Origin of the sequence: Streptococcus suis (assembly GCF_002960425.1) — a bacterium.
GTDB lineage: Bacteria > Bacillota > Bacilli > Lactobacillales > Streptococcaceae > Streptococcus > Streptococcus suis_S.
This window is the reverse complement of the sequence record NZ_POIZ01000012.1, coordinates 1-54,762: the sequence shown is the minus strand read 5'-3', so window position 1 is coordinate 54,762 and position 54,762 is coordinate 1. Positions and strand designations below refer to the sequence as shown.

At 43.2% G+C, this 54,762-nt stretch carries 55 protein-coding genes and 3 pseudogenes; 51 read left to right on the top strand and 7 right to left on the bottom strand.

Features of this window, described 5'->3' with window-relative positions; translation table 11 throughout:
- Positions 1–5: 5 nt before the first annotated feature.
- Positions 6–113, top strand: a pseudogene (locus C1G57_RS11625) (rRNA adenine methyltransferase); the annotation flags it as partial.
- Between the two features lie 54 nt (positions 114–167).
- Here C1G57_RS11625 and gatD read toward each other — a convergent pair.
- Positions 168–953 (bottom strand): lipid II isoglutaminyl synthase subunit GatD, encoded by a 786-nt coding sequence (gatD, locus tag C1G57_RS00900; RefSeq protein WP_105113350.1) that lies wholly within the window; start codon positions 951–953, stop codon positions 168–170.
- A complete protein-coding gene (gene murT / locus C1G57_RS00895; RefSeq protein ID WP_105113349.1) occupies positions 953–2,296 on the bottom strand; it encodes a lipid II isoglutaminyl synthase subunit MurT in 1,344 nt (447 codons plus the stop codon). Before murT ends, gatD begins: the two co-directional genes overlap by 1 nt.
- A 182-nt stretch (positions 2,297–2,478) precedes the next feature.
- Here murT and cdaA point away from each other — a divergent pair, with 182 nt between their 5' ends.
- The 31 genes from cdaA (at position 2,479) to C1G57_RS00730 (ending at position 27,882) form a co-directional block, all read left to right on the top strand.
- Complete coding sequence (gene cdaA / locus C1G57_RS00890; RefSeq protein WP_105113348.1) at positions 2,479–3,339, top strand: diadenylate cyclase CdaA; 861 nt, start codon at positions 2,479–2,481, stop codon at positions 3,337–3,339.
- Complete coding sequence (locus tag C1G57_RS00885; RefSeq protein WP_105113347.1) at positions 3,323–4,027, top strand: YbbR-like domain-containing protein; 705 nt, start codon at positions 3,323–3,325, stop codon at positions 4,025–4,027. Before cdaA ends, C1G57_RS00885 begins: the two co-directional genes overlap by 17 nt.
- A gap of 15 nt (positions 4,028–4,042) precedes the next feature.
- On the top strand, positions 4,043–5,395 hold the full coding sequence (gene glmM / locus C1G57_RS00880) for a phosphoglucosamine mutase (RefSeq protein ID WP_105113346.1): 1,353 nt from the start codon (positions 4,043–4,045) through the stop codon (positions 5,393–5,395).
- A gap of 53 nt (positions 5,396–5,448) precedes the next feature.
- The gene (locus C1G57_RS00875) at positions 5,449–6,993 is read left to right on the top strand and encodes an ABC-F family ATP-binding cassette domain-containing protein (protein WP_105113345.1); all 1,545 of its coding nucleotides are present in this window, start codon (positions 5,449–5,451) and stop codon (positions 6,991–6,993) included.
- 160 nt (positions 6,994–7,153) lie between these two features.
- Complete coding sequence (locus C1G57_RS00870) at positions 7,154–7,582, top strand: cupin domain-containing protein (RefSeq protein WP_105113344.1); 429 nt, start codon at positions 7,154–7,156, stop codon at positions 7,580–7,582.
- Between the two features lies 1 nt (position 7,583).
- A complete protein-coding gene (locus C1G57_RS00865) occupies positions 7,584–8,222 on the top strand; it encodes an ABC transporter ATP-binding protein (RefSeq protein WP_105113343.1) in 639 nt (212 codons plus the stop codon).
- A complete protein-coding gene (locus C1G57_RS00860) occupies positions 8,219–8,980 on the top strand; it encodes an ABC transporter permease (RefSeq protein ID WP_105113342.1) in 762 nt (253 codons plus the stop codon). The genes C1G57_RS00865 and C1G57_RS00860 overlap by 4 nt, the downstream gene beginning before the upstream one ends.
- 427 nt (positions 8,981–9,407) lie before the next feature.
- Complete coding sequence (gene pepV / locus C1G57_RS00850) at positions 9,408–10,808, top strand: dipeptidase PepV (protein WP_105113340.1); 1,401 nt, start codon at positions 9,408–9,410, stop codon at positions 10,806–10,808.
- Positions 10,809–10,848: 40 nt separating this feature from the next.
- Positions 10,849–11,307: a GNAT family N-acetyltransferase gene (locus C1G57_RS00845; RefSeq protein WP_105113339.1), complete on the top strand. Its 459-nt coding sequence runs from the start codon at positions 10,849–10,851 to the stop codon at positions 11,305–11,307.
- Entirely contained in the window at positions 11,294–11,896 is a 603-nt protein-coding gene (locus C1G57_RS00840; RefSeq protein WP_105113338.1) for a uracil-DNA glycosylase family protein, read from the top strand. The genes C1G57_RS00845 and C1G57_RS00840 overlap by 14 nt, the downstream gene beginning before the upstream one ends.
- A gap of 34 nt (positions 11,897–11,930) precedes the next feature.
- The gene (locus C1G57_RS00835; RefSeq protein WP_105113337.1) at positions 11,931–12,713 is read left to right on the top strand and encodes a TPM domain-containing protein; all 783 of its coding nucleotides are present in this window, start codon (positions 11,931–11,933) and stop codon (positions 12,711–12,713) included.
- A 15-nt stretch (positions 12,714–12,728) separates the two neighbouring features.
- Positions 12,729–13,310 (top strand): LemA family protein, encoded by a 582-nt coding sequence (locus C1G57_RS00830; RefSeq protein WP_105113336.1) that lies wholly within the window; start codon positions 12,729–12,731, stop codon positions 13,308–13,310.
- Between the two features lie 72 nt (positions 13,311–13,382).
- The gene (gene pepF, locus C1G57_RS00825; RefSeq protein WP_105113335.1) at positions 13,383–15,185 is read left to right on the top strand and encodes an oligoendopeptidase F; all 1,803 of its coding nucleotides are present in this window, start codon (positions 13,383–13,385) and stop codon (positions 15,183–15,185) included.
- Positions 15,182–15,916: a hypothetical protein gene (locus C1G57_RS00820; RefSeq protein ID WP_105113334.1), complete on the top strand. Its 735-nt coding sequence runs from the start codon at positions 15,182–15,184 to the stop codon at positions 15,914–15,916. Before pepF ends, C1G57_RS00820 begins: the two co-directional genes overlap by 4 nt.
- 41 nt (positions 15,917–15,957) lie before the next feature.
- Positions 15,958–16,401, top strand: a complete 444-nt coding sequence (locus C1G57_RS00815; protein WP_105113333.1) for a hypothetical protein — start codon at positions 15,958–15,960, stop codon at positions 16,399–16,401.
- A gap of 25 nt (positions 16,402–16,426) precedes the next feature.
- The gene (locus C1G57_RS00810; protein WP_105113332.1) at positions 16,427–16,975 is read left to right on the top strand and encodes a DUF6630 family protein; all 549 of its coding nucleotides are present in this window, start codon (positions 16,427–16,429) and stop codon (positions 16,973–16,975) included.
- A 397-nt stretch (positions 16,976–17,372) separates the two neighbouring features.
- Positions 17,373–18,092 (top strand): O-methyltransferase, encoded by a 720-nt coding sequence (locus C1G57_RS00800; RefSeq protein ID WP_105113331.1) that lies wholly within the window; start codon positions 17,373–17,375, stop codon positions 18,090–18,092.
- A 62-nt stretch (positions 18,093–18,154) separates the two neighbouring features.
- Complete coding sequence (gene prsA, locus C1G57_RS00795; RefSeq protein WP_105113330.1) at positions 18,155–19,147, top strand: peptidylprolyl isomerase PrsA; 993 nt, start codon at positions 18,155–18,157, stop codon at positions 19,145–19,147.
- 137 nt (positions 19,148–19,284) lie between these two features.
- A complete protein-coding gene (locus C1G57_RS00790) occupies positions 19,285–19,833 on the top strand; it encodes an LURP-one-related family protein (protein WP_105113329.1) in 549 nt (182 codons plus the stop codon).
- A 393-nt stretch (positions 19,834–20,226) separates the two neighbouring features.
- On the top strand, positions 20,227–22,845 hold the full coding sequence (gene alaS, locus C1G57_RS00785) for an alanine--tRNA ligase (RefSeq protein ID WP_105113328.1): 2,619 nt from the start codon (positions 20,227–20,229) through the stop codon (positions 22,843–22,845).
- Positions 22,846–23,057: 212 nt separating this feature from the next.
- Entirely contained in the window at positions 23,058–23,261 is a 204-nt protein-coding gene (locus tag C1G57_RS00780) for a hypothetical protein (protein ID WP_105113327.1), read from the top strand.
- Between the two features lie 29 nt (positions 23,262–23,290).
- Positions 23,291–23,515, top strand: coding sequence for a hypothetical protein (locus C1G57_RS00775; protein WP_105107547.1), 225 nt, complete (start codon positions 23,291–23,293; stop codon positions 23,513–23,515).
- Complete coding sequence (locus C1G57_RS00770) at positions 23,499–23,690, top strand: hypothetical protein (RefSeq protein ID WP_105113326.1); 192 nt, start codon at positions 23,499–23,501, stop codon at positions 23,688–23,690. The genes C1G57_RS00775 and C1G57_RS00770 overlap by 17 nt, the downstream gene beginning before the upstream one ends.
- 165 nt (positions 23,691–23,855) lie before the next feature.
- Positions 23,856–24,422 carry a DUF3267 domain-containing protein gene (locus C1G57_RS00765; RefSeq protein ID WP_105113325.1) on the top strand — a complete coding sequence of 189 codons (567 nt, stop codon included), beginning with the start codon at positions 23,856–23,858 and terminating at the stop codon, positions 24,420–24,422.
- Between the two features lie 12 nt (positions 24,423–24,434).
- Positions 24,435–24,650 carry a helix-turn-helix transcriptional regulator gene (locus C1G57_RS00760; protein ID WP_004299042.1) on the top strand — a complete coding sequence of 72 codons (216 nt, stop codon included), beginning with the start codon at positions 24,435–24,437 and terminating at the stop codon, positions 24,648–24,650.
- The gene (locus tag C1G57_RS00755; protein ID WP_105113324.1) at positions 24,647–25,405 is read left to right on the top strand and encodes a DUF3169 family protein; all 759 of its coding nucleotides are present in this window, start codon (positions 24,647–24,649) and stop codon (positions 25,403–25,405) included. Before C1G57_RS00760 ends, C1G57_RS00755 begins: the two co-directional genes overlap by 4 nt.
- A gap of 30 nt (positions 25,406–25,435) precedes the next feature.
- Positions 25,436–25,945, top strand: a complete 510-nt coding sequence (locus C1G57_RS00750; protein WP_105113323.1) for a DUF3278 domain-containing protein — start codon at positions 25,436–25,438, stop codon at positions 25,943–25,945.
- Positions 25,946–25,965: 20 nt separating this feature from the next.
- Positions 25,966–26,148, top strand: a complete 183-nt coding sequence (locus C1G57_RS00745) for a hypothetical protein (RefSeq protein ID WP_105113322.1) — start codon at positions 25,966–25,968, stop codon at positions 26,146–26,148.
- Between the two features lie 24 nt (positions 26,149–26,172).
- Positions 26,173–26,862, top strand: a complete 690-nt coding sequence (locus tag C1G57_RS00740) for a CPBP family intramembrane glutamic endopeptidase (RefSeq protein ID WP_105113321.1) — start codon at positions 26,173–26,175, stop codon at positions 26,860–26,862.
- A 134-nt stretch (positions 26,863–26,996) separates the two neighbouring features.
- Positions 26,997–27,194: an aspartyl-tRNA synthetase gene (locus C1G57_RS11305; RefSeq protein WP_238595310.1), complete on the top strand. Its 198-nt coding sequence runs from the start codon at positions 26,997–26,999 to the stop codon at positions 27,192–27,194.
- 13 nt (positions 27,195–27,207) lie between these two features.
- Positions 27,208–27,882 (top strand): CPBP family intramembrane glutamic endopeptidase, encoded by a 675-nt coding sequence (locus tag C1G57_RS00730; RefSeq protein WP_105113320.1) that lies wholly within the window; start codon positions 27,208–27,210, stop codon positions 27,880–27,882.
- Positions 27,883–27,916: 34 nt separating this feature from the next.
- Here C1G57_RS00730 and nrdF read toward each other — a convergent pair whose 3' ends face one another.
- From nrdF to nrdH, 3 genes are all read right to left on the bottom strand, one after another.
- Complete coding sequence (nrdF, locus tag C1G57_RS00725; RefSeq protein ID WP_004299066.1) at positions 27,917–28,876, bottom strand: class 1b ribonucleoside-diphosphate reductase subunit beta; 960 nt, start codon at positions 28,874–28,876, stop codon at positions 27,917–27,919.
- Positions 28,877–29,553: 677 nt separating this feature from the next.
- Positions 29,554–31,713, bottom strand: a complete 2,160-nt coding sequence (gene nrdE, locus C1G57_RS00720; protein WP_105113319.1) for a class 1b ribonucleoside-diphosphate reductase subunit alpha — start codon at positions 31,711–31,713, stop codon at positions 29,554–29,556.
- A 41-nt stretch (positions 31,714–31,754) separates the two neighbouring features.
- Positions 31,755–31,973: a glutaredoxin-like protein NrdH gene (gene nrdH / locus C1G57_RS00715; RefSeq protein WP_105113318.1), complete on the bottom strand. Its 219-nt coding sequence runs from the start codon at positions 31,971–31,973 to the stop codon at positions 31,755–31,757.
- A 319-nt stretch (positions 31,974–32,292) separates the two neighbouring features.
- Here nrdH and C1G57_RS00710 point away from each other — a divergent pair, with 319 nt between their 5' ends.
- Positions 32,293–32,556: a phosphocarrier protein HPr gene (locus C1G57_RS00710; protein WP_002936050.1), complete on the top strand. Its 264-nt coding sequence runs from the start codon at positions 32,293–32,295 to the stop codon at positions 32,554–32,556.
- Between the two features lie 4 nt (positions 32,557–32,560).
- A complete protein-coding gene (gene ptsP / locus C1G57_RS00705; protein ID WP_105113317.1) occupies positions 32,561–34,294 on the top strand; it encodes a phosphoenolpyruvate--protein phosphotransferase in 1,734 nt (577 codons plus the stop codon).
- Between the two features lie 86 nt (positions 34,295–34,380).
- On the opposite strand, the gene C1G57_RS00700 is transcribed toward ptsP, so the two are convergent.
- Entirely contained in the window at positions 34,381–35,868 is a 1,488-nt protein-coding gene (locus tag C1G57_RS00700) for a DUF1846 domain-containing protein (protein WP_105113316.1), read from the bottom strand.
- Positions 35,869–36,139: 271 nt separating this feature from the next.
- Between C1G57_RS00700 and C1G57_RS00695 the strand changes: the two genes are divergently transcribed.
- Both C1G57_RS00695 and C1G57_RS00690 read left to right on the top strand, forming a co-directional pair.
- On the top strand, positions 36,140–37,408 hold the full coding sequence (locus tag C1G57_RS00695; RefSeq protein WP_105113315.1) for an MFS transporter: 1,269 nt from the start codon (positions 36,140–36,142) through the stop codon (positions 37,406–37,408).
- An 11-nt stretch (positions 37,409–37,419) separates the two neighbouring features.
- Positions 37,420–38,460, top strand: a complete 1,041-nt coding sequence (locus tag C1G57_RS00690) for an ArsR/SmtB family transcription factor (protein ID WP_105113314.1) — start codon at positions 37,420–37,422, stop codon at positions 38,458–38,460.
- Positions 38,461–38,482: 22 nt separating this feature from the next.
- Here C1G57_RS00690 and C1G57_RS00685 read toward each other — a convergent pair whose 3' ends face one another.
- Positions 38,483–39,481: an acyltransferase family protein gene (locus C1G57_RS00685; protein ID WP_105113313.1), complete on the bottom strand. Its 999-nt coding sequence runs from the start codon at positions 39,479–39,481 to the stop codon at positions 38,483–38,485.
- Between the two features lie 195 nt (positions 39,482–39,676).
- Between C1G57_RS00685 and rnc the strand changes: the two genes are divergently transcribed.
- The 15 genes and pseudogenes from rnc to C1G57_RS00605 all read left to right on the top strand — a co-directional run.
- A complete protein-coding gene (gene rnc / locus C1G57_RS00680) occupies positions 39,677–40,363 on the top strand; it encodes a ribonuclease III (protein WP_105113312.1) in 687 nt (228 codons plus the stop codon).
- Positions 40,364–40,365: 2 nt separating this feature from the next.
- Positions 40,366–43,899, top strand: coding sequence for a chromosome segregation protein SMC (gene smc / locus C1G57_RS00675; RefSeq protein ID WP_105113311.1), 3,534 nt, complete (start codon positions 40,366–40,368; stop codon positions 43,897–43,899).
- A gap of 98 nt (positions 43,900–43,997) precedes the next feature.
- Complete coding sequence (gene rpiA, locus C1G57_RS00670) at positions 43,998–44,672, top strand: ribose-5-phosphate isomerase RpiA (RefSeq protein ID WP_105113310.1); 675 nt, start codon at positions 43,998–44,000, stop codon at positions 44,670–44,672.
- A 131-nt stretch (positions 44,673–44,803) separates the two neighbouring features.
- Positions 44,804–46,015: a phosphopentomutase gene (locus C1G57_RS00665; protein WP_105113309.1), complete on the top strand. Its 1,212-nt coding sequence runs from the start codon at positions 44,804–44,806 to the stop codon at positions 46,013–46,015.
- Complete coding sequence (locus tag C1G57_RS00660) at positions 46,015–46,371, top strand: arsenate reductase family protein (RefSeq protein WP_105113308.1); 357 nt, start codon at positions 46,015–46,017, stop codon at positions 46,369–46,371. The genes C1G57_RS00665 and C1G57_RS00660 overlap by 1 nt, the downstream gene beginning before the upstream one ends.
- Before the next feature lie 11 nt (positions 46,372–46,382).
- Positions 46,383–47,192, top strand: coding sequence for a purine-nucleoside phosphorylase (locus tag C1G57_RS00655; RefSeq protein ID WP_105113307.1), 810 nt, complete (start codon positions 46,383–46,385; stop codon positions 47,190–47,192).
- Positions 47,193–47,224: 32 nt separating this feature from the next.
- Positions 47,225–47,938, top strand: coding sequence for a purine-nucleoside phosphorylase (gene deoD / locus C1G57_RS00650; RefSeq protein ID WP_105113306.1), 714 nt, complete (start codon positions 47,225–47,227; stop codon positions 47,936–47,938).
- A gap of 37 nt (positions 47,939–47,975) precedes the next feature.
- A pseudogene (locus C1G57_RS11620) lies at positions 47,976–48,371 on the top strand (HIRAN domain-containing protein).
- 180 nt (positions 48,372–48,551) lie between these two features.
- Positions 48,552–50,819 (top strand): glycogen/starch/alpha-glucan phosphorylase, encoded by a 2,268-nt coding sequence (locus C1G57_RS00640; protein ID WP_105113305.1) that lies wholly within the window; start codon positions 48,552–48,554, stop codon positions 50,817–50,819.
- Positions 50,820–51,047: 228 nt separating this feature from the next.
- Positions 51,048–52,184, top strand: a complete 1,137-nt coding sequence (hemW, locus tag C1G57_RS00635; RefSeq protein WP_105113304.1) for a radical SAM family heme chaperone HemW — start codon at positions 51,048–51,050, stop codon at positions 52,182–52,184.
- A gap of 12 nt (positions 52,185–52,196) precedes the next feature.
- Positions 52,197–52,937, top strand: coding sequence for an acyl-ACP thioesterase domain-containing protein (locus C1G57_RS00630; protein ID WP_105113303.1), 741 nt, complete (start codon positions 52,197–52,199; stop codon positions 52,935–52,937).
- Positions 52,924–53,220: pseudogene (locus C1G57_RS00625) on the top strand (NUDIX hydrolase); the annotation flags it as partial. The gene C1G57_RS00630 and the pseudogene C1G57_RS00625, both read left to right, overlap by 14 nt.
- Positions 53,221–53,384: 164 nt before the next feature.
- Positions 53,385–53,558, top strand: a complete 174-nt coding sequence (locus C1G57_RS11225; protein WP_105113302.1) for a hypothetical protein — start codon at positions 53,385–53,387, stop codon at positions 53,556–53,558.
- Positions 53,555–54,373 (top strand): replication initiator protein A, encoded by an 819-nt coding sequence (locus C1G57_RS00615; protein ID WP_011922472.1) that lies wholly within the window; start codon positions 53,555–53,557, stop codon positions 54,371–54,373. The genes C1G57_RS11225 and C1G57_RS00615 overlap by 4 nt, the downstream gene beginning before the upstream one ends.
- A 148-nt stretch (positions 54,374–54,521) precedes the next feature.
- The coding region (locus tag C1G57_RS00605; protein ID WP_161941077.1) for a DNA cytosine methyltransferase at positions 54,522–54,762 on the top strand (241 nt) is incomplete at its 3' end.

The window sequence follows — 54,762 nt, the reverse complement described above, 5'->3', positions numbered from 1 at the left end:
TACTTATGAGCAAGTATTGTCTATTTTTAATAGTTATCTATTATTTAACGGGAGGAAATAATTCTATGAGTCGCTTTTTTAAATTTGGAAAGTTACACGTTACTAAAGGGAATATAAGTTAATAGAAAATAACAAAACCGCCTCTGAATATCAGAAGCGGTTTTGCTTTATTTATCAAATTCTGCCTTGCTTTTCACATCGCCGTATTCTTCAGCGACTTCTTTGCTGAGGATGTCAGCGTAGCTGGCAAGTTGGATGTCTTGTCCGTATTTTTTGCGGAGGGCAGTTGTGACCAGGCGGTAGGCCAGGTTGGCATTGCGGGACAGGATTGGTCCGTGGAAGTAGCTGCCGAAGGTGTTTTTATAGTGTAGGCCCTCGCCGCCGTCTTCCTTGTTATTGCCATTGCCATAGACAACCTTGCCCAGGGGTTTTTGGTTGTCAGCTAGGAAGGTGCGACCTTGGTGGTTTTCAAAACCGTAGTAGGTTTCGTTGAACTCCTCATTGTGAATTTTGATGTCACCGATGTAACGGTTGTTGGTCTGGTTGAGGGTGTAGTGGCCCATGATACCCAGTCCGTCAATCTTTCTACCGCCTGCTTCAATATAATATTGACCGAGCAACTGGAAGCCACCGCAGATAGCCAGCATGACACCGTCGTTTTCGATAAAGTCTGTTAGGCTGTCTTTTTTAGTTGGTAAATCCTTGGCTAAAATAGACTGCTCATAGTCTTGACCACCACCGAAAAAGGCGATGTCGTAGAAATCCTTGTCAAATTCATCTGTCAGGGAAACGATGTCCACCTGAACACGAGCCCCCAGCTTTTCAGCCACATACTTGAGCATGAGGATATTGCCATTGTCCCCGTAGGTGTTCATCAAATCACCGTAGAGGTGGGCGATGTGGAGATCATAAGTGTAGTCTTTTTCAGGACTTTTTAATGATGTATAGACCATTATTTCATCTCCTTTCCAACGGCTTGGCGTTGAGCCAGCAGGTCGCGGAATTCCAGCATAGCTGTATAGGTGGCGAGGATATAAGCATGTTGGCTACTCGATTGCTCAATCAAGGTCATGATGTCTTCCAGTTTAGGTGTTTCAGTAATCTGGTCTTCAGGATAGCCAGTCACACGGAGGCGACGGGCGATTTCAGACGAACGGACACCGCCTGCAAAGACTTGTGGAATGTCCATTTGAGTGATTTGTTCAAAGTCAGCGTCCCAAATCCAGCTGGTATCAATTCCGTCAGCGTAGTTGGCATTGAGAAGGACGGACAGGCTAAAATCGTATGGAGCCAGTTTCATCATTTCAATAGCCTGGGTTGCACCGACAGGGTTTTTAATCAAGACCAGTGTACAATCCTTATCACCGAGTTTAAAGGTTTCTTGGCGACCGAAGACTGCCTTGGACTTGTCAAAACCTGCCTTGATTTTCTCAGGTGCTACTCCGAAAAATGCGGCTACGCTGACAGCTGCTAGGGCATTGTAGATATTATAAAGCCCGCCGATGTTGATTTTGTAATCCTGACCGTCAATGGCAAAGGTAGAAGAGGTATTGGTGATTTCTTTTAGTTCGGTCAACTTGTAGTCCAGCTCAGGTCGGCTAAAACCACAGTTGCTACAGATGTAGCTGCCCAAGTTGGCGTAGGTATTGAGCTTGTACTGGATAATCTGGTGGCAATGAGGACAGAGAACACCCTCGGTATTGTAGTGGGCCAGACGTGGCTCATGCTCCTCTGTCGCAAAACCGTAGTATTTCACTGGATTGATAACGTTTGTCGAGTTGAAAAGCGGGCTGTCGCCGTTGGCTAAAATGGTTGCCTGTGGAGCCTTGGCAGCCCCGTCCAAAATCATCTGGTAGGTGGTATAAATCTCACCATAACGGTCCATTTGGTCACGGAAGATATTGGTAAAGACAATCAAGCTAGGCTTGATAAAGTCGGTCACACGGGCCAGGCTGGCTTCGTCTATTTCCAAGACGGCAATCTTCTTGCCCTTTTTGTTTTTCTTGGCAGATAAAAATGTTGCCGTAATCCCTGTAATCATATTGGCACCGCTGGTATTGGTCGTGATTTCGCCAAAGGCTTCTTGAAGAATTCCAACGGTCAAGGCAGTTGTTAAAGTCTTACCGTTGGTACCTGTCACAACAACGACTTCATAATCCTTAGCCAAACTATCTAAAATATGTTTATCGAATGTAAGGGCAATTTTACCAGGCAAGGTAGTTCCTCGGCCCAGTTTGTTGAGGACAAACTGGCTGGTCTTCCCTGCGGCAATCCCTAATAAAGTATTTATTTTCATGGGACTATTTTATCATAAAGGTCAGGGATTTTCTAGAACGGAGTATGTAGAAATACTGATACATTTCTGATGACTATTTGTAATAAATTTAATCCTATCTTCATCCTTTTCTAAAAAAAGAAAGAAAAAATGTGATATAATAGAAACGTTACCATGTACGAGTTAGGAAGTATGAGAAACCTATGTTAAACTTAAGCCAGTTACTGGATGCTGGGTATTGGTCAAGTCTGATTGCTAGTCCTTGGGTAGCTATCCTACACTTGATTGACATCAGCATCGTTGTTTATTTGATTTATAATTTTAGTAAGGCTATTGCTGGTACGAAGATTATGACCCTCATCCGTGGGGTATTTCTCTTTATCATTGCACAACTTCTTGCTAGTTTATTTGGTTTGCAGACCATTGCCTGGTTGATCAATCAGGTCATTACCTATGGAGTTATCGCAGCAGTTGTTATTTTTGCTCCAGAACTGCGAGCCATGCTTGAAAAGTTAGGACGGACGACCCATATTTTTTCAGCTAATACGCTCAGTAAGGAAGAAAAGCTCATTGATGCTCTTGTAAAATCCGCAGCCTATATGTCACCGCGTAAAATTGGAGCACTTGTGGCAGTGGAGCAGGCTCAAACCTTGCAAGAATATAGGGCAACGGGTATTTCGTTGAACGCAGATATTTCGCGTGAATTATTGATAAATATATTCATTCCTAATACCCCCTTGCATGATGGAGCAGTTATTATCAAGGATGATAAGGTTGCGGTTTCCTGTGCCTACCTTCCCCTGTCTGAAAGTGCAGGTATTTCAAAAGAATTTGGCACTAGGCACCGGGCTGCGATTGGTTTGTCAGAGGTTTCAGATGCCTTTGTTTTCATAGTTTCAGAGGAAACGGGTAGTATTTCCATTGCTCATAATGGTAATTTCAAGCATGATTTGAGTTTGGAGGAATTTGAGGCTGAACTATGGACTATTTTCGGTTCTGACAATCAGGAGAAAAACACATTTTTGAAGCGATTGAGAGGGGGCAAACATGCAAGAAAAATTTAAAGCTGTAGGTCACTTACTTCTCTCATTATTCTTAGCGCTTTTGCTTTTTTTCTATGCGACTACTACCAACTATAAAAATTCGGAAACAGCCGCTCAGAATACGGAGTCAGAAACCTATGTTCATACCTTAAATAATGTGCCGATAGATATTGAATACAATACCAGTGAGTACTTTATTTCAGGTTTCTCATCAACAGTGACTGTTGAGTTGAGAGGATCCAATCGAGTGCTTCTGCAACGGGAATCCGATGAATCTACGCGAACTTTTCAAGTTGTCGCAGATTTGAAAGAGATGAAGGCAGGCACCAATATTGTAAAACTCCAATTGGCCAACCTACCAGCAGGGGTAACAGCGACCCTAGCACCAGATGCTATTTCTGTAAAAATAGGTAAGCGTGTCAGTAAGGCTCTACCTGTTGAAGCTAAGGTTTATAGTAACCAGTTGGCAGAAGGTTATAGTCTTTCTAAGGTTTCCGTCAATGTCGATACTGTAAAAGTAACAACGGATGAAGAAACCATGGCTAAGATTGATCACATCGAGGCAATCGCAGTAGATGTCAGCAATTTATCCGCTAATTATAGTGGGACAGCGAAGTTGCAGGCAGTAGATGGTGATGGCAATGTCTTGCCAGTTGTTTTATCACAAACAGAAGCCAACCTACAAATCACCATAACAAAAACGAAATAAGAGGTAAATTTTAAAATGGGTAAATATTTTGGTACGGACGGTGTCCGCGGAGAAGCAAACGTAGAATTGACGCCAGAATTGGCCTTCAAACTGGGTCGTTTTGGTGGTTATGTGCTTAGTCAACATGAAACGGATGTACCTCGTGTCTTTGTGGCGCGTGATACACGTATTTCGGGACAAATGTTGGAAGCTGCCTTGGTTGCTGGACTTTTATCAGCTGGAATTCACGTCTATAAACTAGGTGTCCTTGCAACACCAGGTGTAGCTCACTTGGTGAAAACAGAAAAAGCTAGCGCTGGTGTTATGATTTCAGCCAGTCATAACCCTGCTCAAGATAACGGTATAAAGTTCTTTGCGGGCGACGGCTTTAAGTTGGACGATGCCTTGGAGGCAGAGATTGAAGCTCTCTTGGATGCTGAAGAAGATACGCTACCACGTCCATCTGCACAAGGTTTGGGGGATGTGGTCGATTATCCAGAAGGCTTGCGCAAGTACGAGTCCTTCCTAGTATCGACTGGTACTCAGTTGGAAGGCATGAAAGTGGCCTTGGATACTGCTAATGGTGCAGCCTCAACCTCTGCTCGTCAAATTTTTGCGGATTTGGGTGCTGATTTGACCGTTATGGCTGAAAATCCAGACGGTTTGAACATCAATGAGGGAGTTGGTTCAACCCATCCTGAGCAGTTGCAAGAATTAGTCAAGGAAACAGGAAGTCAAATCGGTCTTGCCTTTGACGGTGACAGTGACCGCTTGATTGCTGTCGATGAAAATGGTGACTTGGTCGATGGCGACCGTATCATGTATATCGTAGGTAAGTACTTGGCCGACAAGGGCTTGCTTGCTAAAAATACCATTGTGACAACTGTCATGTCTAACCTTGGTTTCCATAAGGCTTTGGACCGTGAGGGAATTGAAAAAGCTGTGACCGCAGTTGGTGACCGTTACGTGGTGGAGGAAATGCGCAAAGGTGGCTATAATGTCGGCGGTGAGCAGTCTGGACACGTCATTCTCATGGATTATAACACCACAGGTGATGGTCAGTTGACCGCTGTGCAATTGACCAAAATCATGAAAGAAACTGGTAAAACACTTTCTGAATTGGCAGCAGAAGTATCCATTTACCCACAAAAATTGGTCAATATCCGTGTGGAAAACAGCATGAAGGACAAGGCTATGGAAGTGCCTGCTATTGCAGCTATCATTGAAAAAATGGAAGCAGAAATGGCTGGCAATGGTCGTATCTTGGTCCGTCCAAGTGGTACCGAGCCACTCTTGCGTGTCATGGCAGAAGCTCCAACAGATGCTGAAGTCGATTACTATGTGGACACCATTGCTGATGTGGTCCGTGCAGAAATAGGTTTGGATTAAGGAAAATGTAAACAGAGACTGGAAGGATTTCCAGCCTCTTTTGTGAGGAAATTATGAGTATTTTAGAAGTAAAGAATTTGAGTCATGGGTTTGGTGACCGTGCAATTTTTGAGAATGTTTCCTTCCGTTTGTTGAAGGGGGAGCATATTGGTCTTGTTGGTGCCAATGGTGAGGGAAAATCAACCTTCATGTCCATCGTGACAGGTCAATTGCAGCCAGATGAAGGTAAGGTTGAATGGTCACGTTATGTAACGGCAGGTTATTTAGATCAGCATGCTAAACTAGAAAAGGGTCAATCAGTCCGTGATGTCTTGCGGACAGCATTCGATGAACTTTTCAAGACAGAAGCTCGTATCAATGACATTTACATGTCCATGGCAGAAGAGGGAGCCGATATGGATGCCCTCATGGAAGAGGTTGGTGAGCTGCAGGATCGTTTGGAAAGCCGTGATTTCTATACGCTGGATGCCAAGATTGACGAAGTGGCACGGGCTCTGGGCGTTATGGATTATGGTATGGACAAGGACGTGACGGAGTTATCAGGTGGCCAACGTACTAAGGTTCTTTTGGCAAAATTACTCTTGGAAAAACCTGATATCCTGCTTCTGGATGAGCCGACCAACTACTTGGATGCAGAGCATATTGACTGGCTCAAACGCTACTTGCAGAACTATGAAAATGCCTTTGTCTTGATTTCGCATGACATTCCTTTCTTGAATGATGTGATTAACATTGTCTACCATGTGGAAAATCAACTCTTGACCCGTTACACAGGCGACTATTACCAATTCCAAGAAGTACATGCTATGAAGCGGGCTCAGTTAGAGGCTGCCTACGAACGCCAGCAGAAAGAAATCGCGGACTTGCAGGACTTCGTTAACCGTAACAAGGCCCGTGTTGCAACTCGAAACATGGCTATGTCTCGTCAGAAGAAATTGGACAAGATGGAGATTATTGAGCTTCAAGCAGAGAAACCAAAGCCATCCTTTGATTTCAAAATGGCTCGAACGCCAAGTCGATTTATCTTCCAAACGACTGATTTGGAAATTGGTTATGACCGTGTATTGACACGTAAACCGCTCAATTTGACCTTTGAACGCAACCAGAAGATTGCCATTGTCGGTGCCAACGGTATCGGTAAATCTACTCTTCTTAAAAGTTTGCTGGGGATCATTCCACCGCTCGGAGGCTCTGTGGAGCGTGGGGAGTATTTGGAACTAGGCTATTTCGAGCAAGAAGTAGCTGGTGGCAATCGTCAGACTCCGCTTGAAGCCGTTTGGGATGCCTTTCCAGCCCTTAACCAGGCAGAAGTACGGGCAGCCTTGGCTCGTTGCGGTCTGACTTCCAAACATATCGAAAGCCAAATTCAAGTTCTTTCAGGTGGTGAGCAGGCCAAAGTTCGTTTCTGCTTGCTTATGAACCGTGAAAACAATGTCTTGGTTCTGGACGAGCCGACTAACCACTTGGATGTGGATGCCAAGGATGAACTCAAACGTGCCCTTCAGGCCTATAAGGGCTCTATCCTCATGGTCTGCCACGAGCCTGATTTCTATCAAGGCTGGGTAGATGATGTATGGGATTTTAATGAATTGACATAAGAAGCAAGCTGCCGAAAGGTGGCTTTTTCTTAGCTATTCGCTAAGTATATTCTGAAAATTATAATGTTTCTAAAAAAGCTTGACAAGTATTTTAAAAGGAGTATAATTAGAATTGTTCTAAAGAAAGTTTAGAATAATTATCATTTAGAGGTAAACAACTATGACAACTAAAGATTACGGAAAAGCACCATTTGTAACCAATATTGAAACAGCAACGCTTGAAAATACCAACTACCGCACAGCACTTTGGACCGGGGAACTCTTGCAAGTTACACTGATGTCCATCCCAGTTGGCGGGGACATCGGAGCGGAAGTACACAACGAAAACGACCAATTCCTCCGCATTGAACAAGGTCACGGTCGTGTTATTATGGGAGAGTCCGAAGACAAGATTACACTTGATACTGAAGTCGGACCAGAAGATGCAATCTTAATTCCAAACGGTGCATACCACAATGTCATCAACATTGGCCAAGAAGATCTTAAAATCTACTCTATTTATGGACCTGCCCATCACGCTCACGGGACAGTTCATGAAACACAAGCTATTGCCATTGCTGCAGAAGAAGCAGAAGAGCACGGACATTAAGATGCACCTTTTCCAACTTCAATCTGTCGGCTTATCTGATAGGGATAAGTCGATTTTAACTGATATTAGCTTCACTGTTTTAGAAGGAGAGCGGCTAACCTTGGTTGGACCTTCGGGCAGTGGAAAAAGCACCATCCTCAAGCTCTTGGCAGGTTTGACATCCACGACAAGTGGGACCATTTTCTTTCAGGGTCGGAACATAGCAGAGCTGGATATGCCGACTTACAGGAGAGAAGTTTCCTATTGTTTTCAACAGCCAGTTCTCTTTGGGCAGACCGTCCAAGACAATCTCCGCTTTCCTTATGAGCTCCGTCAGCTTGCATTTGACCAAAGCAAAGCCCTCAAGGCTTTAGAAAGGGTCAATCTAGCGCCAGCATTTTTGACCAAGAAAATCACAGAATTATCAGGAGGAGAAAAACAGCGAGTGGCCCTCGTTCGCAATTTGCTCTTTGAACCCAAAGTCTTACTTTTAGATGAAATCTCTGCGGGACTGGACTCTGAAACCAAGGCCATTGTCAACAAGCTTTTAGCAGATTACCATGCAGCTGGAAATACCTTAATTGAAGTCACTCATGACCAATCAGAGATTGAGGCAGCCCAAAAGATTTTGAAAATAGAAGGAGGTCGGGTCCAAGTATGAATGTTTCAGTAGATAACCTGTCCCTAGCCCTTGTGTTCGGGCTAGTCCTAGTTGCTATGGGAATCAGTCAAAAGGAAAAACTGGGCTTGACCAAGGATATTTTTATGGCAGTTGTCAGAACAGTTCTCCAGTTGATTTTTGTCGGCTACGTTCTCAAATTTATCTTCCAAGCCTCCAATGTCTTTCTCAGCTTGGCTATGATTCTGATTATTCTTTACAATGCCAGTGTCCAAGCCAACAAACGCAATCCCAATGGCAAGAAATCCTTGCTTCATCCTTTTCTTGCACTTTTGGCTTCGACTGGATTGACCTTGACAATCTTGGTACTATCGGGTGCTATCCAATTTATTCCTTCACAGGTCATTCCCATTTCAGGGATGTTGGCTAGTAATGCCATGACGGCAATCGGTCTGTCCTATCGGGCTATGTACAAGTCTTTCACAGACAATCGTCAACAAGTCTTGGAAAAATTAAGTCTGGGAGCAACTGTCAAATTGGCTTCACAGGATATTTTGCGAGAGGCTATCAAAACAGGTATGCAGCCCACCATTGACTCAGCCAAGACAGTCGGTCTGGTCAGCCTGCCTGGAATGATGTCAGGGCTAATATTTGCAGGAGTTGATCCGGTCCATGCCATCCGCTATCAGATAATGGTCATGTTCATGTTGCTGTCTGCAACCAGTCTGGCTTCAGTAATCGCCTCCTACGCAGCCTATCAGACCTATTTTACCAACAAGGCCCAGTTGGAGTTTGAATAAAGCAAAATGATCTTTCTTTGTGAAAGGTCATTTTTTAGCAGTGAAGTCTTGAAAAATATGATAAAATAGACTTACTTTGATATAGTCTTTTGGTTTACTTTTATTACTAGCTTCAAAGGTTCGGGGAACCTTTGAAGGTCGGAGATGAAACAAACGAAGTTTGTGTCAAAACAGTCATAGTAGTGACTGTTGAAGGTTGGAAATGAAACAAACAGAGTTTGTGTCAACAACTGTTCGGGGAACCTTTGAAGGTCGGAGATGAAACAAACGAAGTTTGTGTCAACAGCCGCAGGCATAACTGAAGTACGGCAAGGCGAGTTCAAACACTCCAGTGGAGTGTTTGAAGTTGGAAATAAGGAAACGACGTTTCCTTGCTCGTCGCAGTAATAAAAGAGAAACCAAATGACGATACTGAAAAGGAGAACATATGACAGTAGATTTTAGAGCAGAGTTTGACAAACGCAAAGATGAGTTTCTAGCGGACCTTTTTGACCTCCTCCGCATCAATTCTGAGCGTGACGACAGCCAGGCAGATGCCCAGCACCCATTTGGACCAGGCCCAGTGCGTGCCTTGGACAAGTTCCTGGAAATCGCTCAGCGTGATGGTTATCCAACCAAGAACGTTGACAACTACGCAGGTCACTTTGAATTTGGCGAGGGCGAAGAAGTTCTCGGTATCTTTGGTCACTTGGACGTGGTGCCAGCAGGAAGCGGTTGGAACACTGACCCGTACGAGCCGCAAATCATCGACGGCAAGCTCTTTGCCCGCGGATCCTCTGACGACAAGGGACCGACCATGGCTTGCTACTACGGCTTGAAAATCATCAAGGAGTTGGGTCTTCCGACTTCTAAAAAAGTCCGCTTCATCGTCGGTACCGACGAAGAGTCAGGCTGGGCGGACATGGATTACTACTTCGAGCACGTCGGCCTTCCCTTGCCAGATTTCGGATTTTCTCCAGATGCTGAGTTCCCGATTATCAACGGAGAAAAGGGCAATATAACAGCTTATCTTCATTTTGCGGGGGAAAATAGCGGAGCTGCTAAACTGCATTCCTTCACAGGCGGTTTGCGTGAGAACATGGTGCCTGAGTCTGCGACAGCTATTATCTCTGGTGACCTAGCAGACCTAGACAGCAAGTTGGCAGATTTCACAGCAGCCTATGGCCTAAAAGCTGACGCGGAAAACCTTGAAAACGGTCAAGTTCAAGTCACCGTCATCGGAAAATCAGCCCACGGTTCAACCCCAGAAGAAGGCGTCAACGGTGCAACTTACTTGGCAAAATTCCTCAGCCAATTTGCCTTTGACGGAGCAGCTAAAGCCTATCTTGATTTGGCTGGTCAAGTCCTTCTTGAAGACCACGATGGACAAAAACTCGGCGTAGCCATTTACGATGAGCAGATGGGAGCTCTTTCTATGAACGCAGGTGTCTTCAAGTTTGATGAAACTTCATCTGACAACACCATTGCCCTCAACTTCCGTTATCCAAAAAATACCAACCCTGAAACCATCAAGGCTGGTTTGGAAAAACTTGGCGTAGAAGCTGTCAGCTTGTCTGAGCATGGCCACACTCCACATTATTGCCCAATCGATGACCCAATGGTCGCAACTCTCTTGTCTGTTTACGAAAAACACACAGGCTTGAAAGGTCACGAACAAGTTATCGGTGGTGGTACATTCGGCCGCTTGCTCAAACGTGGCGTAGCCTATGGAGCTATGTTCCCAGGCGATGTCAACACCATGCACCAAGCCAACGAATTTATTGAAGTTGAGCAACTTTACCGTGCAGCTGCCATTTATGCAGAAGCTATCTACGAACTCATTAAGTAATACATGAAGACGGGGATACCCGTCTTTTTTAGGAGGAAGAATGAAACTGAAAGAACTTTATTCTTCAGATATGGAAATGGTCAAACAAGTCTTTTTATCTGTATTTAGTCAGGAACCATGGAATGACGATTGGTCGGATGAGGAACAATTAGACCGCTATCTAGGCGATTTGCTGTCACATCCAAGAGCACTTTGCTTTGGCTTGGTTGACCAAGACAAGCTCATTGCCCTTTCTCTAGGGCACATTCGCTACTGGTATGAGGGGACCGAATACCGTATTGAAGAGCTCTGCATCTCTCGCGATTACCAAGGACGAGGAATTGGACAAGACTTTCTAAAAAGAATTGAGGAGCAGTTGATTGAGAGAAGGATTGTTCATATTCTCCTGCAAACAGAACGTAATTTACCAGCCTTTTCCTTCTATGAAAAATGTGGTTTCCGTGCCTTAGAAGAAGATGTGACCATGGTCAAGAAAGTAGGTCGTAATGGAGCTAGCTGAAATTGAGCAAGCCATCATGAAGGATGCAGCTAATCAAGCGTTTACGAACAAGGGAATAGTCCCGCTTTTCCAAGCACCGTCTACCGCAAAAATCCTCATTATTGGACAGGCACCGGGATTAAAAACACAAGAAAAAGGCCGCCTCTTTGATGATGCCAGCGGAGAGAATCTGCGGAAATGGTTGGGTGTAAATCGTCAAACTTTTTATGAATCTGGTCAGTTTGCTATCCTTCCTATGGATTTCTATTATCCAGGAAAGGGGAAGTCTGGGGATTTACCGCCTCGCAAGGATTTTGCGTCCAAATGGCACCAGCTGATTCTGGACCAACTTCCTGATCTTGAACTGACCTTGTTGATTGGGCAATATGCTCAGGATTATTATTTGGAAAAATCCCAAAGGAACCTGACTGAAAGAGTACAGCATGCAGATGACTACCTTCCCACTTATTTTCCTTTACCACATCCCTCTTCAAGAAATAATATCTGGCAAGCAAAGAATCCTTGGTTTCGAGCAGAAATCATTCCGCAACTTCAAAAAATAATTGTAGAAATACTTGCAAAACAGAGCAAAAATGATACAATAATATAAAGATAGCGTTTTCTTCATTCAGAGGAGGTGCCGTATGAAAAAGTATCTGTTCTATTTATTGGGTTTCTTGCTTTTACTGTTCTGTCTAGGCCTGCCTAGCCTGGCACAAGCTGAGGGAATTCCAGACCGTCCTATTGATACGACGGTGGTTGATGAAACCAATCTTCTTTCCAGTGAAACCATCGCCAGCATTGACCAGCTCAATCAGACTTGGGCAGTTAGTGAGCAACAACTACAGGTCGGGGTCTATGTGACTGAAAGTCTTTCAAGGGATATTGAAAGTCTGGCAAATGAAACCTTTCGTGCGTGGCAGGTTGGTTTTGCAGGGACAGACAATGGTGTCCTCTTGGTGATTGCCATAGCTGACAGGGAATTTCGGATAGAAACCTCCGACAATGCTGCCACGGTGTTGACGGATGTGGAAGCCAAGGACATTCTGGAAAATGCCAGAGAATTTTTCCGCCAGGAAGACTATGACGGAGGAGTAACCTATATAGTCCAATCCATCGGAGATCGTTTCTATGGTACCAGTCTGGGTCAGGAACAACTGGCAGCTATGGAAGAAAGGACCAGTGCGGAAAGTGATAGTTTTGTATTATTTTTAATTCTAATACTAATCTTCATGATTTTTGGTATTATTGATAAGGCTAGCCGTGGTCGAGGCGGTGGTCCAGGAAATCTTCTCTGGATGCTGGTGGATGACCGCCATCATTACCATAACAACCATTCCTCTCATTCTTCCTCTTCTTCATCATTCGGAGGAGGCGGCTGGTCTGGTGGCGGTGGCGGAGGCGGCGGAGCCTCGTCTGGTTGGTAAGAAAGGAATAAGTATATGAACAAGAAATGGTTAGTCATACTAATCCCGATCCTCGCTCTGCTATTTTTGGGAATGGGGGCAGTTGGTCAATACAATGGGCTGGTCGATAGCCATGCGGAAGTGGAAAATGCCCAGGCCAATGTGGATACCCAGCTCCAACGCCGATATGACCTGATTCCAAATGTGGTTTCGGCGGTCAAGGGGGCTATGGAACACGAAGAAGAAATATTTACTGCTATTGCGGATGCGCGTGCGAAAATTGGCTCCAGTCAAGCAGGAACTAGTGACTACAATCAGGCCCAAAGTCAGCTGGATTCGGCTGTTTCTCGCTTGCTGATGGTGGCGGAAAATTATCCGCAACTGACAGCCAATCAACAGGTATCTGATTTGATTACCGAGCTGGAAGGGACTGAAAATCGGATATTGGTTGCCCGCAAGGATTATAATGCAGTGGCAACAGCCTACAATAAAAAAATCAAACGATTCCCGACCTCCATCTATGCTAGCCTGTTTGGCTATGAAAAAGTTGAGCTTTTCCAAGCCAGCACAGATGCGGCAACAACCGTGCCAAGTGTGGATTTACAGGATGATGAGTAAGTTGTAAGCCCTCACTTTCCGTTGGAAATAGGGGCTTTTTTATGTTAGAATAGGAGAACGGAGGATTTGAATATGTCTAAACAACGTTACGAAATTGAAGAAAAATACCAGTGGGATTTGACCACTATTTTCCCAACAGATGAAGCCTGGGAAGCAGAACTTGCAGATTTACAAGCTGAAACTGAAAAAACAAAAGAATTTGCAGGTCATTTGCTCGACTCAGCGAAGAGCCTTTTGACAATCAGCGAAACGCAACTTGGTCTTATGCGCCGCATTGAAAAGCTTTATGTCTATGCATCTATGAAAAACGACCAAGACACGCGTGAAGGAAAGTACCAGGAATTTCAGGCTAAGGCTATGGGGCTTTACTCATCCTTCTCACAAGCTTTTGCCTTCTATGAGCCGGAATTTATGGCTATTACTGAAGAGCAGTTGGAGGCCTTTAAGGCAGAAGAACCTGCTCTTGTGCAGTACAGCCATCAGTTTGAAAAGCTTTTGGCAGCTAAGGACCATGTCTTGTCACAGGAAGTAGAAGAAGTCCTTGCTGCGACCAGCGAGATTTTTGAGTCACCAGCTGAAACCTTCTCAGTTTTAGACAATGCTAGCCTGCGTTTCCCAGAAATCGCTGATGAGGACGGTCACTTGGTGCCCCTTTCACACGGAAACTACATCCACTTTATGGAGTCTAAAAACCGCGACGTCCGCCAAGAAGCCTATGAGGCCATGTACGGAACCTACGAGCAGTTCCAGCATACCTACGCTAAGACCCTTCAGTCTAATGTCAAGGTAAATAACCTGAAAGCTCGTTTGCGTAAGTACGATTCAGCCCGCCACGCATCACTTGCAGCTAATTTCATTCCAGAATCCGTTTACGATACATTAGTGGCGGCAGTCAACAAGCACCTTCCGCTCTTGCACCGTTATATCAATTTGCGTAAGAAACTCTTGGGTATTGATGACTTGAAGATGTACGATATGTACACACCATTGTCAGATTTCAGTACCAAGATTTCTTATGAAGATGCACTCAAGAAATGCCAAGAAACCTTGGAAATTTTCGGCGAGGATTATGCGGCTATTGTAAAAGAAGCCTTCGAAAACCGCTGGATTGACGTCCATGTTAATGAAGGAAAACGCTCAGGAGCCTACTCAGGAGGTGCCTATGACACCAACGCCTTCATGCTTCTCAACTGGCAGGATAACTTGGATAACATGTACACTCTTATCCATGAAACAGGCCACTCTCTCCATTCTATGTTGACTCGTAAGACTCAACCCTATGTCTATGGCCATTATTCACTCTTCTTGGCTGAAATTGCTTCAACGACCAATGAAAATCTTTTGACAGAAAAACTCTTGGCAGAAGTAGAAGATGACAAGGAACGCTTTGCTATTCTCAACCATTACCTAGATGGTTTCCGTGGTACAGTCTTCCGCCAGACCCAATTTGCCGAGTTTGAGCAAGCGATTTACAAGGCAGACCAAGAAGGTCAAGTCTTGACGGCTGATTTCCTCAATGAATTGTACGGTCAGACTAACGAGAAATACTACGGTCTTTCGGCAGAAGAAAACCCAGAAATCCAGTTTGAGTGGGCTCGTATTCCACACTTCTATTACAATTTCTATGTCTACCAATATGCGACAGGATTTGCAGCAGCATCCGCTCTGGCAAACAAGATTGTCAATGGTAGTCCAGAAGACAAAGAAAACTATCTCAACTACTTGAAAGCAGGTAGCTCAGATTATTCACTCAATGTCATTGCCAAAGCAGGTGTAGACATGACCAAGGAAGATTACCTCAACGATGCCTTCAAGGTATTTGAGGCTCGTTTGGAAGAATTGGAAGCTCTTGTTGAAAAAGGGGTTCATAAATGAGCAATATCAAGAATAGGATTGAATATAGAAAAGGTCAAACATCCATTATCTGGATATTGATATCAGCCACTATTGTAACAATCTTCTTCTTGTTTCTTACACAACCGGACTTAAGCAGGAGTAGTACTTCTTCTTCTACAGACCTATCGACTACCCGTGAGCAATACATACTCGATGCTGAACCAATGACGCTTGACCGGGCAAGAATCATCTCTCCAAAAATGGAAAATGAAACGGATGCAGAGTACCAGGAGCGTTTACAAGAGATTGTCGATACTGTCAATGAGAGGATGGAGGAGAGGAAATCCAGTATTAGAAGACAAGCCGAGACGGTGCAGACTCAAAATAATGAGTTCATATCTCCCATTATATTAGCTATTTGGGGAATTACCGCTGCTTTTGTTATTGGAGCTCTTATCAGTAACTATCTGAAATCTCGCCAGCCTATTGCAATAGTAATGACTGAGGAGTATATTGAATTTAAGGCTGGTATGTTTCGTGAAGAACATCGTCTCTACTGGAACGAAATTGCAGCGATAGAATACAGTATGAGGTATCAACGTCGTTCGAATTCGGGGAGCTATTCTACAAGTAGGTACCTATATTTTAAAGATGTTAATGATACAATTTTGGACAGAATCAATTTAAATAGCTTGGAAAATTCTGATTTCAATAGTATTCACCGCGATATTAGCAGTTTGGTTCCAGATATGAACTGGATTTATCCCTAATCTTGTGTATTGGAAGCTCTTGTTGAGAAAGGAGTGCGAATATGATTTCCTACAAACGATCTTTTGTATTACCACTTGTTATTAGCATGGTATTTATCATGATTGGTATGGGCTTAATGTTAAAGCCAGAACCTGCTATTCTATCAGGATTGGGCTACCTATTGTTAGCTGTTCCTTCTGCCTTCTATGCTTATTTGTGGCGGAAACAAGGATCGGTCTTTGTCCTTAATCAGCAGTGTTTAGAGTATAAAAACAAACTTTTGGGAGAAAGAATAACCATTCCTGTAGCAGAAATTGGGAAAATTCAATATGAGCTTGTCCGCATTTACCGTGATTATTATTCAAAACGGCTACGCATTGTAGGAAGGACAGGAACCCTTTTGGCTGAGGTGAAACTTGAGAATCTTTCTGGAGCTGATTTCAATGAAGTGTATCAATTCCTCAGTCCACTTGAACCTCATATTATGTGGGAATTTCCAAGTTAAAAAATAAAAATGAATCGGAGGAAGTATGCTGACAGAAGAAAATTTACAGGATATTTTTGAGATTGCTGACCTACTATCTGAGGGCAACCGAGATATATTTATCCAATTAAAAGAGAGCGTCTTTGCAAGTGATCCCAATCACATTTTAGACTTGCTAGAAGGTATTTTATCACCAGAGGCATTTGATGCCTTCTTAGATCGTGTGGGAGAAGTAGAAAAGGACAATTTGTTGCTTATTCTACTAGCTTTACTGGAGCATAATCGGTACGTTTGTGTTCGACCACGCAAGGATCGCTTATTTGATTTTATCGCGGCTTTTGATTGCCTACAGCCTGTACGAAATGCAGGGATTTTGTTAAAACTAGATTCGGCTGGCTTGGAGGAAACTGGCAATGTACCAGACTGGGCTGCGATTATTGATGAAAAATATGCTAGTGAACAGTTTTGTTTGGCTGCTGTAGAGATGAATGCCGACCAGTACCATCTCTTATTCGGTAAAGTAGCCACCATAAAACGAGTACAGAATCTCTTTGCTAATCTAGGTTATCGCCTGGACTATGCCAAAAATATGTAAGTGAAAGGCAGAGGAGAAATCCCTGTCTTTTAGTATGTATCGTCATTTAGTTTTTCTTTTATTACTTCGACGTACGAGGAAACTTCGTTTCCCTATTTCCAACTTCAAACACTCCACAGGAGTATTTGAACTCGCCTTGCCTGATTGAAACAGTCTGGGGGATACGAATAGTCCGGTGGACTATTCGTACCTGAGCTTGAAAACAAAAAAGCGAAGTACATCAGCTGGTCACCTAGAAATAAGAAAGCATTGAGTTATGCCTACGGCTGTTGACACAAACTTCGTTTGTTTCATCTCCAACCTTCAAAGGCTCCCCGAACCTTTGAAGCTAGTACTAAAAGTAAACTAAAAGACTATTGAGAAGAAATTGTTGGTGACTTGTGTTATAATTGTCCCTATGGTTGAATCATATTCTAAAAACGCAAACCACAATATGCGCCGTCCTGTTGTCAAGGAAGAAATTGTGGACTTTATGCGAACACGTCAGGCGCAAAATACTGGATTTTTAAAGGAATTAGAGGACTTTGCCCGTCAGGAAAATATTCCCATCATCCCTCATGAAACAGTAGCTTATTTCCGTTTGCTCATGCAAACTCTACAGCCAGAGCGTATTTTGGAAATCGGAACGGCTATTGGATTTTCTGCTCTTTTGATGGCCGAGAATAGTCCGCATTCGCAGATTACCACCATCGACCGCAATGAAGAAATGATTGGTTTTGCCAAGGAAAACTTTGCCAAGTTCGATAGTCGCAAGCAAATTGAATTGTTAGAAGGTGAGGCGATGGATTTACTGCCGGATCTGCCTGATGATAGCTATGACTTTGTTTTTATGGACTCGGCTAAGTCAAAATACATTGTATTTCTTCCAGAAGTTCTCAAAAAAGTAAAAGTTGGAGGCTTAATTATTTTGGATGATATTTTCCAAGGGGGGGATATTGCCAAAGATATCATGGAAGTTCGTCGTGGCCAGCGGACCATCTATCGTGGCTTGCAACGTTTATTTGATGCGACCCTAGATAATCCTGATTTAACAGCCAGTTTGATTTCCATGAGCGATGGCCTACTCATGTTGCGAAAAAATGTGGCCAATGTTGACCTAAAGCTTGAAGAAAATTAAGCCCTTTTTAAGAATTTATGGTATAATGAAAGGGTTAATGAAGAAAAGGAGAGATTTTCTAAATGAAGAAAACAAAAAAAATTCTTGCAGGTGCAGTGACCCTCCTTGCGGCAGTGACACTTGCAGCATGTTCAAGTACAGCTGACAAAGATATTATCACCATGAAAGGTAACACGATCTCTGTATCTGAATTCTATGAGAAAGTGAAGACGAATGCTAGCGCTCAACAAGTCTTGCTTTCAATGGTTATTGGTCATGTCTTTGAAGAGCAATATGGTGATAAAGTAACAGATGCAGAAGTGAATGAAGCCTATGACACAATGGCTGCTCAATATGGTGATTCATTTGCGACAGCACTTGCTTCAGCAGGTATGACTACTGAAAGCTACAAAGAACAAATCCGTACCAACAAATTGGTAGAATATGCTGTCAAGCAAGCCGCTGAAAAAGAGTTGACTGATGAAAACTACAAAGCTGCTTATGATGCCTACACTCCGGAAGTGACTGCCCGTATCATTAAACTTGATGATGAGACAAAAGCTACGGAAGTATTGGCAGCTGCTCAGGCTGAAGGTGCTGACTTCGCTCAGTTGGCTAAGGATAATTCAACAGATACTGCAACCAAGGAAAATGGTGGGGAAATCAAGTTTGATTCTACCTCAACAACCGTTCCATTGGAACTTCAATCTGCGATCTTTGCTTTAAATCCTGGCCAAGTAGGTGCCTCCGTTGTTGCCGTGACAGATCAGTCGACTTTTGCACCAAGTTACTACGTTATTAAACTAGAAGCTAAGACTGAAAAATCAGCTAACTGGGAAGATTACAAGGATAAGCTTAAGGAAATCATTTTAACTCAAAAACAAAACGATCCAACCTTGGTAGCAACTGTCTTGAAAGATGCCCTATCTAAAGCTAATGTTAAGATTAAAGATCCTGCCTTCCAAAACCTTCTTTCACAATACGTGACAACAGAAGATAGCAGCTCTTCAACGTCAGAAAGCACTACAAGCGAAAGCTCATCAACTACAGAGTCATCAAGCTCTTCAGGTCAATAAGGACCAAAACTATTAAGAATAAATACTCGATCCCTTAGTCCAGAAAATTGGCGGTTGCTGCGAGCCATCTAAGCCGAGTATTTTGCTACTTAATGGAATACATCATTGAATATGAAATGAGAATGACAAGTCATTGAATGAAGGTGGTACCGCGGTTTTTCGCCCTTCGTTTGGTTTCTTGTCATTTTTTGGAGGGAGTCATGAAACAATTTCAGGTCAAACAACGTTTTGTTTTGGGTGGTGAAAAATTTGATATTCATGATAGTCATGGACAGCTTGCTTATCAGGTAGAGGGCACCTTCTTTGAAATTCCCAAGCGGTTTACGGTGACCAATGCCAGAGGTGGAGAAGTTTGTCGGATTACCAAGAAATTTTTGACCTTCCTACCCCAATTTACCATTGATATGGCGGATGGACATTCTTTCTACTTGCAAAAGGAATGGACCTTTTTCAAGGACCGCTATAGCGTGGAAAATCTAGGCTTGGTCCTAGAAGGCAATATCTGGGACTTGGATTTTCGATTGAAAAAACCTGATGGTCAGCTAGTAGCTGAAATCTCCAAAGAACTCTTTCACCTGACTTCTCGTTACTCCGTAACAGTAGTCGAGGATGACTATGCAGACTTGGTCATTTCCCTAGTGGTCGCAATCGACTACGTCGAAATGATGGAAGACGTATCCAGTTAAGTGTAACGTAAAATTAAAAAAATGGTTCAGTTGGCTAGCTTGCTAAATTGAACCCGTCTAATAAAAAAGAAAGGAAAGGGTATCGAGTTTATTCTGAACTGAACTCGGGCTAGGGACTTTGTCAAAAAGAGAAACGCTTCCTAGACGCAAGCGTCTTCGTCAGGTTTCCTATTTTGACGGTATCCGCTTAACGCCCTAAGTATCTTAGTTAAACTCGGTCTACGGACTTTCCCCTAAATTATCAAATATGAAAGGAAATGTTCAATTTAACAGTTTCGTTAAATTGAACCCGAGCTAAAAGCGTCGAGAAATCATAGACCGCCTAGTGCGCTGGCACACAGCGTTGGTCTCCTATTTTCTTCTCGCTTTCTTAACGCTCTTGGTATCTTAATTATGAAACAATTATCATCTGCACAAATCCGCCAAATGTGGTTGGATTTCTGGAAATCAAAGGGTCACTCTGTTGAGCCTTCCGCAAATCTTGTCCCTGTTAACGATCCAACTCTCTTGTGGATCAACTCTGGTGTGGCAACGCTTAAAAAATATTTCGATGGCTCTGTCATTCCTGACAATCCACGGATTACAAACGCACAAAAATCAATCCGTACCAACGATATTGAAAACGTTGGTAAGACAGCTCGCCACCACACCATGTTTGAAATGCTTGGTAACTTCTCGATTGGTGATTACTTCCGTGATGAAGCGATTGAGTGGGGCTTTGAGCTCTTGACCAGCCCAGAATGGTTTGCCTTTCCAAAAGACAAGCTCTACATGACCTACTATCCAGATGATGTGGATTCTTACAATCGCTGGATTGCTCTTGGTGTTGAGCCAAGCCATCTCATTCCACTTGAAGATAACTTCTGGGAAATCGGTGCAGGTCCTTCAGGTCCAGATACGGAGATTTTCTTTGACCGTGGTACTGACTTTGACCCTGAAAACATTGGTATTCGTCTTTTGGAAGAAGATATTGAAAACGATCGTTACATCGAGATTTGGAATATCGTATTGTCACAATTCAACGCAGACCCAGCTGTTCCGCGTTCTGAGTATAAGGAATTGCCAAACAAAAACATTGATACGGGTGCAGGTTTGGAGCGTTTGGCAGCTATTTTCCAGGGGGCTAAGACTAACTTTGAAACCGACCTCTTCTTGCCAATTATTCGCGAGGTAGAGAAGATTTCTGGCAAAACTTATGACCAAGATGGCGACAATATGAGCTGCAAGGTTATCGCAGACCACATCCGTGCTCTTTCATTTGCTATCGGTGATGGTGCTCTTCCAGGAAATGAAGGCCGTGGTTATGTCCTTCGTCGCTTGCTTCGTCGTGCGGTTATGCACGGTCGTCGCTTGGGTATCACAGAACCATTCCTCTACAAATTGGTGGAAACAGTTGGCAACATCATGGAAAGCTATTACCCAGAAGTCCTTGAAAAACGCGAATTCATCGAAAAAATCGTCAAGCGTGAGGAAGAAACCTTTGCTCGCACCATTGATGCTGGTAGCGGTCACCTGGATGATCTTTTGGCTGACTTGAAAGCAGCTGGTAAGGACACTCTTGAAGGTAAGGACATCTTCAAACTCTACGATACCTATGGTTTCCCTGTGGAATTGACCGAGGAATTGGCTGAAGATGCAGGCTACAAGATTGACCACGAAGGCTTCAAGGCTGCCATGAAGGAACAGCAGGACCGTGCGCGTGCAGCTGTTGTCAAGGGTGGTTCAATGGGAATGCAAAATGAAACCCTGGCAGGTATTACCGAAAGTTCAACCTTTGTCTATGGACAAAATAGCCTAGATGCCAAATTGGCAGTGATTATCGTGGACAATGAGCGGACAGAAGCTGTGTCAGAAGGTCAAGCCCTTCTTGTCTTTGACCAAACACCATTCTACGCTGAAATGGGTGGTCAGGTTGCCGACCGAGGTGTGATTAAAAATGCTTCAGGTGATGTCGTTGCAACAGTTGTGGATGTGCAGAAAGCACCGAATGGTCAGCCATTGCACACCGTAGAACTCTCTGCCAGCATTTCACTAGGTCAAACCTACACACTTGAAATCGACACAAACCGTCGTCGTGGCGTTGAGAAAAACCACACGGCAACTCACTTGCTCCATGCTGCCCTTCACCATGTCATCGGCGAGCATGCAACCCAGGCTGGTTCCTTGAACGAGGAAGGCTTCCTCCGCTTTGACTTCACACACTTTGAAGCGGTGACTGCTGATGAACTTCGTCGTATTGAAAATGAAGTCAATGAAAAAATCTGGGAAGCCTTGGATATTGTCACAGTTGAAACGGATGTTGATACGGCTAAAGAAATGGGTGCTATGGCCCTCTTTGGTGAGAAGTATGGCAAAGTGGTCCGTGTGGTTACAATCGGTGACTATTCTATCGAGCTTTGTGGTGGTACCCACGTTGGCAATACTGCTGAAATCGGTCTTTTCAAGATTGTCAAAGAAGAGGGAATCGGTTCAGGAACTCGCCGTATTTTAGCGGTGACAGGCAAGGAAGCTTTCCTAGCTCTTCGTGACCGCGAGGATGCTCTCAAAGCTGTTGCGCAGACCCTTAAAGTGCCACAAATCGACCAAGTGCCGACAAAAGTGGAGGCACTGGCTGCGGAGCTCCGCGATTTGCAAAAAGAAAACGCTAGTCTGAAAGAAAAAGCAGCGGCAGCAGCTGCTGGTGATGTCTTCAAAGATGTTAAAGAGGCAAACGGTGTTCGCTACATTGCTAGCCAGGTCCAAGTTTCAGATGCAGGCGCCCTCCGTACCTTCGCTGACAACTGGAAGCAGAAAGACTACTCTGATGTCTTGGTGTTGGTTGCAGCCATCGGCGACAAGGTCAATGTCCTTGTGGCAAGCAAGTCAAGCGATGTCCATGCAGGAAACCTCATCAAAGTTCTTGCGCCAATCGTAGCAGGTCGTGGTGGTGGTAAGCCAGATATGGCCATGGCAGGTGGTAGCGATGCCTCTGCTATCCAAAACCTCTTAAACAGTGTGGCTGAAAACTTGTAATTTAACAAATGAAACTCTTTTATCCTTTGGATGAAGGAGTTTTTTGTATGCTATTCTAGTCATTTTGACAACATTCATAAACTTTTTGACAAAAATTATTATTTTTTTGACAAAGATACTTGTCAAAAAGAAAAGGAAATGTTACAATGATATCAAGATAAAGAGATGAAAACGAATTCATCAGGTAAATAAACAGAAAGTAGGAAATAAATATGAAAAAGATAAACAATAGTGACATCACACGTTTTGTACAAGTACTGGCAATCATCTATCTAGTTTTTGTCCTGCTGGCTGACATCATGAAGTGGCAGCAGTTGGATAATACCCATGTCGTTCTTGCCATTTGCACTATCGCAGTGACAGATGAGCGCTTGTGGAAACTAGCTGGCAGAAAAGAGCAGAAGGAAGAAGATTAAAATTAGTCGAGAGTAAGTGGTGGAAAGTTATGAAAAACAATAACAATAAAAAAGGAATTTTGATTACAGGAACAAGCGTTGTGCGAGGAGTGCAGGTTCTAGTTGCACTATATTTGATTTATAGTTTAGTTAAAAACATCGTATTTGGTCGGGAGATAGATACCATGATACTCTTGATGATGATGAATTCTCTCCTTCTTTTAGAAGTCACTCTCAGCAGAGAAAAGGAGAAGAAAAATGAACAAGACAGTTAAAAATGGAATGAAAGTAGTCCTATTGTTTTTCGCACTCCTTTTGATAAATATTCTGGTCTTCAAAGTTCTAGCCTTACTAGGATTTGACCTTAGTTTGAACGAAGAGAGTTATTTAATTCCACCATTGATGGCGACACTTTTGCTCTATTTAAAACATGTTAATCCCAAGAAATAGTGACAAAAGCTAGGAAAAGATAGGAGAAACTTTATGAAACGTAGAATTTCAGCAGATATGGCAGCGATTATGATTGCAGGAACCTGTATTGTCGGATTATTGATTGGAGTTGCTCTAGGACTATATAGTTTAGTCTAGCTTGTAGGAAAATGAAGGAGTAGAAAAATGGAAGTGAAAAAGAAATTATATGAAGTCAATATCATGGAAAATAAGAAGTTTGTGTGGGGATTGAATATTCTTTCGACTGTTCTAATTTTCCCATTTGCTCTTCTATTCGGTAAGTTAGCCTTTTCCTTGTTGGCTAATGTAGAACAAAATTTGACACTTACCTTACCAGAGTTATGGATAGGAATGGTTCTATTTCCTCTTTTGATAGTTGTGCATGAAGCGATTCACGGTATCTTCTTCAAGGTTTTTTGTCCTGAAAATCCTGTCAAATACGGGATAAAATGGAAGTCCGGTATGGCCTATGCTACCAGTCCAGGTTCCCTCTACAATCGGATGCAAATGTTGGTAATTTCCCTGGCTCCCTTTGTCGTGATTAGTCTAGGCTTGACAATACTAGCGAGCTTAGGGGGAATGGACGTATCTCTTTATCTGATGGTAGCTACCATGCATGCGGCTGCTTGTGCAGGTGATTTCTACTATACCTATCTTTTATTGGTTAAGTTTGCTAAGGGGAATATAGCTGTCGAAGACACAGAAACAGGCTTGATTATCTACCAAGCCTAGAAAGGAAACAACATGGAATATGTCTTAAAAAATCGGCTCAAGGAGTTGCGGGCACGGGATAGCCTCAACCAGACTGAGTTGGCAAAATTAGCAGAAGTATCACGGCAGACCATTAGCTTGATTGAGCGTGGGGAATACACGCCTTCGGTGGTCATTGCCATGCGAATTGCACAGATTTTTAACGAAAATGTAGAGAATGTTTTTCAATTAGTGGAGGTAGAAGAATGAAACAGGGGAAACAATTAACGACAAAACAAAGATGGGTGAGGAATCTTATCTATTTACTTTCAGGAGCTATCTTTGGCGCATTTTGTGGCTTTTTTGGAGTATTGATTTCTAAGTTTGGATTACCGTCTTTTGTTACTTTAGATAACTTCTTGTTTTGTTTGCGTATCATTACTTTTGTAATTTTTGCCGGAACCATATATTTTGGTATTAAAGCTAATCAAAAATATCATCTTTACCATTCTATTTCAGATGAGGATGAAGAACACTTTGATGAACTGTATAAAAAAATGTATCGTAACCTAGAATATGCGACCATATCATTCAATGTTGCCGTATCATTGACTCTATTAAATTTAGTTCTAGGATTTGGAGTTACCTTCTTAGAAGAGAGTGCGGTTATGTACGGGTCAATTTTTGACTTGATCTTCTTTATCGTACTTCTAATCACTCAAGTGTTTATTATTAAATTAACAGAGAAAATTCGTGATTATAAGTTGTCTGCTTTTGCTACTGTAAAAGAAATGAAGGATTTTATGGAGGCAATGGACGAAGGTGAGAAACAAGCAAACTACGAAATGAGTTTCCAAATCGTTTTTACCTTGAACCAAATTGTGTTACCAGGTTTGTATCTATTCCTATTTGTACTCAGTATGCTATTGCAGGAACGACAAATTACAGCCTTTCTAGTTGTTGCCTTTCTTCACATTTACATCAATGTCATGCAGGTTCGCATGATCCGTCGTTATTTTAAATAAGAATTTTTGAAAGATTTTGAGGTGATAGCTATGAAAAAGGAAAATCTACACATTCGAGCAATTCGTTATTTCTATGATATCGTTGGTGAGTTAGACGAGATGTCTTATGCGGCCTTGACCAATTTCGGCAACAATATGTATATGCTCTTTATGACAGTAACACTGCTGAGCTTCCTAGTTAGCTTTGCGCTGGGAGAAGATGTTATGGGGATCAGCCTCTTCTTGACACTTGTTTATTCTCAGGTCAAGCAAGAGGCCACTATTAAACGGCTGGGCTTGGATAAATTGTTTGTTGCCAAGGCTGATGTGAAATTGGCTCGGAAGAAAATGATGAAACGAACTCTGTATCAAACCCTACAGATTGCCGTTTTGAGTTTGCTGGTTAGTATTGGCCTCTGGCAGTTACAAATTCCACAGGAAAGTGGAACATCTGCAGCAGAGTATTTCCAGTTTGTCACTCCCATGACAGTTGTTCTTCTGACCTTAGTAGGATTTGTTAGTTTCTACTTTGCCAATCGTAAGAAAATCACATTCATTTAATGTAAATGGAGGTATCAACAATGAAAGTCTTTAAGAAAATTTATCTTGCTTCATTTATCGGTCTTGGCTTGTACGCAGTTGGCTATGTTTTCGGAGAATGGCTGGCTACTGGGCAGATTGATTTGTCAAATCTGAATATCCTTCTGCCGATGGTTTTGGGCTTGCCAGCTCTGCTATTGATCAAAAGAGGTGCTAAGAACTAATTGAGTGATATAAAGGAGATTGCTATGAATAGACTTGGAAATGTCAAAGATTGGAATGTGGTAAAAAACTGGAAATTTCTCTTAGTGGGATTGGTTGTCGTTGTACTGAATGGATTGACCCAGATGGCGATTTTCTCCTTACCAAATTTTGATGGGAATAATCTACTGCTTGCTGTAGCTATCTTGTTGGTTGCTGTGGTGCTTGGACTTATAGTGACGGGCAAATTAGGCTTATGGAAAAGTGAGCAGAAGTGGGGAGTTTTCACGAATATTGGCTTTGTCACCCTTGCTTTTATCGTTATGTTTGGTCTGAAAATGATTGGTGGGCAACTGATTGCGCTGGAAGAAGGGTATAGCAAAATACCATCCAACCAAGAAATGATCAACAACTCTGATATGCCGACCGTGCTCCTGTTTCTCTTTGCGGTACTTTTTGCCCCAGTTCTGGAGGAATTGATTTGTCGTGGTATTCTGATGGGCAAGGTCTTCGGTAGGCAGTCGGTGGTCGGTCTGCTTCTGTCTAGCTTTCTATTTGGTCTTGTACATAGTCCGACCAATATCGGTTCTTGGGTTATCTACGGAGGTATGGGTCTGGTTTTAGGTCTAGTCTATCGTATTTCAGGTAACTATTCCAATGCACTCATCTTACACAGTCTCAATAATCTTCTCGGATTTTTGCTCATGCTAGTCATGAAAAGCCTGGGTTTGATTTAGGAGGTAAAAATGGAACTATTTTTATGGATAGCCTTTGCTTATTTATTGTTCACTTACCTGTCAGATAGGAAAAAGGTGAAGCAGTGCAAAGCAAGGTGAACAAACTACAAAAAGGTCTAAAAGGAGAAAATCAGATGTCTGTTTTATTAAAAGAATTGGTCGGAAGTAAAGCCAAAATCCGTTTCGATGAGGAATTTATGACCATTTACGAATACAGCATTTTAGCTGTGGATGAGGATTGGGTTAAAATTTCCCGTGAATTAGCGACAGGAGAGATGGAAACCAAATTGGTTCGGGTCGATAATATTGTTGATGTGACTGTTTTAGAATAAGGAGGAATACATCATGAAGAAATTTTTAAAACATTCTGGTTTATTATTAGCCTATTACATTGCCTATCAATTCGGTGCCCAGTTCCTCCAGTTACCATGGGCTACTGAGCAGGTAGAGGGTATTCCAGCTAGTGCTGCAGAGGGTTTGTATTGGTTTGGACTGATTGTGGGTCTGCCCTTGTTAATTGGTTTTTCCTACCTTCTTTGGAAAGTCTTGTATCCAAGACAAACAATGCAGCTGACGCTAGATAAGCCTTGGCTGAAGCATATGGCCTATCCGTTACTAGCCTATCTTGCATTCTTCATTCTCCAGTTTCTAGTACCAGTTCCTGAATCGGACAATCAGAAGAATGCAGTTGCCTTTATCCAGTCTGCACCTATTCACTCCTTTTTCCTGGTAGTCATTTTTGCAGGTATCTTTGAAGAATTGATTTTCCGTGGTTTCATGGCAACCTATTTCTTCCCTAAATTATCGGATGTCAAATCTGTGGTGCTCTATGGTCTAGTTTCAGGAACCCTCTTTAGTTTTGTGCATGGTCCAGCAACCCTACCGCAATTTTTGATTTACTTTACAATGGGGATAACTTTTGCCTGGCTCTATTTGGTGAAGCAAGACATTCGTTACCCAATGGCTCTACATATGCTTAACAACGGCATTTCTTATTTGATGATATTATTTTTAGCATAAAAAGAAAGCAGCTCAGATGAACTGCTTTTTTTGATTATAAACCGTAGAGGTAATCATCATCCTGCATAGCTTCCACTTCACCAAGAAGATAGCCGTTACCGACTTGGGAGAAGAAGTCGTGGTTAGATGTACCAGTTGAAATACCGTTCATGATGATTGGGTTGACATCATCTGCTGAATCAGGGAAGAGTGGGTCCTGTCCCAAGTTCATGAGGGCCTTGTTGGCATTGTAACGAAGGAAAGTCAAGACTTCCTCAGTCCATCCAACTGCATCGTAGAGGGAGCGTGTGTAGCCTTCTTCGTTTTCGTAGAGTTGGTAGAGCAGGTCGTACATCCAGTCGCGAAGCTTATCTTGTTCTTCCTCGGACAATTCATTGAAACCAAGTTGGAACTTGTAGCCGATGTAGGTACCGTGCACAGACTCGTCACGGATAATCAGCTTGATGATTTCAGCAACGTTCGCTAGCTTGTTGTTACCAAGATAGTAGAGTGGCGTGAAGAAACCAGAGTAGAAGAGGAAGGTTTCTAGGAAAACGCTGGCTACTTTCTTTTCAAGTGGTGTACCTGTTTCGTAGATTTCGTTGATGATCTTTGCCTTGCGTTGCAAGTATTCGTTGCTGTTGGTCCATTCAAAGATGTCTTCAATCTCAGACTTGGTGTTCAAGGTTGAGAAGATAGAAGAGTAAGACTTAGCGTGAACAGACTCCATGAACTGAATGTTGTTGTAAACAGCTTCTTCGTGTGGTGTCCGAATATCGTTGCGCAGGGCTTGGACCCCTGTTTCAGACTGCAGGGTATCCAAGAGGGTCAATCCACCGAAGACCTTACCAACCAGGTCTTTTTCTTCAGCAGTCAGTTTACGCCAGTCATCCAAGTCGTTTGATAGGGGGATACGCGTATCAAGCCAGAATTGCTCAGTCAACTTTTCCCAAGTGGACTTGTCAATTACATCCTCAATGGCGTTCCAGTTTATGGCTTTGTAGTAGGTTTCCATAGTTTTCTCTTTCTTTTCTAGAAATATCTATACTATTGTAACATATTTTCTGCTAAAAAACGCCCAAAGGACGTTCATTAGATTGGTTTGTGAATGTCTCAATCTTTCCGGTCTAGTAAGCTAGCCAATCCGCTCATAGCGGTTGGCGTAGATTAGGTAGTTGGCTTGCCAACAGCTAAGCTTGTGAAAGTTACGACCTGAGAAAAGTCGTTCGAACTTAACGACTTTTCGAGGTAGTAAGCCACTTAGGTACTGACCAAATAGTCAGTACCGTTCATTCATTAGATGCTTTAGCATCAATGAATGTTAGTGTCTTGAAATCGAGTTCGGGCTAAGGACTTGGCAAAAAAGATAAATCCCTTTGAGATGCAAGACATCTCTGCGGTATTTCCTATTTTTGCTGTGTCCTTTTGACGCCCTCACATCTTACGACACGTAGAAACTGAAGACGATATTTCTTCAGTTTCGAAGTTAGTAAGGTAGCTAGCCAATCCGCTCATAGCAGTTGGCGTAGCTTAGCTAGTTGGCTTGCCAACAGCTAAACTTGTGAAAGTTACGACCTGAGAAAAGTCGTTCGATAATAACGACTTTTCGAGGTAGTAAGCTACTTAGGTACTGACCAAATAGTCAGTACCGTTCATTCATTAGATGCTTTAGCATCAATGAATGTTAGTGTCTTAAATCACACAACTTTCACATTGGTTTGCGCCGACTTCTTCGCCGTCATCGGTAAAGGTACGGATGTAGTAGATAGACTTGATACCCTTGTTGAAGGCGTAGTTACGGAGGATAGAGAGGTCACGAGTGGTTTGTTTGTTCTCTTTTTTCCATTCGTAAAGGGCTTTTGGCAATTCACTGCGTAGGAAAAGAGTGAGGGACAACCCTTGGTCAACGTGCTCCGTTGCAGCAGCGTAGACATCGATGACCTTGCGCATATCCATGTCATAGGCAGACTTGTAGAATGGAATGGTTTCTGTTGCCAAACCTGCTGCTGGATAGTAGATTTTACCGATTTTTTTCTCTTGGCGTTCTTCAATCCGTTGGGTAATTGGATGAATAGAAGCAGAAACATCGTTGATGTAGCTGATAGAACCGTTTGGTGCAACAGCCAGGCGGTTTTGGTGGTAAAGACCATCTGCCATGACTTTCTCACGGAGGTCAGCCCAATCTTGTCCGCTTGGAATAAAGATGCCTTCGAAAAGCTCTTTCACACGGCCAGATTGCGGTTGGTAGTCACCAGTCACATATTTATCAAAATATGTACCGTCTGCGTATTTTGATTTGTCATAGTTGTGGAAGGTCGCCTTGCGTTCACGGGCAATATTGTTTGATTCTACCAAGGTCCAGTAGTTAAGGAGCATGAAGTAGATATTGGTAAATTCCACAGCTGTTTTTGATCCGTAATCGATCAAGTTTTGTGCCAAGTATGAGTGAAGTCCCATGGCACCAAGTCCGATAGAATGCGCACGTTCATTTCCAGCCTCGATAGACGGCACCGCAGAAATGTGCGAATGGTCAGTCACGTAAGTAAGAGCACGTGTCATGGTACGGACAGAAAGTCCAAAGTCAGGCGACTTCATGAGGTTGACGATGTTGGTCGAACCAAGGTTACATGACACATCTGTACCCAATGTTAAAAATTCTTGCTTGTCATTGATAACACTTGGCGTCTGAACTTGAAGAATTTCTGAACAGAGGTTGGACATGATAATCTTACCGTCAACAGGATTGCTACGGTTGGCAGTGTCGATGTTGATAACGTAAGGATAGCCAGACTCTTGTTGAAGTTTAGAAATCTCAGTTTCTAGGTCACGTGCCTTGATTTTTGTTTTACGGATACGTGGGTTTGCTACTAACTCATCGTACTTTTCAGTAATATCAAGGTAGCTGTAAGGCACACCGTACTCTAATTCCACAGAGTATGGGCTGAAGAGGTACATATCTTCATTTTTACGAGCCAATTCGTAGAACTTATCAGGAACAGTGATACCCAACGACAAGGTCTTCACGCGCACTTTCTCATCGGCATTTTCCTTCTTAGTCGAAAGAAAGGCGACAATGTCTGGGTGGAAAACATCTAGGTAAACAACCCCAGCTCCTTGGCGTTGCCCAAGTTGGTTAGAGTAGGAGAAGCTGTCCTCAAAGAGTTTCATGACAGGAACGACACCAGAAGCAGCTCCCTCGTAGCCCTTGATTGGTGCGCCTGCCTCACGCAAGTTGCTGAGGGAGATGCCGACGCCACCACCGATACGGGACAATTGCAGAGCAGAGTTGATAGAACGTCCAATAGAGTTCATGTCGTCTGTGACTTGGATGAGGAAACAGGACACCAACTCACCACGACGAGCACGACCTGCGTTGAGGAAGGAAGGAGTAGCTGGCTGATAACGCAAATGGATCATTTCGTTGGCCAAATTCAAGGCCAATTCTTCATTGCCCTCTGCAAAATACAAGGCGTTGAAGAGAACACGATCTTCCATGCTCTCCAAGTAGTAGGCACCGTCGTTGGTTTTAAGGGCATACTGATTGTAGAACTTGTAGGCTGCCATGAAGGACTTGAAGCGGAAGTTTTGGTCCTGTAAAAATTGATGGATTTTAATGATAAATTCTGGGCTATACTGGTCCAAAAATTCTTTTTCAAGATAATTTTCTTCTACTAAATAAGCAATCTTGTCTAAAATGCTATCAAATTGCTTAGTATTTGGAAGGACATTTTCATTAAAGAAAGCTTTAACTGCTTCCTGATCCTTGTGGAGAGGAATTTGTCCATTGACTGGACGGTTGATTTCGTTATTTAAACGGAAGTAGGACACATCGCCTAATTCTTTCAAACTCATAATCGCGATCTCTTTCTATACTAGGGGTAACTTGGTATAGTTTATACCAAGGCTTTCAATTTTGTTGGTTGGAAACCAGAGAAAACTTCATTTTCAGTTTCAATAACTGGCGCTGCTGAGAAACCAAGGTTTTTAACATGTTCGATAAATTCAGGTTGCTCGTCTAGATTGATTTCTTTGTAGACCACATTGTGCTCATCAAGAAATTTTTTACTCATTTTACATTGAACACAATTATTTTTTGAATAGATGGTAACCATTCAATTTCTCCTTTTTAAAATAAATATACCAGACTAGCATACAAGATTTTTGGGGCAAAGTCAAGAAGGAAGTCCATAACTATCACAAAATATAGTATGACAAAAAACGAATAAACACCATATCTTGTGTAAACGGCGCAAATCCTTTGAAACCAAGCTTTCAAGATGTTTTCAGAACTTTTATAATCTCATAAAAAATAGTTTTACTGAAAGAAACGCAAAAAATTCTTGAAAATGATTTCAAAAAGTGATATAATGCTTTTTGTAAGGGTTATCAAAAATAACTCAAAATTTTGTAAAAATAAAGGAGAATCCAACTATGGCTTCAAAAGACTTCCACATCGTGGCAGAAACAGGTATCCACGCACGTCCAGCAACTTTGCTTGTTCAAACTGCTAGCAAATTCGCTTCAGACATCACGTTGAACTACAAAGAAAAATCAGTTAACCTTAAATCTATCATGGGTGTTATGAGTCTTGGTGTTGGTCAAGGCGCTGATGTAACAATCTCTGCTGAAGGTGCTGATGCTGACGATGCAATCGCAGCTATCACTGAAACAATGGAAAAAGAAGGATTGGCATAAGAAGATGACAGAAATGCTTAAAGGAATTGCAGCATCTGATGGTGTTGCCGTTGCTAAGGCATATCTACTCGTTCAGCCAGATTTGTCCTTCGAAACTGTTGCAGTTGAAGATACAAATGCAGAAGAAGCTCGTTTGGATGCAGCTCTTGAAGCATCACAGAACGAGCTTTCTGTTATTCGTGAGAACGCAGTAGCTAGCCTTGGTGAAGAAGCCGCAGCTGTATTTGATGCACACTTGATGGTTCTTGCTGACCCAGAAATGATTGGTCAGATTAAGGAAACTATCCGTGCTAAGAAAACAAATGCTGAAACAGGTTTGAAAGAAGTAACGGATATGTTCATCGCTATCTTTGAAGGTATGGAAGATAATCCATACATGCAAGAGCGTGCAGCAGACATCCGCGACGTTGCTAAACGTGTCCTAGCACACTTGCTGGGTGTTCGTTTGCCAAACCCAGCGACAATTGATGAAGAGTCTATCGTTATTGCACACGACTTGACACCATCTGATACAGCGCAATTGAACAAACAGTTTGTTAAAGCTTTTGTAACAAACATCGGTGGACGTACAAGCCACTCAGCTATCATGGCTCGTACACTTGAGATTGCAGCTGTATTGGGTACAAATAATATTACTGAAATCGTAAAAGATGGCGATGTCCTCGCTGTTAACGGTATCACTGGTGAAGTTGTTATCAACCCATCTGAAGAAGTGATTGCAGAATTTAAGGCAGCTGGCGAAGCCTATGCTAAACAAAAAGCTGAGTGGGCACTCTTGAAAGATGCTCAAACAGTGACAGCTGACGGCAAACACTTCGAATTGGCAGCTAACATCGGTACACCAAAAGACGTTGAAGGTGTAAATGATAACGGTGCAGAAGCTGTTGGTCTTTACCGTACAGAGTTCTTGTACATGGACTCACAAGACTTCCCAACTGAAGACGAGCAATACGAAGCTTATAAGGCTGTTCTTGAAGGTATGAATGGTAAGCCAGTTGTGGTTCGTACTATGGATATCGGTGGTGATAAGGAACTTCCTTACTTCGATCTTCCACATGAAATGAACCCATTCCTTGGTTTCCGTGCCCTACGTATCTCTATCTCTGAGACTGGTAACCAAATGTTCCGTACGCAGTTGCGTGCCCTTCTTCGTTCATCAGTACATGGTAAACTTCGTATCATGTTCCCGATGGTTGCCTTGTTGACAGAATTCCGTGCAGCAAAAGCAATCCTTGAAGAAGAAAAAGCGAACTTGTTGGCTGAAGGTGTAGCAGTTGCAGATGATATCCAAGTGGGTATCATGATTGAAATCCCTGCAGCAGCAATGATCGCTGACCAATTTGCTAAAGAAGTTGACTTCTTCTCAATTGGTACAAACGACCTTATCCAGTACACAATGGCAGCAGACCGTATGAACGAACAAGTTTCATACCTCTACCAACCTTACAACCCATCTATCCTTCGCTTGATTAACAACGTTATCAAGGCTGCACACGCAGAAGGCAAATGGGCTGGTATGTGTGGAGAGATGGCTGGTGACCAACAAGCTGTTCCACTTCTTGTCGGAATGGGCTTGGATGAGTTCTCTATGAGCGCAACTTCTGTACTTCGTACACGTAGCCTCATGAAGACACTTGACACAGCTAAGATGGAAGAGTATGCTCAGCGTGCCTTGACAGAATGTGCAACGGCTGAAGAAGTTCTTGAACTTCAAAAAGAGTATGTTGATTTCAACTAATAGATAAAATGAGAAAACAAGGGTAGAAATATCCTTGTTTTTTCTATTACAAAAATAGACTTGCCGGGGCAAGTCTATTTTTGTCTTTAGTTCTTCTGATAAAACTTATTGTGCTGATAGATAGGATCAAAGGTTAAATTGATACCTAATTTGCGTAGAACACTCTTGTCTTCGTCAGATAGGATAACGGTCGAGTGGGCTTCGCTGCCGTTTAATTGTCCCAATTCCTTCATAGCTTGCGCAGCAACAGGGCTATCTTGTGCAGTGATGGCAAGGGTGTTTAGGATTTCGCTGGCATCGAGTCGTGTATTGTTTTTATCCAAATAATCTGCCTTCAATTCTTGAATTGGACGGATATAATTTGGCTCGATGAGAAGAGTTTCATCATCGATTTGTGCGATTTGCTTGATAGCATTGAGAAGAACAGTTGCAGTTGGTTTGAGGAGGTCAGAGGTCTTACCTGTGACAATCTCACCATTTGGCAACTGAATAGCAAGGGCAGGGCTTGAAGTTAGCTCTGCTTTTTCGCGCGCAGCGATAACAACCTTACGGTCAGCAGGTGTCACGCCTACCTCGTTCATGAGGAGCTCAATCTTTTTAACTGCTTGCTCGCCCACCCGCTCTGCCTTGAAATCAACCAAGGTTTGGTAGTAGCGACGGATGATTTCTTGCTTGGAAGCCTCGATAGCAGCTTCTTCATCTACGATAGAATAGCCCACCATGTTGACCCCCATGTCAGTTGGTGAAGCATAAGGGGATTTGTTCAAAATACGTTCAAAGGTACGGTTGAGGACAGGGAAGACCTCAATATCACGGTTGTAGTTGACCGCAGTTTTGCCGTAAGTTTGCAGGTGGAAGGGGTCAATCATGTTGAGGTCGTCCAGGTCGGCAGTTGCTGCTTCATAGGCCAAGTTGACTGGGTGGTGGAGTGGTAAGTTCCACACTGGGAAGGTTTCAAACTTGGCATAGCCTGATGTTACGCCATTTAACTGGTCATGGTAGAGCTGGGAGATACAGGTCGCCAATTTACCTGAACCAGGTCCAGGTGCGGTGACAACGACGAGGTTGCGACTGGTTTCAATGTAGTCGTTTTTGCCCATGCCTTCTGGTGAAATGATGTGGTCGATATCAGAAGGATAGCCCTTGATTGGGTAGTGGAGATAGGATTTGATGCCATGTTTTTCCAACTGTTTGCGGAAGGCATCTGCTGCTGGTTGGTTGCGGTATTGGGTAATGACCACAGAACCAACATAGATATCAATATCATTGAAGGTGTCAATCAAGCGGAAGACTTCTTGGTCGTAAGAAATCCCTAGGTCACCACGTGCCTTAGAATGTTCGATATTGCTGGCGTTGATGGCGATGACGATTTCTACTTGGTCTTTCAACTCTTGGAGGAGTTTGATTTTATTATCTGGTTCATAGCCAGGCAAAACACGGGCTGCGTGGAAGTCTTCCAGCATTTTTCCACCAAATTCCATGTAGAGCTTGCCTTCAAACTGGGCAATACGCTCTAAAATGTGATCACGTTGCAAATTCAAGTATTTAGTTGAATCAAATGCGATTTTTTTCATCCAATAAGTCCTCCGATGATGTATTAAATTTCGGGAAAAACAAAAAATGCCCCCTAAAACTAGGGAGCCTTTTCTCCGACCTCTCAAAAGAGGTGCCCGAACAATACTATACCAGACTGTTTTTGTTTTGTCAAGAATGGATAGAAAATCAAAAAAATTAAACAATCGCTTAAAAAATATTTAATTTTTATAAAATTAAGTGTTGACTTTATTAAAATAAAGTGTAAAATAATATTAAACAAATATTTAATATCTGTTTAAGGAGATGTTTATGAAAAAACTAGTCAACAATAAATTATTTCTATCCAGCTTTGTAGCGGATTTGATTTCCAACTTTGGTGACACACTTTACTATCTAGCCTTGATGAACTATGTTTTACTCTTACCAGATACCAAGTTTGCCTTGGCTATGATTACCGCATCTGAAACCTTGCCGATTTTGGCTGGCCTCTTTATCGGGATTTGGGCAGACAAGACCAAAAATAAATTGGATACCATTCTTGCAACCCTGCTGGTTCGTGTCGTTCTCTATGCCTTTGTTGGCTTCTTGATGGGATTTGCACCAGCCCTCTGGGTTGTAGCGGTGGTCTGCGTCATCAATTTCCTATCAGACTTGGCTGGTCAATACGAAAATGGGCTTTATATGCCAGTCAGCTTGCGGGTTGTGGCAGCGGAAGACCGCGAAACCGCAATGGCCTTCAAGATGACAGTGAGATCACTTTTGCAAATCGCCTTCCAAGCTAGCGGTGCCATTCTCATCGGCTTTATGTCTTACCAGAATCTCGCCTTCTTCAATGCAGGAACCTTCTTGGTCAGTCTTGCCATCATGGCAACCCTCCGTCCAGCTCTTGCCAAACTACTGAAGGAAAATCCTATCCAGCAAGCTGAGCAAGTGGAAACAGAAGCAGGTATTATCAAGGGCATGCGTAACAGTCTCAAGGAATCCTACCAAGCTGTTCAGAATATTCCAGTTCTCAAAGCGTCAATTATTACCATTGCTAGCTTGAATGCCATTTTTACCGCACTGTCACCATTAGTTATTCTCAATATGAAGGAGTTCTCAGACTTTGTGATTGTCAATGCAGGCACGACGGTGGCTTTGGTTTCTATTCTCTTCTCAGTCGGTAGTATCTTGGGCTCTAGTCTGGGTATGGCATTCTTTAAAAATGTCAGTCTAATAAACCTCCTCAAGTTCTCTACATTGATGCCTGTTTTACTTTTCTCAGGTTTCTTTCTTCACAACATCTATGTGGTACTGGCAGTTATCTTTGTAACGGCAGTTACTTTGGGAATTTTCAATCCAAAAATGAGTGCCCTTGTTATGAATGAATTGCCAGAAGATAAATTGGCGACTGTCGGTGGTGGGATTGACAGTTTCTGCCAGATTGGTATGGTAGGTGGTCAAGCCTTGGTAGCCCTTATGGTGACGGTGCTTTCTGCGACAAGTATTTCCCTCATCTTTCTCTTGCTTTCTGTGGGACTAGTAAGCTATACTATTCTTACAGGTCGTAAATCAAATAACGAAGTAGTTCAAGCTTAGAAAGTATGCGTATGAAATTAGATTACCGAGATTATAGAAGCGAAATTGTCGAAAAATTCTTTATTCCTTTAATTGTTAGAGAACGTGAGGAACCGATTGAGGCGGATTTTTCACAGAAAGAAAAAGACATTCTCAAAGATGCCTTGGACATTCGTGATGATATTGAAGAAAAGTTGGCAGATTTTCGTCAGGAAGTCAATCAAGTCTTTGTCTGGGGACATATTTTTAACATTTTGCATAGTCTTTATTTCTATCTCTTGAATGATGGGCAGGATCCAAAGACAGTTGAGGAAGCTTGTCAATTGATTTTAAAGCTGTCTCAAGAAGAAGTAGAAGATGCCATGCGGACCATGCTAGCGTCTGAAAATGACGGACATCGTGAGAAGACCCTCAGCCTCATGGAACTTTTGGAAAAAACGGATAAAAAGCCGGCAGATAAGTGGTACTGGTCACTGGCTATCCGCAATCCTTTAGAAACAGTTGAGCGGTCTGTCCATCTCCTGAACAAGCTACTCCCAATCTATCAGCCATATTTTGAAGGGGCAAGGACCGAGAGGGAAGAATTTGCTAGAGATTTTGACATTGAAAAACTCTACAGAGAATCCAAGCAGTTAGCCATGACCAGCTTAGATACTCTGGGTGTTGAAAATGCTCAATTCTTCGTTCTCAGTCCCTGGAATTATTGGTTTGCTTATTATGGCAATGAACAATTTGACTATATGAAAGTCGCTCTTTTAGCTTCCTGTCGAATTGATCAGATGATGCTGTCAAATGAGGAGCTGGATCTGGATGATTTGACAAGGGCTCTTAAAGTCATTAGTGATAGCACGCGTTACCAGGTCTTGGTGGAACTGACCAAGCCCCATGCCAAGAGCAAGGACATTGCAGAACGCCTGGCTATTACAGGGGCGGCAGTGTCTTTCCACACCCAAAAGTTGATTAACGGTGACTTGCTTCTCTTTAATGCCAAAGACAAGAATGTCAAATACAGTGTCAATCGCGACCTGCTCCTACAGGTGATTGATAAGTTGAAAGAGGATTTTGATTTGTAAAAAAAGCCTTGTAAGTGAGATCTTACAAGGTTCTTTTGTGCTTAATGATTAACCAGCTGAGCAGTTGGCAAGTGATGATGGTGATAAAGAAGACTAGCCAACCTTTCTGTATTATGGTCAGGGAATGATTTTCTAGGAAGAAAAAGCTGACTTCGACTGGGATAACATGGATAAAATAATAGTAACTGGCATATTCCTTTAGAAATTGGAATTTTTTCTGGCGGAAGAGGTCGGTGGTTAGGGTCCAAGCGACTAGATAGGCTGTGAATGGAATTAGGCTAAATAGAAAGTTCTTGTCGTAGCCCTGATTGAGATAGATGATTGTAGCCTCAAAAGTTAAAAGAGCTATGCAGACAAGTAGTTTGGTTTTTTGTTGGTGTTGGAAAATGGGGTGATTGAGTTTGTCGGCTAGGTAAAAGCCTGTCAGGACAAAAATCGGTGCGTAGAAGAGGCCGTTGCGGCTGGTGAAAAAGATGGTTTTGTAGCTGTCAAATGCGGTCAGGAAAATCGATTCTGCCAGGTAGGAGGAGTAGGTTTCGACTGAGCCTAGAAGATAGAGAAGGCAGGCGAGACAAGCTGTGATGCGCCAGCCCCATTTCTCCAAGGAAAAATGGACGAGGACAAGGCCAAGCAAGAAGGCGAGCATGTACCAGAGTTGGTAGCTGGTTCCGGTGTAGGTCAGTCCGACTAGGAGGGCGAGTGGGTAGTAGGGGAAGGGGATTTCTTGAAGAGTTAGGTAGAAGAGGTAGAAGGGCAGGTAGAGGGCGGACCAGGTCAGGTATTGTTTGCTGTAGCGGATCAGGTATTGTTTGGAGAGACTGGGGTAGTTGCGTCGGAGGAAGAAGCTGGCGGTGACCATGAAGTAGGGGACGACCATGCGACTAAAGATGGATTTTTGGATGAAGTGGAGCTGGTCTGCTTCAAATAGTCTACGGCAATGGAGGGCAATGACTAGAATGGCTCCCATAAATTGTAGGAGGGAGAGTAGTGAGGTGTTGAGTGGTTTTGGATTATGTTGCATGCTAACTCCCTTCTTTTTTCTTCCATTCTATCGAAAAAGGATGGATATGTAAATGTTTGCAAAAATAGGACGTTTGTACTTGTAGAAAGCTAAGCTGACAGGAGAAGTCCAGTGGAAAATGTGGTATAATGATAGGATGAAGTGAATTTGAAACTTCTATTTTGTAACGATTACTCTTTAGAAAGGAGTTAGATGATGAAATCTTTACATACAAAACTTTTGGCTGATTTTGGGATTGATTTTTCGGATTTGAATTTGTTGGAAACGGCCTTTACCCATACCTCTTATGCCAATGAGCATCGCCTTCTAAAAATTTCACATAATGAACGCTTGGAATTTTTAGGAGACGCTGTTCTCCAGTTGATGATTTCTAAGTATCTCTATCAAAAATATCCTGACAGACCAGAGGGGGAAATGTCTAAGTTGCGTTCGACCTTTGTTCGTGAGGAGTCTTTGGCAGGATTTTCACGTGCCTGTGGTTTCGATCGTTTTCTTCGTCTTGGTAAGGGGGAAGAGAAGTCTGGGGGACGCAATCGCGATACCATTTTAGGAGATGCTTTCGAGGCTTTCTTAGGAGCTCTGCTATTGGACAAGGGGGAAAAGACCGTGGAGGAATTTATCCATAAGGTCATGATTCCTCGCTTGGAAAAAGGGAACTTCGAGCGCGTGACTGACTACAAGACCGCCTTGCAGGAAATTCTGCAGGTCAATGGTGAGATTGCTATTGCTTATCAGGTAGTGGCTGAATCAGGTCCTGCCCATGATAAGACCTTTGAAGTGGAGGTGTCTGCCGACCAGCGTGTGATTGGTCGTGGTCGTGGTCGCTCTAAGAAATTAGCTGAACAAGCCGCCGCAAAAAATGCTGTGGAGGCTAGAGGATAGGTATGTATCTAAAATCGATTGAAATGCAGGGCTTTAAGTCCTTTGCGGATAAGACCAAGGTGGTCTTTGACCGTGGAGTAACGGCCGTTGTGGGACCGAATGGTTCTGGCAAGTCCAATATTACTGAAAGTCTACGTTGGGCCTTGGGGGAATCTTCTGCCAAGAGCCTGCGTGGAGGCAAGATGCCTGACGTTATCTTTGCAGGAACGGAAAGCCGCAAGGCTCTTAACTATGCCTCGGTAGTGGTGACCTTGGATAATTCTAGCGGATTTATTGCGGATAAGGCTAAGGAAATCAAGGTAGAACGCCACATTTATCGGTCTGGTGATAGTGAGTACCTGATTGACGGAAAGAAGGTTCGTTTGAGGGATATTCATGATCTTTTCATGGATACGGGCTTGGGTCGGGATTCTTTCTCCATTATTTCTCAAGGTCGGGTTGAAGCAATTTTCAATTCCAAGCCAGAGGAACGCCGTGCTATTTTTGAAGAGGCTGCAGGGGTCTTAAAATACAAGACCCGTAAGAAAGAAACGGAAAGCAAGCTGGCACAAGCTCAAGGAAATTTAGATCGCTTGGACGATATTATCTATGAACTGGACAATCAGGTCAAACCCTTGGAGAAGCAGGCTCAAACAGCCAAGAAATTTTTGGAATTGGATGGGCAACGTAAGAAACTGTATCTGGATGTTTTGGTTGCCCAGTTGAGGCTTGGTAAGGAAACATTATCGGAAAAAGAAGCTGAACTCGAAACTGTAAAAACGGAATTGACCAGCTACTACCAACAGCGGTCTGAATTGGAACAGGAAAACCAGACCTTAAAAGAGAAGCGTCATCGTTTATCTGAACAGATGGAACGTGAACAGGCTGTTTTGCTAGAACTGACCAAGTTAATCAGTGACTTGGAGCGAAAAATTGAGGTTCATAAACTGGAATCCAGTCAAAATGAATCCAGTCGTCAAGAGGCTCAAGAGCGTTTGGAAAGCATGCTAGAGAAGCGGGCTGGTTTGGTTCAACAGATTGGGCAAAGGCAAGAGAAAATTGGACAGTTGGAGTGGTCTTTGTCTAGCTTGAAAGAAGATATTGCTGCGGTGGATAAGGAAATTTCCTACTTCTCTGAAGATCCTGATCAGGTGTTGGACCATCTGCGTGAGCAGTATGTGGCGCTCATGCAGGAAGAGGCGGAAGCTTCAAACCGCTTGACCAAGCTTCAGCAGGACATTGCCAATCAAATCAGTCTGTCAGAAAGCAAGTCGGCAGATCTGGCACGTTTGCAGGTTGAGAAAGAGCTGGCTCAAGAAGAATTGGATAAGAGCCGACTTGCAGCAGAGAAAGCTGATCAAGTTTTGAAGGACTTACTGGGAGCCTATCAGACTAAGAAAGAAGAGCTAGATCAGGCACAGGCAGCCTATCAGGCTGAGCAAAGTAGTCTTTTTGATTTACTGGATTTATTGAAGGGCAAACAAGCGCGTCAAGCTAGCTTGGAAGCCATTTTAAAAAATCACTCCAATTTCTACGCAGGGGTCAAGGCTGTCTTGCAGGCTTCGTCTAGTCTGGGTGGCATTATCGGGGCAGTCAGTGAGCAACTGACCTTCGATAATCGTTACCAGACAGCCCTGGAAATTGCTCTGGGCGGGGCCAGCCAAAACGTCATTGTTGAAGATGAGGTCACAGCCAAGCGAGCTATTGCTTTCTTAAAGGAGAAGCGTCAAGGGCGGGCAACCTTCTTGCCTTTGACAACCATCAAGCCACGCCAGCTTTCTGGTCAGCAAGTTTCTCTCCTAGAAGCTTCCGACGGCTTTTTGGGGCTGGCTAGTGATTTGGTGACCTACCAGCCAAACCTAGATGCGATTTTCCAAAATTTACTGGGTACTATTGCGATTTTTGACACCATTGACCATGCCAATCAGGCGGCGCGTGCGACCAAGTTCCAGGTCCGCATGGTGACCATGGACGGGGCTGAAATCCGTCCTGGTGGAGCCTTTGCTGGTGGGAGCAATCGGAATAATAACACGACTTTTATCAAGCCTGAACTGGATGCTCTTTTGGGAGAAATAGCAGAGCTGTCTAGCCAGTTGCAGGAGCAAGAAAGCTTGGTGGCGACTAAGAAGAAAAGTCTAGACCAGATTAGAGAAAGCTTGGAAAGCATTAAGACCGAGGGTGAAGAGGCAAGATTGAACCAGCAGAGTGCTAGCATTCATCAGGAACAAGCAGAAAATCGTCTGGCCCAAGTGACAGCCCAATACGACCTGCAAATGAGCCAAGTCAGTCCAAGCATTTTGACCGAGCTGGAAGAAGAAGCGACCAAGGAAGAAGTCAATCTTCAAGCCTTGACGGAGAAAAAACAAGCCTTGGACCAGCAAATCAATCAGGTGCGTGACAATCGTGACAGTATCCAAGAAAGTTTACAAGCCTTGCAGACCCAGAAGGGACAACTGACCTTGGAGCAGGCAGAAGTTTCTAGTCAGTTGCGCTTTGAACAGACAGACCTGACACGCTTGCAGGAAGAAAAAGAAGCAACTGAAAAGGATATTTCTCTCCTAGAGGATATAATTGACCAGAAGTTAGTAGCTCTCGAAGATACAAGTATTGACATCCTTGAAGAGCAGTTGCATGCTGCGACTGACAAGCAAGTACAGACCAATCAGATTCAAATCCGCTTGAAATTTGAGCTGGAAGATATTGATGGGCAGTTTGAAGACTTGGAAGAAAGGTTGCAGCAAGCTCGGACTAAGAATGATGACCTCATTCGCAAACAGGCTAAGTTGGAAGCGGAATGTGAGCAAGCAGGAGATAGATTACGGACCTTGCTAGGCAATTTGACTGAGCATTTCAAAGTGAGCTTTGAAGAAGCTAGCAATCAAGCTAAGGAAGTTGAGAATTTGCCACTTGCTGAACAAAGTCTGAAAGACCTGGAACGTTCTATTCGTGCTCTCGGTCCTGTCAACCTGGATGCCATTGAGCAGTATGATGAGGTTCATAATCGTCTCACCTTCCTCAATGAGCAACGGACAGACATTTTGTCTGCGCGTGATTTGCTCTTGAACACTATTCATGAGATGGATGACGAAGTCAAGGAACGCTTCAAAGTCACTTTTGAAGCCATTCGCGAAAGCTTTAAGCAGACTTTCAGACAGATGTTTGGCGGTGGTTCTGCGGACTTGATTTTGACGGAGCAGGATATGTTGACTGCAGGTGTGGAGATTTCTGTTCAGCCTCCGGGTAAGAAAATTCAATCGCTCAACCTCATGTCAGGTGGCGAAAAGGCCCTCTCGGCCCTCGCTCTGCTATTTTCCATTATCCGCGTTAAGACCATTCCTTTTGTCATCTTGGACGAGGTGGAGGCAGCCTTGGACGAGGCCAATGTCAAGCGTTTCGGGGACTACCTCAATCGCTTTGACAAGGACAGTCAGTTTATCGTCGTGACCCACCGAAAAGGGACCATGGCGGCGGCGGATGCCATGTATGGGGTGACCATGCAGGAATCTGGCGTGTCCAAGATTGTTTCCGTGAAGCTGAAAGATGTGGAGAAATTATGATGGGGCAGGTTTTGTCCCCCTTCTTGTAGAAATCAGTAGGCAGAATTTTCTATCCATGCTATAATGAATGTAAACGGTTTAGCTGAAAGGAGCAATTCATGACAAATTTAAAGGAACAGGTTGGAATTAAGGCGGCGGAGTTTGTGAGGGATGGGATGATTGTTGGCTTGGGAACAGGTTCAACAGCCTACTATTTTGTCCAAGAAATCGGTCGTCGGGTGCAGGAAGAGGGTTTGCAGATTGTTGGTGTGACAACCTCTCATGCTACTGCAGACCATGCAGCTTCTTTAGGAATTCCTTTAAAGAATATAGATGAAGTTGACTATGTAGATTTGACAGTTGATGGAGCTGATGAAGTTGACGGAGCCTTCAACGGTATCAAGGGTGGCGGAGCCGCCCTGCTCATGGAGAAGGTGGTTGCGGTCAACAGCAAGGACAGCATCTGGATTGTGGATGAATCCAAGGTAGTTGATACCCTTGGAGCCTTCAAGTTGCCAGTGGAAGTGGTGCAATATGGTTCTGAAAATCTTTTCCGCCTCTTCGAGAAAAAGGGCTACCGCCCAAGTTTTCGGATGAAGGATGGTCAGAAACATGTGACAGATATGAAAAATTTCATCATTGACCTTGATTTGCAACGGATTGAAGATAGCTATGCTCTGGCTGACGAACTGGATAAGACAGTCGGTGTCGTGGAACATGGGCTTTTCATAGGCTTGATTTCTAAGGTCATTGTTGGCACCCCACAAGGACCAAAAATTCTTGAAAAGAAATAAAGTGAAAACGCTTCTCATTTTTATTTAATGGGGAGCGTTTTTATGGTATAATGAAAAGACGAACAATGGAACCTGTATATGCAATTCAGAAGTTCACTTGTAAATACAAGTTCTTAGAAAAAGGAGTTCTTATGTCTAAATTTAAACGTATTCACCTGGTGGTTATGGATTCTGTCGGAATCGGTGCGGCACCAGATGCAGACAAGTTTTTCAACGCTGGGATTGCGGACACGGAGTCTGACACCCTCGGTCACATCTCTGAAAAAGCTGGTTTGGCTGTACCAAACATGGCTAAAATCGGTCTTGGAAATATCCCTCGTGATACAGCCCTTGCGACTGTTCCTGCTGAGGAGAATCCGACTGGCTACGTGACCAAGTTGGAAGAAGTATCGCTTGGAAAAGATACTATGACAGGCCACTGGGAAATCATGGGACTCAATATCACCGAGCCATTCGATACTTTCTGGGACGGCTTCCCAGAGGAGATTTTGACAAAAATCGAAGAATTTTCAGGACGCAAAATCATCCGTGAGGCAAATAAGCCGTATTCAGGTACAGCTGTTATTGATGACTTTGGCCCTCGCCAAATGGAAACTGGGGAGTTGATCGTCTATACTTCCGCAGACCCTGTGCTTCAGATTGCAGCCCACGAAGACATTATTCCACTGGATGAATTGTATCGTATCTGTGAATACGCTCGTTCCATCACCCTTGAACGTCCAGCATTGCTCGGTCGTATCATCGCCCGTCCATACGTTGGTGAGCCAGGTAATTTCTCACGGACTGCCAACCGTCATGACTATGCCGTGTCACCATTTGAAGCAACTGTTCTCAACAAGCTTGCTGATGCAGGCGTGCCAACTTATTCTGTCGGCAAAATCAGCGACATTTTCAACGCATCAGGCATTACTAATGACATGGGTCATACCAAGTCAAATATGCACGGTGTAGATGTCTTGATTGAAACCTTGCAGTTGGCTGACTTTGAGAAAGGTTTCTCGTTTACCAACTTGGTTGACTTCGACGCTGTTTATGGTCATCGTCGTGACATTGAAGGCTATCGCGATTGCTTGCAGGAATTTGATGCCCGCATTCCAGAAATTATTGAGCACATGCGTGAGGATGACCTGCTCTTGATTACGGCTGACCATGGAAATGACCCTGCCTATGCAGGTACAGACCATACCCGTGAGTATGTGCCACTCTTGGCTTATAGCAAGTCCTTCACAGGAAGTGGTGTCTTGCCAGTCGGACATTTTGCGGACATTTCAGCGACTATCGCTGAAAACTTCGGTGTCGAAAAAGCCATGATTGGTGAAAGTTTCTTGGAAGGACTGGTTTAATGGAACAACTGACGGTCTATTACAATCCCGACTGCAGCAAATGTAAGAAATTACAAGTCTTATTGCCCAGTCAAGACCTGGACATCAAATGGGTTAATTATCTAGAAAATCCACTGACAGCGGAGGAATTGACAGCTCTTTTGAAAAAGATGGGCAGTCAGCCCTCTGCAGTCATTCGTTTGACAGAAGAAGAGCGAGCAGGCTTGTCAGAAGAAGAACTTTTCCAGTGTTTAGTGGAAGAACCTGCTACTCTTAATCGCCCCATTATCGAGCGAGAGCAGACAGCCTTCCTCTGTCGTCCCCTCGACATCATCAAGGAAAAAATGCCAGAATATGACTGGTCAGCTTATTTATAAAAGGAGAAAATATGAGTTTACTAGCAAAAATCAATGAAACAAAAGCTTTCTTAGAAGAAAAAGGTTTGGTCAAGCCAGAATTTGGTTTGATCTTGGGATCAGGCTTGGGCGAATTAGCGGAAGAAGTAGAAAATGCTATCGTAATTGACTACGCGGACATTCCAAACTGGGGCAAGTCAACAGTTGTGGGTCATGCTGGTAAGTTGGTTTACGGAGATTTGGCAGGCCGCAAGGTCTTGGCTTTGCAAGGTCGTTTCCACTTCTATGAAGGCAATCCGATGGAAGTCGTGACCTTCCCAGTCCGTGTCATGAAAGCTCTTGGCTGTGAAGGTGTGATTGTGACCAATGCCGCAGGTGGTATCGGCTACGGTCCAGGTACCCTTATGGCCATTACAGACCACATCAACATGACTGGTCAAAATCCACTGATTGGCGAAAACTTGGAAGAGTTTGGTCCACGTTTCCCAGATATGTCCAATGCCTACACCAAAGAATACCGTGAAAAAGCGCATGCTGTTGCGGAAAAATTGGGTATCAAGTTGGACAATGGTGTCTATCTCGGCGTGACAGGTCCTACCTATGAAACACCGGCAGAAATCTTGGCCTTCAAGACCATGGGTGCCCATGCAGTCGGTATGTCAACAGTACCAGAAGTGATCGTGGCAGCTCACTCAGGTATGAAAGTCTTGGGTATTTCTGCCATCACTAACTTTGCGGCTGGTTTCCAATCTGAACTCAACCACGAAGAAGTAGTAGAAGTAACTGAGCAAATCAAGGGCAACTTCAAGGGCTTGGTTAAGGCTATCTTGGCTGAATTGTAAGCATTCAAAATTAGAACAAAGAGGTACATTACATGTCAATCCATATTTCTGCAAAACCAGGTGAAATCGCTGACAAGATTTTGCTTCCGGGTGATCCACTTCGTGCTAAATTTATCGCTGAAAATTTCCTAGAAGACGCCGTTTGCTTCAACGAGGTCCGCAATATGTTCGGCTATACTGGTACTTACAAAGGTCATCGTGTCTCTGTGATGGGAACTGGTATGGGAATGCCATCTATCTCTATTTACGCCCATGAGCTCATCAATGATTATGGTGTGAAAAAACTCATCCGTGTGGGAACTGCTGGTTCTTTAAACAAGGATGTGCATGTTCGTGAATTGGTTTTGGCTCAGGCAGCAGCGACCAACTCTCGTATGATTAACATTGATTGGCCAGAATATGACTTGCCACAGATTGCTAGCTTTAATCTCTTGGATAAGGCCTATCATATTGCTAAAGAGCTTTATATCACTACTCACGTGGGCAATGTCCTGTCTTCAGACAGTTTCTACTCACCAAAACTTTTCAGCCGTAACTTAGAATTGGGTCAAATCGGTGTCAAGGCAGTTGAGATGGAAGCCGCAGCTCTTTACTATTTGGGTGCTAAATTCGGTGTTGAAACACTTGCTATCATGACCATTTCGGATAGCTTGGTCAACCCAGAAGAAGATACGACAGCAGAAGAACGCCAAAATACCTTTACGGACATGATGAAGGTTGGTTTGGAAACTCTGATTGCGGAGTAATTAGGACTAAACAGTAGCATGTGATAAGGAGGAGTGTATGACATTTGCACATTTTGAACCAACTCGCCATGTAGAAGATTTTCATTTGGCGGGGTTTGCATATTAGTCAGACAGTCCAGTGGACTGTCTGAGCTCGCTCCTTGAAAATGAAAAGGGAGCGATGGGGAAAAGATTTAAACGTACTACCTCCTTAGAAATGCTAGAAATGCTTGCTGAGCCAACCAATCCCTATGATTCAGAAGCAGTTGTTATTCTCTATCAAGGGAAAAAGCTCGGCTATATCCCCAAGCATAAGAATAGCCTAATTAGTCGCATGTTATTCTATGGACATGGTGACATTCTTGAAGCACGTGTTCAAATGATTGATCTCACTGAACATCCGGAGCGTCAACTTCGTGTGGTTGTTAAATTTAAAGATAATCGTAAAAAATAAGGGATAGAGCAAACAGTCCATTCGGATTGCTGCATAATAAAAGGCGAACTATATACAGTTTTGTATTATAGCTTGCCTTTTTTTGTTAAATAGGGTATAATTATCATATAGAAAACGTTTACAAAAAAATAAGAAACGTTTCTGAATGATTACATTAACATATACAAAAGGAGATAAGCAGTGATTAATTTACAAAATTTTGTCCAATCTATGTATGCCAAGCGCATCGAGGACTGTTCTGACCATGAACTTTATTATGCTTTGCTTGCATTTACTAAGCAACAGAGCGAAGCTAAGTACACCAATGAGCAGAAGAAGAAAGTCTACTACATTTCTGCAGAATTCTTGATTGGTAAACTCTTGTCTAACAACTTGATCAACTTGGGTGTTTATGATGAGGTGAAGAGCCAGCTTGCAGCTGCAGGTAAGGACTTGATTGCTATCGAAGATGTGGAGATGGAGCCATCTCTTGGTAACGGTGGTTTGGGTCGTTTGGCTGCTTGCTTCCTTGATTCCATTGCTAGTCTCGGTCTCAATGGAGATGGTGTGGGTCTTAATTACCACTTCGGACTTTTCCGTCAGTTGTTTGAATACCACCAACAATCTGCGGTGCCAAACGAGTGGATTACACCCCGTTCTTGGTTGACAGAGTCACCGATTTCATACCAAGTGCCATTTGCTAACTTTACCTTGACTTCTAAGTTGTACGATATTGATGTGCCAGGTTATAAGACTGAGCGGAAGAATCGCCTGCGCTTGTTTGACCTTGGTTCTGTAGATGACAATATCATTTATGATGGCATTGAGTTCGATAAGGAAGATATTTTCCGTAACTTGACCCTTTTCCTTTATCCAGATGATTCGACAGATGAGGGTAAAGTACTCCGTATCTTCCAGCAATATTTCATGGTATCCAACGCGGCTCAACTCTTGATTGATGAAGCGGTTGCCAAAGGTTCAAATCTGCATGACTTGCCTGATTATGCAGTGGTTCAAATCAATGATACCCACCCATCCCTTGTCATTCCAGAATTGATTCGTCTTTTGGAACTTCGTGGCATTTCCTTCGATGAGGCAATCGAAATTGTTAAGAAGATGACTGCCTATACCAACCACACAATCTTATCAGAAGCCCTTGAAAAATGGCCGCTTGACTTCTTGAATCGTGTGGTGCCTCACTTAGTACCATTTATCGAGGAGTTGGACCGCCGTGCCAAAGAAGTGAAAAATGACCCAGCGGTAAATATTATCGATGAGCATGGTCGTGTTCACATGGCACACATGGATATTCACTATGGCTACTCTATCAACGGTGTGGCGGCCCTCCATACTGAGATTTTGAAGACATCTGAGTTGAAAGCCTTCTACGAGCTCTATCCAGAGAAATTTAACAACAAGACGAATGGTATCACCTTCCGCCGTTGGCTCATGCATGCCAACCCAAGCCTAGCTAGCTACCTTGATGGCTTACTTGGCCATGGTTACCACCATGATGCCAGCGAGTTGGAAAAACTCTTGGACCACAAAGACAGCAAAGAATTGAAGAAATGGTTGGAAGAAACCAAGCAGCACAACAAGCGTAAGTTGCAACGTCATATTGCTAAGACGCAAGGTGTGGAGGTCAATCCAGAGTCTATCTTTGACGTGCAAATCAAGCGTATGCATGAGTACAAGCGTCAACAGATGAATGTTCTCTATGTTATCCACAAGTATTTGGATATCAAGGCTGGCAATATCCCAACTCGTCCATTGACAGTCTTCTTTGGAGGAAAAGCAGCACCAGCTTACACAACGGCTCAAGATATTATCCACTTGATTTTGGTCTTGTCACAGGTTATCAAAAATGATCCAGAAGTAGCACCACACTTGCAGTTGGTTATGATTGAAAACTACAACGTAACGGAAGCTAGCTTCATCATCCCAGCGGCAGATATTTCGGAGCAGATTTCTCTTGCATCTAAAGAAGCTTCTGGTACTGGTAACATGAAATTCATGCTCAATGGTGCCTTGACCATCGGTACAGATGATGGTGCCAACGTGGAAATTCATGAATTGGTCGGCGATGAAAATATCTACATTTTCGGTCAAGATAGCCAAACTGTTATCGACCACTATGCAAATGGAACCTACCATCCATATGCCTTCTACGAGCGCGAAGCCATCCGTCCATTGATTGATTTCATCACTTCTGATACCATTCGTCAGGCTGGTGGTATCGATGAACGCCTATGGCGCTTGCAAGACAACCTCAAGCACAAGGACCACTTCATGACCTTGCTAGACTTGGAAGACTACATTGCGACCAAGGAAAGAATGTTGGCAGATTACGAAGATCGTGACAGCTGGTTGGATAAGGTTATCGTCAACATTGCTAAAGCAGGATTCTTCTCATCAGACCGCACTATTCAACAGTACAACGAAGATATCTGGCATTTGGAAGCTAAGTAAACTAATACTCTTCGAAAATCAAAATTATCCGTTGTCAAGAGCCTAGATGAACTTCAGTTCTATCGTCGGCTTCGTTTCCTAGGCTACTCTTGATTTTCATTGAGTATAAATAAACTAAAAATGACCTTGCGGGGTCATTTTTTCTGTGTTCTGTCAGAGGTATTTCAGTTTAATAAGAAGGGAGGGCTGTAGAAAATAATTTTAGGGACAGTATGCTATAATAGTCCTATGAAAAAACGACCGACATCTGCCTATATCCACATTCCATTTTGTACCCAGATTTGTTACTACTGTGATTTTTCCAAGGTCTTTATCAAGAATCAGCCTGTTGACGAGTATTTGGCTGCCCTCATGGAAGAGGTCAAGTTTTACGACCTGCCAGCCCTCAAGACCCTCTACATCGGAGGCGGAACACCGTCGGCCCTCTCGGCAGACCAGCTGGATTATCTCCTGACTAATCTGGAGGACCTGCTGGACTTGTCACAGCTGGAAGAATTCACTATCGAGGCCAATCCAGGTGACTTGACGGCGGATAAGATTGCGGTTCTGAAAAAATCCAAGTGCAATCGAGTGTCTCTTGGCGTTCAGACCTTTGATGACCGCATGTTGAAAAAAATTGGTCGCAGCCACAATCAAGCCCAGATTTATGAAACCATTGCAGCCCTCAAGGAAGCGGGTTTCCACAATATTTCCATTGACCTGATTTATGCTCTACCTGGTCAGACCATGGAGCAGGTGGTGGACAATGTCGCCAAGGCCTTAGAGCTAGATATTCCCCACATGAGCCTCTATAGCTTGATTTTGGAGAACCATACGGTCTTCATGAACCGCCAACGCCGCGGCAACCTCCATCTGCCCAATGAAGATGTGGAGTCCGATATGTTCGACTACATCCTTCAAGAGTTGGAGAAAAACGGCTTTGAGCACTACGAAATTTCCAACTTCACCAAGCCAGGCTTTGAAAGTCGCCACAACCTCATGTACTGGGACAACTCGGAGTACTATGGTCTAGGAGCTGGAGCATCTGGCTACATCGACGGCATGCGCTACCGCAACCGCGGCCCCATCCAGCACTACCTCAAGTCTATCCGCGAAAAAGGCCATTCCCGCCTGCACGAAGAATTCCTCAGCCAGACCGAGCAAATGGAAGAAGAGATGTTTTTAGGCTTACGGAAAAAAACTGGCGTGTCTATCGAGCGATTTGAAGAGAAGTTTGGCATTTCCTTCGAAGACCGCTACGGTCAGGTGGTCAGAGACTTGAAAAATGAAGGTCTCTTGCAAGAAGAAGACCGTTGGATTCGGATGACGAAAAAGGGATTGTTTCTGGGCGATACAGTTGCCGAGCGTTTCATTATAGAAGATTAGAAAGAGGACACAATGGGACTAAGTTACCAAGAAGAGTTCACCATTCCCTTTGATATGGTGGATGTCAAACAAGAAATCAAACTGCCTGACTTTATTTCCTACTGTCTTGGTGTGTCAGGTCGGCAGTCGGAAGAACTGGGGCGTAGTGACCTCTATGTTTTTCAGGAATTTGGCTTGATTTGGGTGGTGACGGATTACGAACTAACTATTCAAAGCTTGCCTAAGTACAATGAAACCATCACGATAAAAACAGAAGCGGTTGCCTACAACAAGTTTTTCTGTCATCGGATGTTCTATATCTACGATGAAGCGGGCAATCTCTTGCTGGACATTATATGCTATTTTGTCCTGATTGATTTTGAAACTCGCAAGGTGGCGCCTGTGCCAGAAGATTTGATTGCTCCTTATCAGTCTGAGCAGGTCAAGAAATTGCCTCGGGCTCCCAAGTATCAGCTCTTGGAAAATCCATCTGTTCAAGAATTTCCTGTTCGCTATTTTGATTTGGATATGAATGGTCATGTCAATAATGGCAAGTATCTGGAATGGATGTATGAAGCACTGGGTTATGATTTTCTGCTCTGCCATGTTCCTAAAAAAATCCAACTCAAGTATCTTAAGGAAGTAGAGGCAACTAGCTTGGTGAGTTCACGCATGGTGGAAGAAGCTGGTGTCAGCCAGCATGAGATTGTGGTGGATGGGCATATCCATGCGCAAGCTGTCATAGAATGGAGGGAAAGTTATGTCGCAGGATAAGTGGTTGGAATGGGCTGTACGTTTACAAGCCTTGGCTCAGACAGGCTTGGCCTATGGAAAAGATGTCTATGACATGGAGCGTTTCGAAGAAATCAGACAGATTGCGGCGGAAATGTTGGTAGAGCCATCTGGACAGCCCTTGGAAGTGGTGAAAGACTTGTTTTGCAATGAAACAGGCTATCAGACACCCAAGCTGGATACCCGCGCAGCTATTTTCCAAGAGGATAAAATCCTATTGGTCCAGGAAAACGATGGGCTCTGGTCCTTGCCAGGTGGGGATTGTGTCATAATAATGACAGGTGCTTAAAACGCTGTCAAATCAAGGATTTGAGTGTTCTACAATCTGTTATTAAGGAGGAAAAATTTATTTTTTATTTATAATATCATATCGCACAAGCGAGGACATTTTAATAAGTGTTCTCGTTTTTTTATTTTCAGGAGGAATTCATGCAAAAGAAGGAACAATCATCACGCCAAATCGTGATATGTCATCTCGTGACTATTTTAGGAGTTGATATTGAGAAAGCAACTCATCTGGTTGATGAATTGGAACAAGTAGGTTTAATCCGATTTGATGAATTTGGAAATGTTGGAATTTTAGTCTTGGAGGGACAATCATGAAACGAATTACCGCTAATCAGTATCAGACATCAGAGCGTTATTATAAACTCCCTAAAATTTTGTTTGAGAGTGAACGTTATAAGGATATGAAGCTGGAGGTTAAGGTAGCCTACGCGGTTTTAAAAGATCGGTTGGAGTTGTCTTTGAGTAAAGGTTGGATTGATGAGGATGGGGCTATTTATTTGATTTATTCCAATTCAAATCTGATGGCACTTTTAGGCTGTTCAAAGTCAAAACTACTCTCTATCAAGAAAATATTACGCGAATATGGCTTAATCGATGAAGTCCAACAGTCCTCTAGTGAAAGAGGTCGAATGGCAAATAAAATTTACTTGGGGGAATTAGAACATGAAACTACCCCAGTCTTACATACAGACGGGGCTAGTGTTAAAAAAACACTAGGGGGGTCTCAAAGAAAGACGGGGCCGGTCTTATATTCAGCCCCTAGTGAGACTGAAGGAAGTGAAACTGAATATAGTGAAACTGAAGGGAGTGATTTCCTTATTGAGGACGAGGAGGAGAGGCAGCTAGTAGATGAGAAACAAGAAGAGAACTTTACTTCAAAAGTTGATGGAGTGACCAAGTATGATCGAGACTATATTTGGGGTTTGGTTCATGACCAGTTAAGACAGACAAGTTTATCTCAGTCGGCTAGTGACTATGCCATGCTCTATTTTAGTGACCGTTATCAGTATGCATTGGAACATATGCGATTTGCTCGGTCAGCGGAAGTAATAGCTGAATACGTATTTAATGGTGTGCTATCAGAGTGGACCAAGCAACTGAGACGACAAGAAGTAAAGGGAGGTGATTAAGTTGATTTGGTGGATACTAGGTGGAATCTATCTGATTTCTATCGTCATTTTGATTTTTGAAATCATCCGTGCACCAGAAATGGATGATCATATATAAGCAAGAGTTTTACAAGTGTAAGGCTCTTTTTTAGTTGGAAAGAGAGGAAAGATGAAATTTTTAGATTTATTTGCTGGGATAGGCGGTTTTAGGCTAGGGATGGAATCACAGGGTCATAAATGCCTGGGCTTCTGTGAAATTGATAAATTCGCCAGAACATCTTATAAAGCCATGTTTAACACAGAAGGGGAAATAGAATACCATGACATTAAAGAGGTCACAGACCATGACTTTAGACAATTTAGAGGGCAAGTGGACATCATCTGCGGGGGATTTCCTTGCCAAGCATTTT

Bases quoted from the DNA above. Each gene is read 5' to 3' on its own strand.
- C1G57_RS00830 (WP_105113336.1), top strand. From the start codon at position 12,729: ATGAACAAGAAATGGTTAGTCATACTAATCCCGATCCTCGCTCTGCTA.
- C1G57_RS00655 (WP_105113307.1), top strand. From the start codon at position 46,383: ATGAGTTTACTAGCAAAAATCAATGAAACAAAAGCTTTCTTAGAAGAA.
- C1G57_RS00875 (WP_105113345.1), top strand. From the start codon at position 5,449: ATGAGTATTTTAGAAGTAAAGAATTTGAGTCATGGGTTTGGTGACCGT.
- nrdE (WP_105113319.1), bottom strand. From the start codon at position 31,713: ATGAGTTTGAAAGAATTAGGCGATGTGTCCTACTTCCGTTTAAATAAC.
- prsA (WP_105113330.1), top strand. From the start codon at position 18,155: ATGAAGAAAACAAAAAAAATTCTTGCAGGTGCAGTGACCCTCCTTGCG.
- C1G57_RS00630 (WP_105113303.1), top strand. From the start codon at position 52,197: ATGGGACTAAGTTACCAAGAAGAGTTCACCATTCCCTTTGATATGGTG.
- C1G57_RS00660 (WP_105113308.1), top strand. From the start codon at position 46,015: ATGGAACAACTGACGGTCTATTACAATCCCGACTGCAGCAAATGTAAG.
- C1G57_RS00835 (WP_105113337.1), top strand. From the start codon at position 11,931: ATGAAAAAGTATCTGTTCTATTTATTGGGTTTCTTGCTTTTACTGTTC.
- glmM (WP_105113346.1), top strand. From the start codon at position 4,043: ATGGGTAAATATTTTGGTACGGACGGTGTCCGCGGAGAAGCAAACGTA.
- nrdF (WP_004299066.1), bottom strand. From the start codon at position 28,876: ATGGAAACCTACTACAAAGCCATAAACTGGAACGCCATTGAGGATGTA.
- C1G57_RS00615 (WP_011922472.1), top strand. From the start codon at position 53,555: ATGAAACGAATTACCGCTAATCAGTATCAGACATCAGAGCGTTATTAT.
- pepF (WP_105113335.1), top strand. From the start codon at position 13,383: ATGTCTAAACAACGTTACGAAATTGAAGAAAAATACCAGTGGGATTTG.
- C1G57_RS00810 (WP_105113332.1), top strand. From the start codon at position 16,427: ATGCTGACAGAAGAAAATTTACAGGATATTTTTGAGATTGCTGACCTA.
- C1G57_RS00775 (WP_105107547.1), top strand. From the start codon at position 23,291: ATGAAAAACAATAACAATAAAAAAGGAATTTTGATTACAGGAACAAGC.
- C1G57_RS11305 (WP_238595310.1), top strand. From the start codon at position 26,997: ATGTCTGTTTTATTAAAAGAATTGGTCGGAAGTAAAGCCAAAATCCGT.
- C1G57_RS00820 (WP_105113334.1), top strand. From the start codon at position 15,182: ATGAGCAATATCAAGAATAGGATTGAATATAGAAAAGGTCAAACATCC.
- C1G57_RS11225 (WP_105113302.1), top strand. From the start codon at position 53,385: ATGCAAAAGAAGGAACAATCATCACGCCAAATCGTGATATGTCATCTC.
- C1G57_RS00865 (WP_105113343.1), top strand. From the start codon at position 7,584: ATGCACCTTTTCCAACTTCAATCTGTCGGCTTATCTGATAGGGATAAG.
- pepV (WP_105113340.1), top strand. From the start codon at position 9,408: ATGACAGTAGATTTTAGAGCAGAGTTTGACAAACGCAAAGATGAGTTT.
- C1G57_RS00815 (WP_105113333.1), top strand. From the start codon at position 15,958: ATGATTTCCTACAAACGATCTTTTGTATTACCACTTGTTATTAGCATG.
- C1G57_RS00790 (WP_105113329.1), top strand. From the start codon at position 19,285: ATGAAGGTGGTACCGCGGTTTTTCGCCCTTCGTTTGGTTTCTTGTCAT.
- C1G57_RS00665 (WP_105113309.1), top strand. From the start codon at position 44,804: ATGTCTAAATTTAAACGTATTCACCTGGTGGTTATGGATTCTGTCGGA.
- ptsP (WP_105113317.1), top strand. From the start codon at position 32,561: ATGACAGAAATGCTTAAAGGAATTGCAGCATCTGATGGTGTTGCCGTT.
- C1G57_RS00685 (WP_105113313.1), bottom strand. From the start codon at position 39,481: ATGCAACATAATCCAAAACCACTCAACACCTCACTACTCTCCCTCCTA.
- C1G57_RS00760 (WP_004299042.1), top strand. From the start codon at position 24,435: ATGGAATATGTCTTAAAAAATCGGCTCAAGGAGTTGCGGGCACGGGAT.
- C1G57_RS00700 (WP_105113316.1), bottom strand. From the start codon at position 35,868: ATGAAAAAAATCGCATTTGATTCAACTAAATACTTGAATTTGCAACGT.
- C1G57_RS00740 (WP_105113321.1), top strand. From the start codon at position 26,173: ATGAATAGACTTGGAAATGTCAAAGATTGGAATGTGGTAAAAAACTGG.
- C1G57_RS00885 (WP_105113347.1), top strand. From the start codon at position 3,323: ATGCAAGAAAAATTTAAAGCTGTAGGTCACTTACTTCTCTCATTATTC.
- murT (WP_105113349.1), bottom strand. From the start codon at position 2,296: ATGAAAATAAATACTTTATTAGGGATTGCCGCAGGGAAGACCAGCCAG.
- gatD (WP_105113350.1), bottom strand. From the start codon at position 953: ATGGTCTATACATCATTAAAAAGTCCTGAAAAAGACTACACTTATGAT.
- C1G57_RS00870 (WP_105113344.1), top strand. From the start codon at position 7,154: ATGACAACTAAAGATTACGGAAAAGCACCATTTGTAACCAATATTGAA.
- C1G57_RS00780 (WP_105113327.1), top strand. From the start codon at position 23,058: ATGAAAAAGATAAACAATAGTGACATCACACGTTTTGTACAAGTACTG.
- deoD (WP_105113306.1), top strand. From the start codon at position 47,225: ATGTCAATCCATATTTCTGCAAAACCAGGTGAAATCGCTGACAAGATT.
- rpiA (WP_105113310.1), top strand. From the start codon at position 43,998: ATGACAAATTTAAAGGAACAGGTTGGAATTAAGGCGGCGGAGTTTGTG.
- C1G57_RS00690 (WP_105113314.1), top strand. From the start codon at position 37,420: ATGAAATTAGATTACCGAGATTATAGAAGCGAAATTGTCGAAAAATTC.
- C1G57_RS00745 (WP_105113322.1), top strand. From the start codon at position 25,966: ATGAAAGTCTTTAAGAAAATTTATCTTGCTTCATTTATCGGTCTTGGC.
- smc (WP_105113311.1), top strand. From the start codon at position 40,366: ATGTATCTAAAATCGATTGAAATGCAGGGCTTTAAGTCCTTTGCGGAT.
- C1G57_RS00755 (WP_105113324.1), top strand. From the start codon at position 24,647: ATGAAACAGGGGAAACAATTAACGACAAAACAAAGATGGGTGAGGAAT.
- nrdH (WP_105113318.1), bottom strand. From the start codon at position 31,973: ATGGTTACCATCTATTCAAAAAATAATTGTGTTCAATGTAAAATGAGT.
- C1G57_RS00695 (WP_105113315.1), top strand. From the start codon at position 36,140: ATGAAAAAACTAGTCAACAATAAATTATTTCTATCCAGCTTTGTAGCG.
- C1G57_RS00800 (WP_105113331.1), top strand. From the start codon at position 17,373: ATGGTTGAATCATATTCTAAAAACGCAAACCACAATATGCGCCGTCCT.
- rnc (WP_105113312.1), top strand. From the start codon at position 39,677: ATGAAATCTTTACATACAAAACTTTTGGCTGATTTTGGGATTGATTTT.
- C1G57_RS00840 (WP_105113338.1), top strand. From the start codon at position 11,294: ATGGAGCTAGCTGAAATTGAGCAAGCCATCATGAAGGATGCAGCTAAT.
- C1G57_RS00730 (WP_105113320.1), top strand. From the start codon at position 27,208: ATGAAGAAATTTTTAAAACATTCTGGTTTATTATTAGCCTATTACATT.
- C1G57_RS00750 (WP_105113323.1), top strand. From the start codon at position 25,436: ATGAAAAAGGAAAATCTACACATTCGAGCAATTCGTTATTTCTATGAT.
- hemW (WP_105113304.1), top strand. From the start codon at position 51,048: ATGAAAAAACGACCGACATCTGCCTATATCCACATTCCATTTTGTACC.
- C1G57_RS00770 (WP_105113326.1), top strand. From the start codon at position 23,499: ATGAACAAGACAGTTAAAAATGGAATGAAAGTAGTCCTATTGTTTTTC.
- cdaA (WP_105113348.1), top strand. From the start codon at position 2,479: ATGTTAAACTTAAGCCAGTTACTGGATGCTGGGTATTGGTCAAGTCTG.
- C1G57_RS00710 (WP_002936050.1), top strand. From the start codon at position 32,293: ATGGCTTCAAAAGACTTCCACATCGTGGCAGAAACAGGTATCCACGCA.
- C1G57_RS00860 (WP_105113342.1), top strand. From the start codon at position 8,219: ATGAATGTTTCAGTAGATAACCTGTCCCTAGCCCTTGTGTTCGGGCTA.
- C1G57_RS00845 (WP_105113339.1), top strand. From the start codon at position 10,849: ATGAAACTGAAAGAACTTTATTCTTCAGATATGGAAATGGTCAAACAA.
- alaS (WP_105113328.1), top strand. From the start codon at position 20,227: ATGAAACAATTATCATCTGCACAAATCCGCCAAATGTGGTTGGATTTC.
- C1G57_RS00765 (WP_105113325.1), top strand. From the start codon at position 23,856: ATGGAAGTGAAAAAGAAATTATATGAAGTCAATATCATGGAAAATAAG.